Source organism: Desulfospira joergensenii DSM 10085 (assembly GCF_000420085.1).
In the GTDB taxonomy this organism is placed as follows: domain Bacteria; phylum Desulfobacterota; class Desulfobacteria; order Desulfobacterales; family Desulfobacteraceae; genus Desulfospira; species Desulfospira joergensenii.
This window is the reverse complement of record NZ_ATUG01000004.1, coordinates 1-52176: the sequence shown is the minus strand read 5'-3', so window position 1 is coordinate 52176 and position 52176 is coordinate 1. Positions and strand designations below refer to the sequence as shown.

The 52176-nt window shown below is 41.4% G+C and carries 62 protein-coding genes and 1 pseudogene; 25 read left to right on the top strand and 38 right to left on the bottom strand.

From position 1 onward, the window contains the following. Positions 1 to 194: 194 nt before the first annotated feature. Positions 195 to 674, bottom strand: coding sequence for a GNAT family N-acetyltransferase (locus F608_RS0130185; protein ID WP_022663693.1), 480 nt, complete (start codon positions 672 to 674; stop codon positions 195 to 197). A gap of 40 nt (positions 675 to 714) precedes the next feature. Beyond that, positions 715 to 2121: an aminotransferase-like domain-containing protein gene (locus F608_RS0130180; protein ID WP_022663692.1), complete on the bottom strand. Its 1407-nt coding sequence runs from the start codon at positions 2119 to 2121 to the stop codon at positions 715 to 717. 600 nt (positions 2122 to 2721) lie between these two features. Here F608_RS0130180 and F608_RS0130175 point away from each other — a divergent pair. Next, positions 2722 to 3609, top strand: a complete 888-nt coding sequence (locus tag F608_RS0130175) for a DMT family transporter (RefSeq protein WP_022663691.1) — start codon at positions 2722 to 2724, stop codon at positions 3607 to 3609. A gap of 406 nt (positions 3610 to 4015) precedes the next feature. Continuing rightward, positions 4016 to 4394, top strand: a pseudogene (locus F608_RS34255) (ACT domain-containing protein). Positions 4395 to 4810: 416 nt separating this feature from the next. Here F608_RS34255 and F608_RS0130165 read toward each other — a convergent pair. From F608_RS0130165 to F608_RS0130145, 4 genes are all read right to left on the bottom strand, one after another. Next, positions 4811 to 5407: a GTP pyrophosphokinase gene (locus tag F608_RS0130165; RefSeq protein WP_022663690.1), complete on the bottom strand. Its 597-nt coding sequence runs from the start codon at positions 5405 to 5407 to the stop codon at positions 4811 to 4813. Between the two features lie 3 nt (positions 5408 to 5410). After that, positions 5411 to 6424 carry a hypothetical protein gene (locus tag F608_RS0130160; RefSeq protein ID WP_022663689.1) on the bottom strand — a complete coding sequence of 338 codons (1014 nt, stop codon included), beginning with the start codon at positions 6422 to 6424 and terminating at the stop codon, positions 5411 to 5413. Positions 6425 to 7266: 842 nt separating this feature from the next. Next, positions 7267 to 8043, bottom strand: coding sequence for a DNA cytosine methyltransferase (locus F608_RS36020; RefSeq protein ID WP_084681332.1), 777 nt, complete (start codon positions 8041 to 8043; stop codon positions 7267 to 7269). 12 nt (positions 8044 to 8055) lie between these two features. Then, entirely contained in the window at positions 8056 to 8361 is a 306-nt protein-coding gene (locus F608_RS0130145; RefSeq protein ID WP_022669490.1) for a hypothetical protein, read from the bottom strand. Between F608_RS0130145 and F608_RS34045 the strand changes: the two genes are divergently transcribed. Continuing rightward, positions 8362 to 9063: a DNA adenine methylase gene (locus F608_RS34045; RefSeq protein ID WP_022669489.1), complete on the top strand. Its 702-nt coding sequence runs from the start codon at positions 8362 to 8364 to the stop codon at positions 9061 to 9063. It abuts the gene before it with no gap. 175 nt (positions 9064 to 9238) lie between these two features. Here the strand turns inward: F608_RS34045 and F608_RS0130135 are convergent, their stop codons facing one another. The 6 genes from F608_RS0130135 to F608_RS0130095 form a co-directional block, all read right to left on the bottom strand. Next, a complete protein-coding gene (locus F608_RS0130135; protein ID WP_022669488.1) occupies positions 9239 to 9538 on the bottom strand; it encodes a hypothetical protein in 300 nt (99 codons plus the stop codon). A 246-nt stretch (positions 9539 to 9784) separates the two neighbouring features. Continuing rightward, the gene (locus tag F608_RS0130130; RefSeq protein WP_022669487.1) at positions 9785 to 10057 is read right to left on the bottom strand and encodes a hypothetical protein; all 273 of its coding nucleotides are present in this window, start codon (positions 10055 to 10057) and stop codon (positions 9785 to 9787) included. A 12-nt stretch (positions 10058 to 10069) separates the two neighbouring features. Further along, positions 10070 to 10339, bottom strand: a complete 270-nt coding sequence (locus F608_RS0130125; protein ID WP_022669486.1) for a hypothetical protein — start codon at positions 10337 to 10339, stop codon at positions 10070 to 10072. A gap of 54 nt (positions 10340 to 10393) precedes the next feature. Next, entirely contained in the window at positions 10394 to 10921 is a 528-nt protein-coding gene (locus F608_RS34040) for a JAB domain-containing protein (protein WP_022669485.1), read from the bottom strand. Between the two features lie 982 nt (positions 10922 to 11903). Then, positions 11904 to 13553 carry a relaxase/mobilization nuclease domain-containing protein gene (locus F608_RS0130100; protein WP_022669483.1) on the bottom strand — a complete coding sequence of 550 codons (1650 nt, stop codon included), beginning with the start codon at positions 13551 to 13553 and terminating at the stop codon, positions 11904 to 11906. A 3-nt stretch (positions 13554 to 13556) separates the two neighbouring features. Beyond that, the gene (locus F608_RS0130095; protein ID WP_022669482.1) at positions 13557 to 14081 is read right to left on the bottom strand and encodes a MobC domain-containing protein; all 525 of its coding nucleotides are present in this window, start codon (positions 14079 to 14081) and stop codon (positions 13557 to 13559) included. 580 nt (positions 14082 to 14661) lie between these two features. Between F608_RS0130095 and F608_RS0130085 the strand changes: the two genes are divergently transcribed. After that, positions 14662 to 15000, top strand: a complete 339-nt coding sequence (locus tag F608_RS0130085) for a hypothetical protein (RefSeq protein ID WP_022669480.1) — start codon at positions 14662 to 14664, stop codon at positions 14998 to 15000. A 92-nt stretch (positions 15001 to 15092) separates the two neighbouring features. Here the strand turns inward: F608_RS0130085 and F608_RS0130080 are convergent, their stop codons facing one another. The 21 genes from F608_RS0130080 to F608_RS34030 all read right to left on the bottom strand — a co-directional run bounded on the left by F608_RS0130080 (position 15093) and on the right by F608_RS34030 (position 26835). Then, a complete protein-coding gene (locus F608_RS0130080; protein ID WP_022669478.1) occupies positions 15093 to 15572 on the bottom strand; it encodes a hypothetical protein in 480 nt (159 codons plus the stop codon). A 21-nt stretch (positions 15573 to 15593) separates the two neighbouring features. Then, on the bottom strand, positions 15594 to 15821 hold the full coding sequence (locus tag F608_RS0130075) for a hypothetical protein (RefSeq protein ID WP_022669477.1): 228 nt from the start codon (positions 15819 to 15821) through the stop codon (positions 15594 to 15596). Positions 15822 to 15831: 10 nt separating this feature from the next. Then, positions 15832 to 16326: a hypothetical protein gene (locus F608_RS0130070; protein WP_022669476.1), complete on the bottom strand. Its 495-nt coding sequence runs from the start codon at positions 16324 to 16326 to the stop codon at positions 15832 to 15834. A 309-nt stretch (positions 16327 to 16635) separates the two neighbouring features. Continuing rightward, positions 16636 to 17049, bottom strand: a complete 414-nt coding sequence (locus tag F608_RS0130060; protein ID WP_022669474.1) for a hypothetical protein — start codon at positions 17047 to 17049, stop codon at positions 16636 to 16638. A 10-nt stretch (positions 17050 to 17059) separates the two neighbouring features. Beyond that, positions 17060 to 17317: a hypothetical protein gene (locus F608_RS0130055; protein WP_022669473.1), complete on the bottom strand. Its 258-nt coding sequence runs from the start codon at positions 17315 to 17317 to the stop codon at positions 17060 to 17062. Between the two features lie 68 nt (positions 17318 to 17385). After that, the gene (locus tag F608_RS0130050; protein WP_022669472.1) at positions 17386 to 17571 is read right to left on the bottom strand and encodes a hypothetical protein; all 186 of its coding nucleotides are present in this window, start codon (positions 17569 to 17571) and stop codon (positions 17386 to 17388) included. Positions 17572 to 17635: 64 nt separating this feature from the next. Continuing rightward, a complete protein-coding gene (locus F608_RS0130045) occupies positions 17636 to 17794 on the bottom strand; it encodes a hypothetical protein (RefSeq protein WP_153307650.1) in 159 nt (52 codons plus the stop codon). A 142-nt stretch (positions 17795 to 17936) separates the two neighbouring features. Beyond that, positions 17937 to 18341: a type II toxin-antitoxin system tRNA(fMet)-specific endonuclease VapC gene (vapC, locus tag F608_RS0130040; protein ID WP_022669470.1), complete on the bottom strand. Its 405-nt coding sequence runs from the start codon at positions 18339 to 18341 to the stop codon at positions 17937 to 17939. Next, the gene (gene vapB, locus F608_RS0130035; RefSeq protein ID WP_022669469.1) at positions 18334 to 18567 is read right to left on the bottom strand and encodes a type II toxin-antitoxin system antitoxin VapB; all 234 of its coding nucleotides are present in this window, start codon (positions 18565 to 18567) and stop codon (positions 18334 to 18336) included. Before vapB ends, vapC begins: the two co-directional genes overlap by 8 nt. Before the next feature lie 110 nt (positions 18568 to 18677). Then, positions 18678 to 19229 (bottom strand): recombinase family protein, encoded by a 552-nt coding sequence (locus tag F608_RS0130030; RefSeq protein WP_022669468.1) that lies wholly within the window; start codon positions 19227 to 19229, stop codon positions 18678 to 18680. 307 nt (positions 19230 to 19536) lie between these two features. Continuing rightward, positions 19537 to 20046, bottom strand: coding sequence for a hypothetical protein (locus tag F608_RS0130025; protein ID WP_022669467.1), 510 nt, complete (start codon positions 20044 to 20046; stop codon positions 19537 to 19539). Between the two features lie 285 nt (positions 20047 to 20331). After that, complete coding sequence (locus F608_RS0130020; protein ID WP_022669466.1) at positions 20332 to 21294, bottom strand: DUF4435 domain-containing protein; 963 nt, start codon at positions 21292 to 21294, stop codon at positions 20332 to 20334. Positions 21295 to 21306: 12 nt separating this feature from the next. Continuing rightward, the gene (locus tag F608_RS0130015) at positions 21307 to 22668 is read right to left on the bottom strand and encodes an AAA family ATPase (RefSeq protein WP_022669465.1); all 1362 of its coding nucleotides are present in this window, start codon (positions 22666 to 22668) and stop codon (positions 21307 to 21309) included. Between the two features lie 361 nt (positions 22669 to 23029). Further along, complete coding sequence (locus F608_RS0130010) at positions 23030 to 23503, bottom strand: hypothetical protein (protein ID WP_022669464.1); 474 nt, start codon at positions 23501 to 23503, stop codon at positions 23030 to 23032. A gap of 16 nt (positions 23504 to 23519) precedes the next feature. Further along, positions 23520 to 24005, bottom strand: coding sequence for a thermonuclease family protein (locus F608_RS0130005; protein WP_022669463.1), 486 nt, complete (start codon positions 24003 to 24005; stop codon positions 23520 to 23522). 2 nt (positions 24006 to 24007) lie between these two features. Beyond that, positions 24008 to 24643, bottom strand: a complete 636-nt coding sequence (locus F608_RS34035) for a Fic/DOC family protein (RefSeq protein ID WP_022669462.1) — start codon at positions 24641 to 24643, stop codon at positions 24008 to 24010. Beyond that, the gene (locus F608_RS0129995) at positions 24633 to 24851 is read right to left on the bottom strand and encodes a hypothetical protein (protein ID WP_022669461.1); all 219 of its coding nucleotides are present in this window, start codon (positions 24849 to 24851) and stop codon (positions 24633 to 24635) included. Before F608_RS0129995 ends, F608_RS34035 begins: the two co-directional genes overlap by 11 nt. 24 nt (positions 24852 to 24875) lie before the next feature. Next, the gene (locus tag F608_RS0129990; RefSeq protein WP_022669460.1) at positions 24876 to 25088 is read right to left on the bottom strand and encodes a hypothetical protein; all 213 of its coding nucleotides are present in this window, start codon (positions 25086 to 25088) and stop codon (positions 24876 to 24878) included. Positions 25089 to 25162: 74 nt separating this feature from the next. Further along, complete coding sequence (locus F608_RS0129985) at positions 25163 to 25966, bottom strand: DUF932 domain-containing protein (protein ID WP_022669459.1); 804 nt, start codon at positions 25964 to 25966, stop codon at positions 25163 to 25165. Positions 25967 to 26095: 129 nt separating this feature from the next. Beyond that, on the bottom strand, positions 26096 to 26488 hold the full coding sequence (locus F608_RS0129980) for a hypothetical protein (RefSeq protein WP_022669458.1): 393 nt from the start codon (positions 26486 to 26488) through the stop codon (positions 26096 to 26098). Positions 26489 to 26517: 29 nt separating this feature from the next. Further along, positions 26518 to 26835 carry a DUF2958 domain-containing protein gene (locus tag F608_RS34030; protein ID WP_022669457.1) on the bottom strand — a complete coding sequence of 106 codons (318 nt, stop codon included), beginning with the start codon at positions 26833 to 26835 and terminating at the stop codon, positions 26518 to 26520. 566 nt (positions 26836 to 27401) lie between these two features. On the opposite strand from F608_RS34030, the gene F608_RS34025 reads away from it, so the two are divergent. From F608_RS34025 to F608_RS0129865, 21 genes are all read left to right on the top strand, one after another. Then, on the top strand, positions 27402 to 28250 hold the full coding sequence (locus tag F608_RS34025; RefSeq protein WP_022669456.1) for a ParA family protein: 849 nt from the start codon (positions 27402 to 27404) through the stop codon (positions 28248 to 28250). 64 nt (positions 28251 to 28314) lie between these two features. Beyond that, positions 28315 to 29667, top strand: coding sequence for a hypothetical protein (locus F608_RS0129960; RefSeq protein ID WP_022669455.1), 1353 nt, complete (start codon positions 28315 to 28317; stop codon positions 29665 to 29667). Position 29668: 1 nt separating this feature from the next. After that, positions 29669 to 30097: a hypothetical protein gene (locus F608_RS0129955; RefSeq protein WP_022669454.1), complete on the top strand. Its 429-nt coding sequence runs from the start codon at positions 29669 to 29671 to the stop codon at positions 30095 to 30097. Between the two features lie 494 nt (positions 30098 to 30591). Continuing rightward, positions 30592 to 30798, top strand: a complete 207-nt coding sequence (locus tag F608_RS0129950) for a hypothetical protein (protein ID WP_027363249.1) — start codon at positions 30592 to 30594, stop codon at positions 30796 to 30798. Positions 30799 to 30812: 14 nt separating this feature from the next. Next, positions 30813 to 31115, top strand: coding sequence for a TrbC/VirB2 family protein (locus F608_RS0129945; RefSeq protein WP_022669452.1), 303 nt, complete (start codon positions 30813 to 30815; stop codon positions 31113 to 31115). After that, complete coding sequence (locus F608_RS0129940; RefSeq protein ID WP_022669451.1) at positions 31115 to 31390, top strand: VirB3 family type IV secretion system protein; 276 nt, start codon at positions 31115 to 31117, stop codon at positions 31388 to 31390. The genes F608_RS0129945 and F608_RS0129940 overlap by 1 nt, the downstream gene beginning before the upstream one ends. A gap of 19 nt (positions 31391 to 31409) precedes the next feature. Then, positions 31410 to 33704, top strand: a complete 2295-nt coding sequence (locus F608_RS0129935) for a VirB4 family type IV secretion/conjugal transfer ATPase (protein WP_022669450.1) — start codon at positions 31410 to 31412, stop codon at positions 33702 to 33704. Positions 33705 to 33716: 12 nt separating this feature from the next. Beyond that, positions 33717 to 34580: a hypothetical protein gene (locus tag F608_RS0129930; RefSeq protein ID WP_022669449.1), complete on the top strand. Its 864-nt coding sequence runs from the start codon at positions 33717 to 33719 to the stop codon at positions 34578 to 34580. A 9-nt stretch (positions 34581 to 34589) separates the two neighbouring features. After that, entirely contained in the window at positions 34590 to 35657 is a 1068-nt protein-coding gene (locus tag F608_RS0129925) for a type IV secretion system protein (protein ID WP_022669448.1), read from the top strand. Positions 35658 to 35915: 258 nt separating this feature from the next. Next, positions 35916 to 36596, top strand: a complete 681-nt coding sequence (locus F608_RS0129920) for a VirB8/TrbF family protein (protein WP_022669446.1) — start codon at positions 35916 to 35918, stop codon at positions 36594 to 36596. Beyond that, a complete protein-coding gene (locus F608_RS0129915) occupies positions 36593 to 37540 on the top strand; it encodes a TrbG/VirB9 family P-type conjugative transfer protein (RefSeq protein WP_153307649.1) in 948 nt (315 codons plus the stop codon). The genes F608_RS0129920 and F608_RS0129915 overlap by 4 nt, the downstream gene beginning before the upstream one ends. Further along, the gene (locus F608_RS35500; protein ID WP_022669444.1) at positions 37540 to 38637 is read left to right on the top strand and encodes a TraB/TrbI/VirB10 family type IV secretion system protein; all 1098 of its coding nucleotides are present in this window, start codon (positions 37540 to 37542) and stop codon (positions 38635 to 38637) included. Before F608_RS0129915 ends, F608_RS35500 begins: the two co-directional genes overlap by 1 nt. A gap of 2 nt (positions 38638 to 38639) precedes the next feature. Further along, a complete protein-coding gene (locus F608_RS0129905; RefSeq protein WP_022669443.1) occupies positions 38640 to 40823 on the top strand; it encodes a hypothetical protein in 2184 nt (727 codons plus the stop codon). A gap of 2 nt (positions 40824 to 40825) precedes the next feature. Further along, positions 40826 to 41797 (top strand): P-type DNA transfer ATPase VirB11, encoded by a 972-nt coding sequence (gene virB11, locus F608_RS0129900; RefSeq protein ID WP_153307648.1) that lies wholly within the window; start codon positions 40826 to 40828, stop codon positions 41795 to 41797. Continuing rightward, the gene (locus F608_RS0129895; protein ID WP_022669441.1) at positions 41797 to 43704 is read left to right on the top strand and encodes a type IV secretory system conjugative DNA transfer family protein; all 1908 of its coding nucleotides are present in this window, start codon (positions 41797 to 41799) and stop codon (positions 43702 to 43704) included. Before virB11 ends, F608_RS0129895 begins: the two co-directional genes overlap by 1 nt. Next, on the top strand, positions 43701 to 43976 hold the full coding sequence (locus F608_RS0129890; protein ID WP_022669440.1) for a hypothetical protein: 276 nt from the start codon (positions 43701 to 43703) through the stop codon (positions 43974 to 43976). Before F608_RS0129895 ends, F608_RS0129890 begins: the two co-directional genes overlap by 4 nt. 1 nt (position 43977) lies before the next feature. Further along, the gene (locus F608_RS34015) at positions 43978 to 46377 is read left to right on the top strand and encodes a type IA DNA topoisomerase (protein WP_022669439.1); all 2400 of its coding nucleotides are present in this window, start codon (positions 43978 to 43980) and stop codon (positions 46375 to 46377) included. Continuing rightward, entirely contained in the window at positions 46377 to 47510 is a 1134-nt protein-coding gene (locus tag F608_RS0129880; protein ID WP_022669438.1) for a hypothetical protein, read from the top strand. The genes F608_RS34015 and F608_RS0129880 overlap by 1 nt, the downstream gene beginning before the upstream one ends. A 3-nt stretch (positions 47511 to 47513) precedes the next feature. Further along, positions 47514 to 48185, top strand: coding sequence for a hypothetical protein (locus F608_RS0129875; protein WP_022669437.1), 672 nt, complete (start codon positions 47514 to 47516; stop codon positions 48183 to 48185). Between the two features lie 9 nt (positions 48186 to 48194). Beyond that, positions 48195 to 48734 (top strand): helix-turn-helix domain-containing protein, encoded by a 540-nt coding sequence (locus tag F608_RS0129870; protein ID WP_022669436.1) that lies wholly within the window; start codon positions 48195 to 48197, stop codon positions 48732 to 48734. Continuing rightward, the gene (locus F608_RS0129865) at positions 48721 to 49302 is read left to right on the top strand and encodes a lytic transglycosylase domain-containing protein (protein ID WP_022669435.1); all 582 of its coding nucleotides are present in this window, start codon (positions 48721 to 48723) and stop codon (positions 49300 to 49302) included. Before F608_RS0129870 ends, F608_RS0129865 begins: the two co-directional genes overlap by 14 nt. A gap of 275 nt (positions 49303 to 49577) precedes the next feature. On the opposite strand, the gene F608_RS34010 is transcribed toward F608_RS0129865, so the two are convergent. The 5 genes from F608_RS34010 to F608_RS36440 form a co-directional block, all read right to left on the bottom strand. Continuing rightward, positions 49578 to 49826: a hypothetical protein gene (locus tag F608_RS34010; protein ID WP_153307647.1), complete on the bottom strand. Its 249-nt coding sequence runs from the start codon at positions 49824 to 49826 to the stop codon at positions 49578 to 49580. Positions 49827 to 49849: 23 nt separating this feature from the next. Beyond that, on the bottom strand, positions 49850 to 50107 hold the full coding sequence (locus F608_RS0129850) for a hypothetical protein (protein ID WP_022669432.1): 258 nt from the start codon (positions 50105 to 50107) through the stop codon (positions 49850 to 49852). Positions 50108 to 50187: 80 nt separating this feature from the next. Further along, entirely contained in the window at positions 50188 to 50499 is a 312-nt protein-coding gene (locus F608_RS36630) for a hypothetical protein (RefSeq protein ID WP_022669431.1), read from the bottom strand. 61 nt (positions 50500 to 50560) lie between these two features. Continuing rightward, the gene (locus tag F608_RS34000; RefSeq protein ID WP_022669430.1) at positions 50561 to 50863 is read right to left on the bottom strand and encodes a hypothetical protein; all 303 of its coding nucleotides are present in this window, start codon (positions 50861 to 50863) and stop codon (positions 50561 to 50563) included. A gap of 13 nt (positions 50864 to 50876) precedes the next feature. Next, positions 50877 to 51029, bottom strand: a complete 153-nt coding sequence (locus F608_RS36440; RefSeq protein WP_022669429.1) for a hypothetical protein — start codon at positions 51027 to 51029, stop codon at positions 50877 to 50879. Positions 51030 to 52176: the final 1147 nt, after the last annotated feature.

The window sequence follows — 52176 nt, the reverse complement described above, 5'->3', positions numbered from 1 at the left end:
ATACCATCAGTCAACGCCCTGGAATTACTCAATTGATCAATAGAAAAGTTGTCAAAATCTACTGTTTTTTGAGGGGCTACCGAGGCAACAGTTTATTGTATAAAATTTACTTTTTAACGTTTAAACTGACGGGCCGTGCCAAAGAGTTTGAAAAAGCAGTTAGGCTTCCCGCGGTCCCGTCCAGTGATTGGTCTTTATATCTCACGCCTGAATAAAACTTTCGGGTTATTGATTTCCAGGTAATTCGAAGTAACCGGTATCCCGTCTATTTCACCATCCCCAGCTTCAATTATAAATCCCATACGTTGATGAAAGGTAATCGAAAGCTTGTTAACGGGCGACGTGCATGCTCTAATAATTGTTCTGTTTTTCAATTCACACTGCTTAAAAAACTGATTATATAGTTTTCGTCCAATTCCTTCTTTTCTGAATTGTGGATGAACACCTGCAAAATGTATATAACCGACATTTTCATCTGTTTGTGACATAAAGCCCACAAGAAAACCAATTAATTGATCCGATGCTTCAACAACAAATGAATTGGAACAAAAATGAACAAAAAATACTTTAGGAAGCATAGATCGTAGATCACGACCATCCCACCAATCTGGCATAACAGATATGACTCGCTGGTGGTCAGTTGGTAACGTATTTCGAATTAGGTATTTATCCATATTTCAGCCTTACATGTGTGGAAAAAATAAAAACCGCCAATTAACGTTTACAAAGCCTGCCAAGGATTTGGATTGTATCGGCTACTTTTAAGTTCCATGTACTGGCGCTTAGTCTCATGCAGTTTGTAAATTTATTTTGTAGCGAAAATAAATGACCAGGGGAAAAGAGGATATTTTCAGCCAATGCGTCCTGATAAATCTGTTCAGTATCAATAGGTTCAGGTAATTCCACCCATAAAAATGATCCACCGGAAGGATTGGAGACCCGGGTTGAGTCTGGAAAATGAAGTAATATTTCATTCCGCATGGATTGAACGTTTTCTATTAATTTCCCCTTGACCTTACGTAAATGTCTTTCGTACCCACCCTTGGCTAAAAAACAGGCAACCGCAATTTGGTTAACAGATGCGGTCGAGATGTTCAACAGCATCTTCATTTCTATTACTGACTCATAAAATTTGCCTGGTGCGATCCATCCAATACGCAAACCAGGGGCGATGGTTTTGGAAAAGGATGAGCAGTAAAGCACGTTTCCTGTTTCATCATGACTTTTGCAAGCATCCGGCCGCCGGTGAAAATAAAGATCACCATAAATATCATCTTCTATCAGGGGAATTTTGCTCTGCTCCAGGAGCCAGGCCATCTCCTTTTTCTTCCAGGACGGCATGACAAAACCTCTCGGATTATTAAAATTAGGTATGGAAAAAACAACTTTTACCGGGTGATTTTCAATTACAAATTTAAGCGTGTCCAAAGAGATACCTTCTTCTGGAGAGCTGGGAATTTCAATCACTTTCAAATTCAGCGCCTGCAACAGTTGAAGCAGGTTAAAGTACGTGGGGCTCTCCAAAACGATGGTATCCCCTGGTTTGCATAATGCCATCAACGCCAGAAAAATGGCCTCCTGGCAACCATTGGTGACTATAATGTCATCTGGAGAGAGTGTCAGTCCTGCTGACAAACCCAATCTTGCAATTTGTTGTCTGAGTAATGTGTAACCAGGTGGCAGGAGGTATTCTGCGGCCAAGAGATCATTGTCACTTGCAGCGTCCATCAGATAACGGCCAAAACGTTTTTTGGGCCATAAGTCGGGAGCAACGCCGGAAAGGGCAAGGCTGATCCCGTTTTTATCGAACGCATTGTCTCGAAACATACTGTAAACACGGCAGAACGTAACCTTTTTGGGATCCAACTGCTTTAAGTCTTGCTCGGATGGTTCTACTCGTTCGTTAAAACGATTTTTGACGTAATAACCCGATTGGGGTACGACAGTAATGTAATTCCGGTCTTCCAGGCGCCAATAAGCCTCTTTAACGGTGTTCACGCCGACAGACAGTTCATGGCTTAGTTGTCTGATGGAAGGAATTTTATCACCTTCTTTTAAAGCTCCGCTATGAATCAAGGTTACAATTTTTTCTGCTATTTGCTCGTATCGTGGAGTCCGCATGGTTATCATCCTACAAATTACTTTTGGCCAAAATCTGATAACTATTGTTACCTTATTCGATATATTTTAATTCAATTTCCTCAATTTAAAAAGACACAGTTTGGGTTTGATTTTTGGGTACAGATGACAGAAAAGGACTGCTGTGCCTTAAATATTTTTGTCATTTGCTGCTTATTTTATCCTGTTGAATTCCCTAAATTATCGTCAAAAACGTAATCAAAATGGGGGATTCATGAGATCAAAACTGATGAAATTAAGTCCGGAACAATCTTTTCAATTGGCTAAGAATCAGGTCTTCAACATTTGTGCGGGAGAAGTCAATATTTCATGTATTTCCGGCATTGTTTGGACCACTTGGGCTGGGGGCCGTGAAAAATGCTTGACTCAAGGAGAATCTTTGGTCATTCAATCTCACATTAAAATCTGCATTCAAGCATTTACCGTTTCAAGTGTCCGAATATCGAGAACTCAAACAAGGGTATTGAGAGTTCCACATCGCGTTCTAAATTATTTCACCTTCGATCAATTCCGTCAAATGTAAATTAGTTTTGTTCAATAGATTCATATGGTCAAAAAACAATAAATATGGGGATTAAGGCGATGAAGCAGGATAAAGTATATGTCGACATTAAGGGGGTTATTCTACTTGTAATCCTTTGTGTCTCATGGGGATTGAATCAGGTAGCTATAAAGATATGTATCGCCGTGATACCACCGGTGCTCCAAGCAGGTATCCGTTCCACATGTTCTGCTTTTATAGTGCTGCTTTGGATGTTCTTCCGGGGAAAGTCTGTGTTTGAAAAGGATGGTACTATTTGGTGGGGCATATTAGCAGGATTTTTTTTCTCAGTTCAATTTATCTTATTATTTTGGGGCCTTGAATTTACAAACGCCTCCAGGGCTGTAATTTTATTAAATACTGCTCCCTTTGTAGTGGCATTAGGCGCTCAGCTTTTTTTAAAAACAGAAAGTTTGACTCGAATTCAGATTTTGGGGTTGATAATGGCATTTAGCGGCATCATTGTAGCGTTTCATGAATCATTAAACTTGCCGACCCAGGAAATGTTAATTGGGGATATAATGCTTCTGGGTGCAGCAGTAGCATGGGGGGCAGGCACAGTGCTCATCAAGGCCAGTCCCCTAACCAACGTTTCTCCCAGCAAGGTCCTGCTTTACCAATTATTGGTGTCGGCTCCCATCCTGTTGACGACCTCCGTATTCTTGGAAGAAGGAGGGATTTTAGTCTTGAACTATGTTGCTATAGCATGTCTTATTTACCAAATCATATGGATCGCTTTTATTACTTATGTTGTCTGGTTCTGGCTCATCCGAAAATATCCAGTCTCTCGCATTGCGCCGTTCACTTTTCTAACTCCTCTTTTCGGGGTTATGGCAGGAGCATTTCTTCTCGGAGAGCCAATAACTTCTTTTCTCCTTTGTGCTCTTGTGCTTGTGGGTACTGGTATTTATTTTGTCAATCAGAAATAAAAATTGGTAAAATTTTAGGACACAACCTGGTGAGCCCTAAGTCTATTATCCATCGCTTTGCTGTAAAATTTCAAACCACAACATCTTGGGCCAGATTTGATTCAGGAATCAAACGCTGAGATGAATGAGACCATGATTGTGGACCTTGGTATTTCTCACAAGGCCTGATATTTTTCTTGTAAATTATAGGGTTGCAATATATCCATTAAAATAACAATAAATTGTGGCTTGCCCGACAAGTCTGGGATTTACGTGAAAGCAGTCTGGTAAAGCGTTTTACTGACAAATGCGGGTTTTTGACCCAGCGATGCAAAAAAAGCAGATTTTGGGCCAATCCGTCTAAAAACGTGCAGCAACATAATTAATGTTCGGTTTCAGTCACATAATTAAACAGTAAGATAGAGAAATGAAATTAAACTTATGCGTTCTTGAATGCCTTTTCACAATCCATCGGCTTTCGCCAAATATTGAAATTCCAAATCAAGTCTTCGAAGGCAAATTTTACAGTATCAGTAAAACCGATGATGAATTATCAATCGTCTGTTCTTCGTCTGTGCTTTTGAATTCAGATAGTTCAGAAGACGATTGGTCCTGCATCAAAGTTCTTGGGCCTCTGGATTTTTCTTTAACTGGAATCTTGGCAGATATTTCTGCTGTACTGGCCAAAAAAAATCAGTATTTTTGCAATATCAACATTTGATACTGACTATATATTGGTAAAATCAGACAAACTTCAAGCGGCAAAAATGGCATTACAAAAAGCTGAGTATGCTTTTCAAACTTGAAACCGAATAAATCATTGCAGTGGACCACAAGGGGCAGCTTTTTCTATATTCTGTGGCAATTTTCAAAAGTATTGCTCTCAACAAAATTTAGTGGAACCTTGTTCCCTTCCTGCGGTCGGTGGCCCCCTGAACTCCAACGTTGAAATTTTGAGGAATCATAATACCCACAATGTGTCTATTATCGGTCGCCCAAGCCTAATTGAAAGCGGCATTCAATAGCATAAGCATTGAGTGGTGGGGGTAGGGTTTTCTTGCGACAAGGCTGACAGGGATAGTCCACACTATTTTGGGGCTTTGGGAATCCACACTGGTAATTACGAAGTCCTCACCATTTAATAATACTCTAACCCCGCTCTAAGGGTTAAACGTCGATTTCCCTCCCTTTTTTTGATGAATAGGTAAGGTGTCCCACGATTTCATAAATTAGAGTGCAATTCTGAAAATATAAGATCCGCGCCCCAAGCTTGAGCTGCGGTAAAGGCAAGTTTTCTTTTTTGATGTGATGTTAACGGCTGATCTTGTTTGTAGCCTAAATCATGATTTGCTTCGCTCCATGCATGTTGAAAGAGGGTTTTAATTTGAAGTTCGAAAAATTCTGGCAATTGTGTGCGATCCATTTCATCATCTACAACATCTTCAGGAATCATCAATACATAGTGTTTTCCGACATACCCAAATTCATTCTCCGATTCAGGGATCAGTTGTCTTTTCTCAATTGATCGGTAATATGCTTCTATCTCAGAAGCAACCACCTCGACATCTTCTAAATAAAAAACAATTATTCGTGCTCCTATCTGATCTTGAATTTGATTCAAAGGATCTGAATATTTAGGGGACCCATTCTCTTCTTTTTGTGCTTTTATAATAAATCTATCAAGAGATTTAGGTCTTGCAATTATCCTGTCTATTCTTTGGAAGGCTTCTAACTCGTTAGACAATTTCTTTGATATCCTTTTGGAAATAGACTTCAAATATTTCGTATAGCGTAGCAAGTATTTGTCTTTAAGGTCCATTAATTATTTTGTCCTTTTGAATTTCTCATCAACAATAGATCCAACAGTCGTGAATTTTATCTCTGGGCTATTGTTTCGTTTCTCTGACTTAAAACAGTTATCAAATTCAGCGGATTCAGCTGTTAATATTGCTCCGTTACTTAATTCAATCATTTTATAAGGTAAATACTTTTGAAATTCTTCTTTATCAAAAACAAATTTATCTTCAAGTAGTCTGGTCGGATTCACATTCTGAGACACAGCTTTTGTAGCTTCAGGTGATAAATGAAATAACTTACAGAATTCTGAGATGGCCATTGCCTTATTGGTTATATTTGTTGCCAATTTTACCGATGATGTTATTTCATGTTTTATAGATGGGTCATTACTTTTTTTTATTGCGTCTCGTAATGCAAGAGCAAGCCTTTTAGTCCCTTGTCGTGGTGTGGTTTGAAAATCAGACTTTAGGAATGAGCTGATCCAGTAACCGGCAATTTCTTTGCCACCTGGTAACGCTTGTTTGTCTACCGCTAACCCTTTCCACAAGTTAGGAGATTCTATATTGCATTGATATAGTACTGATTTATAAGAATATGCATTCTTTAAAAAAACTTGCTCAACAAATTCGACTTTCAGAGCCTCTGATTTTTTTTCAGCAACGATCCCTTCATCGGCAGGAAATCTTGATATAATCATTTTCGAATTTTTATCGTTGTATCCAATTGTAAAGAAAAGCAGTCCCATTCCAGATGTTTTAGTTGTAACCGATTGCAAACGGTTTGCCAAAATAAGCCCGTCATCAATTGACCCACTTTCCATGAGAGCTAAAATTTCATCTTTCACGTCATTTTTCTGATCATCATTTTCTGATGTGAAAATAATGGGAATCTTGCAGTCAACCTCAGAATTTTTAAAAATGTCATTTAACATTTTAAAAATCTTTCCTTTTTTAGGGATCTCAACACCACCTATTTCCGGTTGTTCTTCAGCGTTTTTTCCAGGGTAGGTTAAAAAACTAAATATCTTGTCGATTTCCATTTTGATTTCCTTTACTAAAAGTTTCAATTATTTGGAACAATACGACAAATTTTCTATATGTATTTTTGTTGAGAATAAATATATGACCTATAAGCACATGTCAAGGAAGTAACTATTTGAAAATATATATAATTATTTATGAGGATATTTTATATAATAATCGTATTAATTGCGACAAAAAAGATGAATGGGTTTCGACGTCAGAGAGTAGAATAAAAGCGAAGCGTTCAATGTGTCTATAATCGAACTCCCATAGTCTTTGTAGAAGTGGCGTTTGATACTTCTGCCAGTTACCTCTGTTGGCAAGGTCGGGAGTTGATTTTGTAATAACGATTAAACCCGGCCCAGTATCAAATAATTCTGGCCAGTACCATTTAACTGTGGCCCAGTAACGAATAAACCGGGCCGGAGTTGAACTGTAGAAACGGTTTATTCCTGGCCGATGTTTCCCATCAAATCAGGCCAGGTCGATTATGAAATCGGGCTGCTACACGTATGGGTTAGCCGAAGGGAAGTCACTGGAGAGAAGTCCCAGGGCTTTGCCTTGGGACCGAATGAATATGGAGCCGGAAAGGGACCGGCAGCGGGATCGCTGCAATCCCCAGGAGTAAAAACATATTATCGCTATTTCTGGCGGTATCAGCTGGGGGATAGGCCCCCATGGGCGAGAAGGCTGCTGCGGGATCTGGCGGTGCAGCCGAAGAAATGAAATGAACAAAAAGGGCTGAAAAGGCCGTTTTTAGGGCAGGGCGTACTATTCGGACAGATCCGAAACGCTTTTAAACGGAAAATATGGAGGCCGATTTCTCCGATTTATTCCAGAGTGACCTATTATCACCAAATTAGGTTTTAGATTTTTCTCTCTGCCTTTGCGCTCGTTTTCTACAACTTGGGCCATGATATTTGGCCCGGCCATAGACGATCCGGCCACAACCGCACAAACAACGGTTAAGACTTTTGGCTTGATGATCAGGGAAACCAACTTTTTCCCTGTAATAATCCCGTAAAATGAGCTTTGCCAGATACCGGCTTAAAGGAAGGGGAACCCCATTTGCGATTGCCTGTTTTTTCCCTGAAAGGGAGAAAAAAGGGATATCAAAATCAGATGGCAAACCTTGAATATCACAACACGCCCGGAATGATCTTGGGTCATTCCCAAGAACTGCGCCCCCAAGAACAGATTTTCTTGTACCTTTTATCGGGTCAAGCAACCGTCCAGATAAAGACCCAAAGATAAAATGTCGGTTTCTTGAGAACTCCGTGAACCACGACAAATCCAGATCAAATCGTTGTTGTGTGTATCCCTCAAGTTTAAAAGTTGGGAAGTTCGCCACGTTTTCAAATAAGAACCATTTAGGCTGTGAAGCTGTCACTATTCGGCAATACTCTTTTAACATTTCATCGCCGTAACCCGTAGGGTTTCGGTTTAAAGCGCAAAAATCTTGACAAGGTGAACCGCCAAACACACCAGCAAATACAGATCCGGGAGGGGTGAAGTTTCGAATATCTCCACCGGTTATCAAGTCGGGGGAGCGAACAACGCAAAAGCCGTTTTCTTCAAAGCCCATCCCCAAGAGATCAATACCGGGGAATAAAGATAAAAGTAATTTGTTCTTCATACCGGAAGAATATCAAACGAACTGTGACTTGTCCAGGACAAAAAACGTGACTGTCCTGGGCAATAAAACGTGACTGAGCTCAGGAGTAAATTGTGACGCATCGATCGCAATTTGTGTGACGCGACCGGCAACATAAATGTGACTATCCGGAACAAGGAAATGTGACCCGCCGGCGGCAAAAAATGTGACGGATTTATAAAAACCTGTTACCACCATTTTTAATGGTGGGGCCCCAGGGTTCCGGCAGTCACCACCATTTTTGGTGGTGCTGGCCAGAAATAGCTTGCCATTACCGCCGAAAATGGCGATAATGGCCACATGAAAAAGCGAAGATACCCAGGGGGCAAAGCAGGCTTTGGAGTCTATCAGACGATTATCAACATCATGCCCCCGCATGAAACATATATTGAAACCCATTTGGGAGAAGGGGCGATCCTAAGGAAAAAACGCCTTGCTGTTCAAAATTATGGCATTGACATTGATCCCCTGCTTGTTCAGAAGTGGATCAACTCAACGCCTGAAAAAACAAAGATCATCCAGGGGGATGCCGTCAAGTTTTTGGACGGGTTTAGCTTTACCGGAAAGGAGCTAGTCTATTGCGATCCTCCTTATCTGAAAGAAACCCGAAAAACAGGCCGGATTTATCGATACGAATATACCCGGGAGCAACATATAGACCTATTGGATTGTATCGTAACCTTGCCCTGTAAAGTCATTATTTCCGGATATTTTTCAAAGCTCTATTCTGAAAAATTATCCTCCTGGAATGTCCAGACATTTCAGGCCCAAACTAGTGGCGGTATTCCTGCAACCGAATATCTTTGGTTCAATTTTGAAAAACCCTTGTTCCTCCATGATCCGCAGTACATAGGCAAGGATTATCGAGAACGGGAACGAATTAAAAAGAAAGCTTCCCGGTGGGTAAACCGATTTGAATCTTTGCCCATGCTTGAAAAGCAAGCGATAATGGCACAATTAGAAAAAAGTGGAGTTTTTGAAAAAAACTCCTTCCTTTTATAAACCGCCGATAGGCGGTCAATCAGCTTGATGATTTTTTGAAAAAAAATCTACCTTATTCGGCGAATAAGGTAGATTGGGAAAACCTTCCCTATTCCCGGGAAGGTGGAAAAGTAAAAGGCCGGTTTCCCGGCCTTTTTTCAGTACGGGCGGAGCCCGTCGAAAATTTTTTCAAAATTTACTCTGGTGGGGTTTTTTCGATTTTGTCACAAAGTTTGTTGAATTCTGCTTCAATCCGTCTTTTTTCTAGCATAATTTTTTTCAATTCGGCTAGTTGCTGTCTCAAGCTTTCGTTTTCTTTAACTAGTTTTTGCCTAGGGCCGCTGATTTTTTCCATGGTTTCCAACTTTTCGATATTGGATAAAAAATTTTTCACAACATAATCAACAACACCGGCACCCGTATTTATTTTTAATCTGTCTTTAAGAGCGACAATTCTTTCTAATGTCTCTCTCTTTAGAACATGGACAACTTTCATTGTTTCCCTTTCCATGGGCAGAAATTAAAATATCAAAACAGGTTCCCGTGAAAGAGAACCTATTTTGATATTTCTTTTAACCTTTTATGTTTGAATTTTCAAACATCCTTGCTTTAAAGGTTATTTTGGCCTTCTACCCAAGGCCGGGAAAATTAAAAAGATCGTTGCCGGTTTAGTATTATTTTATTCGATTTGATCAATAAGTCAAGCTTGGTTGGCAAAATGATACTAAAATTTAATACTTTTTTAGACAATCTCATTTAATGACCAGGAAGGCTTAATCGCATCATGAAAAAGCATTGTGCAATATTTTGAACCGTCCATAGCAATGGGATGACTTTTATCATCCATTTCGCAATGACTACACCATTCCGGATAATTTTCATCTACCCAGGCCGCTTTTAACATTGGTTCAACCCGGGCAGGAACCCGGATACCTGGCAAAAAGCTTTCCTGAAAGCAAGAATAATCATAATCCGGGGCATACGGTTTCTTTTTTAAATAAATCCAGTATTGCATAATGTCTGCTCCTTACCCTTGATAGATCCGGCCAGATCCTACTTGATAACTGTTCTGGTCCTCATCCTCTGAAAGAATATTAAAAATAATGGTGAACTCGTCTTCGTCCTCAATTTCAATGGTGCAATGTTCCTTGAGGTCAAGGATCGCAGCTAATTTTACAGCGTTCAAAATGTCTTTGGTGGCCTTTTTAAAATCCTGGTAATTACAAAACTGCCCACGGAGAAACGTTTCTCCGTTAAAAATTGGGCGGGTGGCGTATGCTTCAAAAGATACTTTCATTTATATCTATCCTTTCGGCCCTGGCCGGTGTGACCAGGGCTTTGATAAAATTTATTAAGAAAGAAGGTCTTTGATTTCGGTCTTTAGTTGGGGAACCATGCCCTTTGCAGCCATTGAACAAAACGCCCCGGCTCCACAAATCACATGCTCATGAAATTGAATTCCCATCACATAACAAGCGGCCATGATTTTTTTAGTGATCTCTTTGTCACATTTAGACGGGTTTATATCTCCAGATGGGTGATTATGTGCCACAATCAAAGCCGCTGCCCCTTTATCAAGACAGGCCTTGATAATTTCTCTTGGATAAACAGAACATCCGCTTATAGTCCCTGAAAACAAAATATCAATTGACAGGATTTCATTTTTTGCATTCAAAAAAAGACAATAGAATTTTTCAGTGGTTGGGTGCTGTGCCATTAAAGGCTTTAAGATATTATAAAGGGTTTCAGGTGAACTGATTTCCTCCCCCCTGACGGATTCATTGACCATACCGGCCAACTCGCCGGACAATAACGCTTCTTTAAAGCTTACTTGTCTTGTGTTCCTGGTGCTTGCGAATAAATTCATAGTTTTTTGCATGATTTGAATCTCCCTTGCTCGATTGCTGCCCTCTACCCAGGGCGGTTAAAAATCTATTTATTCAGGTTTCTAAAACCTGAGAAAAAAGCCCTTTATCAGTTTAAATTTTAATTAACCCCTGAACCCGCCTATCTTTCAAAGCGACGGGAATGCCCGGCAACAGACAAAACCCTGATTTTATGAAGGGCGGGAAATATTTTTTGGAATCCGGCTTTGCAGGATCCCCAAAAATATTTTTTTGCTGTTGCAAGGGCGAATGACCAAAGCGTTAAATTGCGGGTTTTTCAGGGGTGATTTTAGTAGAAACCGGGGCAGTATTCCGGTTTCCTTCCTCAGATCCGGGCCTTAGTCCGGAACAAATACGGCGGGACGGCGTAAGGGTTAGCCGAAGGGAAGTCACTGGAGGGAAGTTCCAGGGCTTTGCCCCTGGGACCGAATGAACATGGAGCCGGAAAGGGACCGGCAGCGGGATCGCTGCAATCTCCAGGAGTAAAAACATATCATCGCCATTTCTGGCGGTATCAGCTGGGGGCCAGGCCCTCATGGGCAAGAAGGCTGCTGCGGGATTTGGCGGTGCAGCCGGGAAAATGAAAGAAACTAAAAGGGCTGAAAAGGCCGTTTTTAGGGCAGGGCGTACTATTCGGACAGATCCGAAACGCTTTTAAACGGAAAATATGGAGGCCGATTTCTCCGATTCCCCATAAAAAAAGGCCCTTACCAACATTTTGAATGGTAAAGGCCCTTTTTTGGGATATAATGATTCTGGTCCATAGGGGACCGAATCAGCTTTTATGCAAGGGTACGAGGTCGGCAGCTTCGTACCCTTCGCATTTTTACCGTCTGCGGCCCTTGGTATTCTCCCGGGGCTGCTGCTTTTTAACGTTTATCTGCTCCGGCTGCGGTCATCTCTTTATGTTGTTCAACAAGTTTTTTTATTGCCATATCATACCCGATTCTCATTTCATCCCTCCGAATCTTTCATTTATCGTGTTTTTGGTTTTTGATTAGCTTTTAGTCTGGCTTCCCAAACGGCTTTTCCCGCCTTACCCCTTGGCCTTACCTGGGGCCTTTTCCTGGTTGGGTATTGAGCAAAAACACGCTTTTCAAGCTGGCGGAGATCCGCCAAGGCCTGGTTTTTCTTCTCCGGGCCAAGATCAATTTTTTTCATATCTGCCCTGGCTGCGGAAACCTGTTGTGCTAGCTGCGTGGAAAGGCTTTCCAAAGCTCTCTTTTTCTTTAGTTTTTCCACGGCTGTTTCCGGGTTCAGCTTTTTAACGGCCAAGGCAGACTTTACGGTATCATTTAATGATGAATAGCGATCTTTCAGGCCGATATTATAGCCGAATTCTCCCAACCTGGAACTCTTAGCGGCTTCTTGTATGAAAGCCTTGTTTTCAGAAGAAACCCGCCCTTTGTCATGAGCCAGTTTCATATCTTTTTCATACTGTGCCAAGATATAAAGAGAATCTTGTTTTGTCTGCTCTGGTGCCGTGGATTCCTTGATAAATTGCCGGGCGATATCAAGTTTAGATTCAAAGGCTTTTCGATTCTTCTTTATAATTGTGTCTATCTGCTGTCTCTTTTTGCTCTCCTGGGGCAATTCTTCGGCCTGGGTAACGGCCTTCCGGAATTGCCCGAATTCCTGACCGTATTTTCTGAATGTGGCTGCAATTTCCTTTTCAGCGCCCGGGCGGTTCTTGGTAATCTGTCTTTCCATAGAACGCAAGGCCGCTAAAAGCTCCCGTCTTTTCTTGGTTTCGGGCTCAGTGTTCTTTTTTACTTGGTCCCGGAGCCTGACAATCAGTTTAGACGCATTTTTACGATATAAAAAAGCGTCCTGAGTCGGTGCCGCCCTTCTCATGGCCCGTTGAAACTGCCTTTCATTTTTCTGGAGTTGATCAACGCCCTGGTTGACCATGGCGATGATATTTGGCCGGTCCTTCCGGAGCGTGGCAACATGATCAAGTCCCAATTCCGTCATTTTTTGAGCAAACCGGGTTCGGATCTGGAAGATTTCAGGCGGATTAAGCCTTAGTTTGGGCTGGCCTTTGAATTTATTATGGCATTTGATGACAAAATGGACATGCGGATTTCCTGAATCCTTATGCAGAGCCGCCACATATTCAAACCCTTTTTCACCTATCTCTTTTTCAATGGCTTCCCGGGCAGCGGCCAAGACTTTAGCCGCATTCTCTTCCGTGTTTTTACAATCACTAGAAAGCATGATATGGGCTGCATCCCGCTTTTTTCGGGATAAGCCGGGTTTGGCCCTGTCAAAGTCTTGTCTCCAGCGGTCATAAACTTTTAAAACCGCTTTTTCTCCTTTGACAGTTTGGGCAAATTCGTCCTCGCATTCAACATCCGGCTTTTTCTCCGTATCAATCCGACTGATATAGTCCAAGGCGATCTTTACCCGGTGGCCCCGGCTGTAGCTGATCACTTTGACCACTGCCTCAGATTTAGCAGAATACAAAGCCGGGATATAATCAGGGTTCGCAAATCGACCCCCAAGGCCCGTTTTTAATCCGGAATTTAATCCGGACCAAAACGGACGGCCAATTGACCTAGCCTTTCCGCCGCCCCTGGATGTCGGGCCGTTAAAATCATCTTCATATATTCGAGATTCGACCATGATTTATATCTCCTGGGCACCCATAACCATGTCTTCAATTTTCCGGTATGCATCTATCATGATGTCAAACTGTTGTTTAAGTTCATGATGGCATTCGGCAAGGTCTTTTTCATGAACAATACCCGTAGTATTAAAATACATAGCAATCTGATTCAGATTGCCCCCCACCCGGGCCAGATCCGCCCGTTGTTTTTTCAATTCGGCTATAACTTCTTTTATAGGGAATTGATTTTTGGGGCGGTTATCCTTCAAATATGCAGCTATAGCCCTTTTGATAAGGTCAGGAAATTTCATTCTGGATTCTTTCATAAAAATTTCCACCGCGTTATCAAGTCGGCCTAACCTAACGGCTCTCGGTTTGGTGTATTTATCCTGCATATTTGATCCTTCCAGCATGGGACCCTTTAGGGAAAATGCTCTTGGGGGTTCCCTTTTAAGGGGGGGCTCTGCCCCGGTCTTTTTATGGTGCGGATTGTACCAGAAAAAGCAGGACTTGGCAAATTGTTTACAATTTGCGTATCCTGCCAATAGACATTAACCCTTCCTTGTTATTCTGATCAGGTGGGTTAGTAGGCTATTTTTGACCTCCTTTTGGAAAGGAGGGCCGGTCATAACCGGCTACCATTCTTTTAAATTGGCTTGAAACCCTTATAAATAAAGGCCTTTCCGCCTTCCGGCGGCTGATTTGGTGCGCTTTGGAACAACCTTTTTATTAGCTTGGAACACTTTAAAAATCAACTGGAACACTCCATTCTAAAGCCGGAACACTCCATTTTCAAACTGGAACAGCCTTAAACCACGGTATTTTCCACGGGTTCCCGGGAAAAGAGAGATTTGGTCGTTTTAATAAATTCTGCCTTCGGCCCATCCATAATAATTGACGTTCCAGGGCCACAACAGAAAAAAATATTTTTTGATCGGAGATAAAAAAATATTCCCGCCCTTTTCAGGGTTTTTCTATTGCTGTCCCTTTCTCTTTCAATTTGTTTTTTAGATGGGTTCAGGCAGGGGGAAATCAAAATTTAAACTAATAAAGGGCTTTTTTTTCAGGTTTTAGAAACCTGAAGAAACAGGTTTTTGATTTAACCCAAGATGAAAGGATAAAATTATGATTGAATTCTCTGCTGACACCCTGGCCGATCTCCCGGATTTGTTTACGAATGAAGAAACACCATTCAAAAATAGACTGATCCAGCTTCATTTATTCTCATTTCAAGCAGATTGGTTTATCTGCGAGTATAATCCGGCCTGGCAAAATTTTTATGGAATGATGGTTTTCCGGAATGACTTTAAAAATGCCCGATGGGGTTATTTTACTCTTCCGGAACTGGAAGAACTTTCAAAAGTAACGGAAATTCACTGGAATAAAAATTTTATTCCCAGGGCTGTAAAGGATTTAAAACCCCTGGTAGTTAAGTTTAAAGGAATACAAAGAATTTACTGTTAGATGGCCGTCATCGTCGGCCCTGGTGGTGTCAGCTCTCCCCCGGGATCTCCCGGGGAGCTGACCGCCATGGGCGGCAAGGCTACGTCAGATCTCTAAAAAATTGAATATTTCCCGGTCCATAGACCGGAACACAGACGGCGGGACGGCGTAAGGGTTAGCCGAAGGGAAGTCACTGGAGGGAAGTTCCAGGGCATCGCCCTGGAACCGAATGAATATGGAGCCGGAAAGGGACCGGCAGCGGGATCGCTGCAATCCCCATAGTCCATTTCTTCAAATTTTGTAACTCTAAAAGCCTCGACCGTAAAAATAATCGTTCCTAAAAAAACAAATCCTATAATCAACCATTGGTTATCTTTGGCCGGACCTGGCAAGAAAAAAGGAGGCAACACATAAAAAAAAGAGGCTATTAGTCCAGTCAAACCCGTTCGATATCCTATTCGGCTTTTCGGTTTTCGAAAATTCAATTTTTGCCGTTCATACTCCATTAATAGCATCAGCGTTTTACACGTCAAATAAGCCCCGTAAATAATACAAACCCAAAGGGTTATCATTAAAACAAACAGAAATTCCATAATAATCTCTCCTACTCTATTTTAATCGGTCGAGTTGCGTGGTTTAATTTTGATCAGATAAAAACTGATTGCAAAAAACAAAAAAATGAATATCAAAATAACAACTCCATGAACAAAAAAATGGAAGTCTACTTGTACTCCAATCTTCTTTATAAGGAAGCCAGAGGTAAAAATTGCCATTTTTACATAAAGAGCAGCCCCACCGAAAGCAACGGTCAGGATACCGATAAGCTTTAGAAAAGCTTTCATGCCCACTCCCCTATTTTGTTTCATCCTGGGCAGATCCCCCAGGGCGGTTATTCTTTCGATTTAATTCGGAATAAATAATAAAGATTGCCGCCCCCCCGGATGCAATCACAGGGGGAATGTCTTTTCCGTCAAATTCATGACCGGGAAAGAAAAAAGCGGCAAAACCTAAGACTACTGAAAAAAGAGCCAAGATAATCCCAATGGTGAACATAAACCATTTATCAAAAACTCTGTCTGAACCTTTTGGTCCATTGGGATTCTGAGATTTTAGCCAGGGCGAACAATCAAGAGTATGATCCACTTCAACCCTATCTAAATCACACTGCCCAAAGCCTTCACAGTCAATATATGGGTAAAATTCCAAATCAGAAGATTCAAGAGTGTAAGCCTGGGTCAGTGTAGTTGTTTTTACAACACCTTCTTTTTCAGATTTTTTTATTAGGATCGGCACACCGGGCCAAAATGTTTTATTCCATTTATCAGCTTTTAATTTGGCTTTTTCCATATCTTCTCCCGGGGCCTATCTCCCCTATTTTGTATCATTCAATGACGGTTGACTTATATTCCTCGACCCTATCAACATACTGCGGCTTGCTACCACGGACTATTCGAAAAGCTTTCTGACAACCTGGGCAGGGATCAATTGAATACATGGACTCATGAGGACCTAAAAGGACTTCCCCACATTGACAGACCCAAGCAGCATTGTTTCCGACGCAACGTGCTTGGGTGGAACTACCATCCTGCCATTGAACCTGGGCCTCGTAATATTTTGCCATCTGTATACTCTCCTATTCCGTTTCAAAATTGATATTTAAGCCTTGAATAAAAGCACTATCCAAAAAACAAAGGTCGAGACTGGCAAAACATAATTCATAATATGTTTCCCTGGTATGCTTTTTCCGGCTTTTACGACTCCAAGAAGAAAGCTACTATTTAAAAGCTCTTCTTTTCCAATGTAATCCAATCTATTGCTCTGTCTGAGTGAGATAAAAAACCACGCCCCTGTATATATTAAGCCTAATATCCCAATAGTGACCCTTAAAAAATCTTCACTTGGATTTAAAGCCATATATGCTGTAATCATCATTGCTTCTGCAACTAAAAAAAAATTTGTGCGGCCTTCACGAATAGAATCAATATGCTTGAATACATCCCATTTAAAGTCTCGATCATTCCGCGCTCGGCATTTAGGACATTCCGTTTCCTCTTTAGCTGGCTCAGACATAAACTTTCCTTTATTTTGGTTCAGTATATTCAAACTTAATGTGAGCAATAAGAGTAACCGGCAGATAAGGTTTTATCCTCCGGGTTCTTAAACTGGTATAAATAAAAGCTGTGTTATTTCCCGTTTTGGTGGCTATAATATCGCCTGTCCTATTTTCAAACATTTGCCCTATTTCTACATCTTCAAAGTTACACGAAATCCCACGACTGCTAACTCTGGCTGTAAACGATACCGAATCTTTTTTAACCTCAACCTTATCGGGCTTCATGCCGTGTATCCTTTATTTTGGTTCGTCCTGGGGAAGTTCCCCAGGACGGCAGTATCAAAGTTTTCACATTACCAATTGCAATTTTCCGCAGCGATAATAGCCCCAACCCTATTCTCTTTAGTAAGGATTACATATCCATTATGTTGGAAGTGGGCACCCCAACCGTGTTCGTTTGCTTCTTCTTTGCTTTCAAACTCAGTATGGGCGGTAAAAGACACTCTTGGGGTTTCAATTCTTTTCTTGATCTTTTTCATTTCTAACTCCTTGACTCTGATTAATGATATCTCTTCATAGCACCGTGACCGGTCACAGGTCAAGTTATTTATTTGCTTTTTCACGCTTTTTTTTAAGTTTTTCCTCAAGTGTTCGGATCTCCGGCCAGTCGCCCGGGTGAGCCCAAACATCACGGCGAACAAGGCCAAGCTCGGCCTTACGCTCTCGCTCTTTCCGTTTTCTCTCTGCTGCCGATTGAGCCATGTTAAAACCTCTATATATTGCGATGCCGGCAGCACGTACCGACACCATAAACCTGACCGCAAGCCACATTTACGATACACATACACCGGGGATCAGCATCATCATACAGTAATTTATTTAATCCTATTTTCATTCCCGCTCCCTATTTAGTCCAGTTTTCAATAAGTAAATTGGAAACTCTCTTAAAATGCTTTTCATTATTTGTGACCAGGATCATGCCCTGGCTTCTGGCATGGGCGGCTATCATCATATCCATGTTACCGATGGTCATTCCCTGCCCTTCCAATTCCGCCCGGATCTGGCTGTAATGCTCGGCAGCAACCCGGTCCCATAAAAGGATATCAACATGCACGATAAATTGATCAACAAGGCCCTGGTGCTTTGATGGATTAGCCGCCCTTTGGATACCATAAAGAAATTCTGCGTAACTGATAATAGACAGACAAAATTGATCCATTTCAAGGGTGTTAAACCGTTCTAATACCTGTAAGGGCTTTTCCCGCATAATGTAGCTGCAAATGTCCGTATCAAGCATATATTTAGTCATCAAAAATATGCCTTTCCTGCGGTGGCGTGTCCTGCCGGTCCGTCATAAAATCAGGGTCCGCCTTTTCACCAGACAGAAAAAAATCATTCCATGAATCCGGTTTAGGTGAAAGGATCACATTGTCACCCTCTTTTTTGATAAAAACCTCCGTGCCTTCAAATCGAAACTCTTTAGGCAATCTGACCGCCTGGCTTCTTCCGTTTAAAAAAATCTTAGCTGTTTCCATAACCCCCCCCCTTTTTTGATATATATCATTTTATATACCATAATATAATTTATTCCTTGGTATATATCAAGATGTTTATCAAATATTTTTCCAGGCATTCATGACCATTTTCACGTATTGTTCAATGCCTTATAAATAGTTTGTCGGCTCACACCAAAATGATCAGCAATTTGTTTGACCGGTATTCTGTCCTTTTTCATTTCTTTAACCTTGTCCTTTTGTCCATCATCAAGAGCAGGAGCACGCCCCAGGTGCTTACCATTTTTTTTGGCGGCGGCAATTCCTTCTTGTTGACGCTCTTTGATCAAAGACCGTTCAAATTCAGCAAAGGCACCCATGACTTGCAAAAGTAATTTGCTCATTGCATTGGCTTTGTTATCGAAAACAAGATTTTCTTTGTAAAATTTAACGGCCACGCCCTGGCCGGTTAGATCATCGACGATGGTTTGAAGGTCTTTAAGATTCCGAGCCAATCGATCCATCGAATGAACATGGAGGGTGTCACCTTCCCGAATATAATCTATACACTGTTCAAGCCCTGGCCGGTTGATCGCCTTTCCGGAGACTTGATCTTTAAAAATTTTATCCAGGGCTTGGCCGCTTAATTGCCGGTCGTCATTTTGCCCCACTGTGGACACTCTTATATATCCAATCTCAGCCATAAAAACCTTTCAATGCTATTAATGTTAAAAAAGGTCTTAGAATGGTATTGACAAAATGTCAATCTATTATAAATCAAAGCTTTTTAGACACTCTTTTTGGATTGTTGATAACTGTCTGAAAACGTATACCTTTATTGACACTGAAACGAATCTTTAAGATTTGGTGCATTTTTCGGCCGAAAAAAAGAGCAGGGAAACGGCAAGAGGCCTGATTTTTGGTTATGCTATTACCCGGAATGAAACAAACCTTGTTTGCAAATGCAACAGACTAGAGACATTTTGTTGCGAACAGCTTATATTCTTTTATTCAGACAGATTTTGCCGGGCCATGATGATATTTACCTTTACCGACCCGGTTTGTCTGTTGGTATTTATTTCCTTCGATATCCATGAAATTAATTTTGATTTCAGCTATAAATTGTGAGTTATGATTTTTATCAAACATCCACAGCATGAGTCCTCTATCTAACCGTTCTTCATGTTTTTTCCAGTGTTTATACTCAACATTGACCGTTTCACCTGAATGGATCAAATCAACAGGTTGAAACTCATAATATAAATCCCCGCATTCAGGATGGTAGAAATTTTCAATTGTAATGTTCATCGCCGATCCTTTCCCAATGTTCTTAAGATATACACCTGTTTCTTCATCAGCTATTGCAGTGAATTGACTTGCTGTGAATAATAACGATGGCATAACTGATAACTTACGCTGTTTAATAAGTTCGTCTGTTTGCTTTTTAGCAATGAAGGTATAAGCGAGAACCGATAGAAACGTAAGGAATAAAATTATTACAGTTAAAATATCTATAAACATAATGGTAATATCCCTTACAATTAGGATTAAAATTTTTGAAACAATAGAAAGAATAGTTTCCATGGCTGTTAGCTAAAACCAACGATTTTAAAGAGACTAAAGCTCCCCGCACTATATTAAAGTGTTTATTCTATTAACCTGAATTTGGTGGGTGCCTGTTAAGATCTATCAAAAGGTGGATAATAATGTATAAAATGTAATTTTAACGGTTAAATCAGCGGCACGGCTTTTTACGCCCGCTGTATTTTATTTGTTGGGGTTATCCAGTTTTGGATAGAACTAATGTTAAGCTGCACTATGATATTGTTTAGTATGGACGCAAAGAGTATTTTTTAAAAATGATCTTAGCGCTTCAGGTATCCTTGCTCTTGGGGCTACTAAGACATTAGCGTTAGCTTGGCTGACAGTAACGTGAATCTTAGGTGGTGCTTTGATTTCGGCCGAAAATTTACCAATACTTGTATGGATTGCTGCAGCAAATTCGACGAGAAACCACAGGAGGTATTTCCCTCTTGTCAGCATCAAAATGTTTCCCTGACCTCGTATTTCTTCTTCAGTTTGCGAGATGTCAATATTGTTATCTAACTTTATGTTACACTGTGAGTGAATGTAGTCCTGTATATTTTCTTTTTCTTTTGGGTGTTGATTTAATGTGATTTGTTCATCATTGAATGAAAAAATATGCTTCATAAATATGTCATTCAAACAAGGTTTTTCTCCAGACCTCTTCCAAACTAATATCCAAGCCATAACAGGAATAAGGTCTGTTACGAATATATTCAACTGTTCGTCAAACAAATCAAGTATGTGGTCTTTTTCTGTTTTTGGAACCACCGAAAGGTTAAATATTTCACACAGCAGCCTATCGCAAGTATTTCGGTTAACAACGTAATTTTCAATTGAATATCCTTCAGTTATAAAAATATTTGATTCTTTTGGGAGTTCCTCTCCCAAAATAGTCGAAAAGTCACGGTCGATAAAGAACACAACTTGATTCTTCGAGAAACGACTCCAGTCAAAAGTTGAATGAAGGTCTAAAACTTTGTCTTTGTTACCAGCATGCCACAATTCAATTTGCCAACCATCGGGAATAACTTGCTCAATGAAGCCATGGTAGAAGGACAAATCTTCTTTCCCCTCGACAATGCCATAAACTTTTTTTGATGTTTGATTAAACCGCCCAAGAAACTCATGATAAATACCTGAGATACTATCAAGTGCTTGGGAATGCACTTCTATCATACTCATGTTCAGAACCTCTCAAACGCAGAATTCGCCAAGGCCATGCGCATAAGACTTTAGCTCATTGTCATAAATAAATGGAGAATGGGTCACAGCCACAATACCTGAACAAAAACCACCATTTCTTATGTCTGTTAAAAATCTACGTTGCCAGGTAACAGATAAAGATAGCTCTGGCTCATCAATGAGGACGAAATATTTTGCCCCACCCGATAAGTAGAGATGACTAAACAAAGAGACAATTTGTTTTTCTCCGGATGATAACTGCTTAAGCTCAACGTCTCTTTGGTTCCCATCAGGACAATCAGCTTTAATGTTGAACGAGAATGACGAACTGTCATATATGAAAGTTTTGTCGACCATATATTCATTGCATACATCGCAAAACTTACTAATAGAATCTTCGTTTTTTTGAAGTTCTTCTTGAAATGCAAGAAGTTTAATAAAATAGTGGCAAATTACCTTTGCATGTTCGTCTAAATTTTCTCCATTTTTAACCTTTTGTATCGTCTGTGACAGATGCTGTTTGCTTGTTGTAGAAAGAATAGATGCATGAATTCTATTCAGAACGTTTTCAATAGTTTCATCTGAGGATTTTTGGATCTGATCTACGCTGACTTCAGCATATTTCTGATCAACCACATCCCCAAGATAGCCCAATGTTAAATTGTTGAGGTTTTCTCTCGCAAACTCCTTGAGTTGCTCAAGAGTGCTTCTGATGGCTCGAACAACGTCTTTCATGCCGAATTCAACTAACTCGACATATGTGTCATGCCTTTTCCTGGGTGCCATATATTTATGCCTGTGAAGCAATTCCTCATCATCAATCCCTTTAAAAATTAAATTTAATTCTTGTTCGATTCGACGGTAAGTTGGGAGATATAACAGTTGAGCATTCAGTGATTTGTTAACATTTTCAAGAACAGCTTTTAGCTTTTCTGCATGTTTACCTTGAGGACGGGTAAATAAATCTAGTTCTTGCATTATGAAATGAACAGGTATATCAAATCGGTCACACAGTAGTTCCAAATCAGGCAATAATATATTTCCTTCACTCTGTTCAAGCAGTTCCAAAAAACGTTGGCGTATATGAATAGGTACTCTTCTCAATACTTTTTTATCGAGACCTCTTATTTTTTGTTCTAAATACGAATAAGACAACACATGTCTTTCATTGTTAATAGTTATGGATAATTGCTCAAATTTAAACTTTGCAAGTGCTCCCCATTGGCCTGAAAGCAAATAATAAAGCAATCTTAATACCGTTGTTTTTCCAGTCCCATTTTCTCCAACGAGGATTAACGTACTATCTTTTAAATGCAGTTTAAAATCTTTATATCCATGTAATTTAGTTATTTCGAACAAGGTTATTCCGCTCATTATTGCCTCCCTAACCAATATGGAATTAAGCCGTACAGCAAATATATTCAAATTTGTTTTGACATGAATTGATCAAATTTATAGCCAAATTTATTCTTACCCCAACAATATATATAATGTGTGGTTCTGTATATCTGTTTATTATCCAATTTTTAGCTAGATAACTTGAAAATTTGAATGTTATCCAACCAATCCAGACAGGCTGATCAAAAAACGATAATCAAGTTTATTGGAGAGTAACCTGATTTTCGATCCCATTGCAAGCCAATCCTAAAAATCAGGTTTATATATTATTATCCTTATTAGCCTGGCCGGGATCTGGCCCGGGCCATCCTCACAATTTAGATTTAATTTCAGTCAGCTAATTTTGTTCCGGTTCATAGAACCGATACATGGAAACCCCACGAAATAAATTTTTTAAACCGGCCCAAAATCTTATTTTTCCAGCTATAAAACCATGAGATTCCCCGGTATATCGCCAATTCATAAACGACTCTATTCTGTCAACTTTTAAGACCGGGTTATCGCCAAAATAAACAGGTTTGTCCACCTGGGCAGCTACTTCTTGGCAAAACTCTTGCCAAAGTTCTATTATCTGGTCTTTCTGCCTAACCTGGACAACCTGGTGTATGGCATAATCATTGATTTCTTCGTATATTTCTTTAAAACCCGGACGGGGCCAATCATCACAAACAATGGCACTCAGCCAGTTTATTGATGAAAAAACACGTTTTCTATATTCTTGGTCGATAGGCATTTCACTTGAAAGCATCCAGATTAATTTTTGTGAAATAGTTCTTATTTTTAAAGTGTCTTTATCAAATCTATTATTCATATCAGATACAATTCCTTTAATTGTGTTTCAATCTGCGATACTCCCAGGGCGGAACCGGATCTGAATCGATCCATAATCCTATTTTCAGGCCCCGGGCTTTATTTTCAAGGTCTTTCCAGATCCGGCAAAAAGCTTTTTTGCAATATCGGATATAAACCCAAGCATAACCATTTTTTACAAGGGTTTGATTGATATTTAAACCCGTGGCCTGGACCTCAACAATCCCGACGGTCCGCCCATAGTGGTCAGTATTTATTGATTCAATTGATACCTTAACCCCAGGCTTGATAATTTTTTGAAGAAAAATCTTTGCGGCCATCCCCTGGGCCTGTGTTTTTTCCGGGGTGTCTATGCCGTATAGTCTTATCTTTACAATCTGGCCGTTTCTTAGCACCTTGATTGTATCTCCATCAGTAATATTATAAACGGCCCCGATCCACGAAAAACACTGAACAGGAAGAAAAAGAATAAAGAAAACGACCGTTAATTTTAATTTAACCATAATTACCTTATCGGCCCCCTTGTATTTTCATTTTGGCCCCGGTTGAGTTGTAAACGCTTAACCGCTGTTGGTGTTACCCTTTTTTGCAAAATAGCCTCTATCCCTTTATTGTCTTGAGAATAAGCCCGGATAAAAGCATTATTCCACTCTTCGCCCTGCAACTTGGTTATATCAAGGTTATACCCGGCTGTTTTGCATATTTTTTCAGCATAGGCCCGGAGAGTTCGCCCGTTCCCCTCAAGGAAAGGATGAACCACGTTAAGCTCCCCAACGATATGCGACAATTCTCCAACAAAGGCTTTATGGTTCAAATTTTTTAATTTGGACATATCAACGGCCTTTGTTAGTTTGTTTGCCTCCTGGTCAACAAACTCCGGACGGCAAAAAACGGTGGTTCCTTTTTCAATAGGAACATCCCTAAACTGTCCGGCCCATTCATAGACATCACTAAAAAGATGTTTATGAATCTTTTTCAGGTGTTCACTGGAAAAATCACCCTCTGGAATCGTTGTCATACGGGAACTTGCTGCCATCCTTTCAAACTGATCAAGCCGGGCCTGGTTGGTAAACCCCGGTTTGTTTTTAAGGATGTCCGTCCCGGGAATCAGGTGCGGGGTGGCCGTTTTTTTAAGACTCAATTTTCAAAACCCTTTTGATTTCTATTATCATTTGATCGTCGGTCAAACCCTTCCTAACCAAACCCTCCAAAAAAATCTTTTCTTTTTCAGTTAAAGGATTGCCCTCTATGGCATTAGAGGCAAAACCATTTCTCAAAGCCTTTAAACGATCCCCAACCACTTTAGGGTCCAGTAATGGGTTTTGTGTTTTTTTTGCGGCTGTATTCATTGGCTTTTCCTTTTTAAAGGCGGTTTAAAGTAAAGATACTGCTTTTCTTTGAATTTCCCGGATAAAGTCTTTCAGCCGAGAAAGCTCTTTTTCCATTTCGGAATATTCTTTTAAAATCTGGCTAACCGTTCCCGCTGCCGTGGCCTTTCCAAATTTATTTTGGTATTCGGCAATAATTTTCAAAGAATCCGCCTTTGTAATTTGAACCATTTTTCTCGGGGCCTGGTTAACTGACATTTGAATTTTCCTTAATTTTCATAATCAAATCCTTTTTAAAAGCCCCCCTGGTTCACCAGGGGGGCCGGTTACATTTATGCGGCGGCTCTAACGCCTTTTAATTCTGCCATTTTTTGGGTGAGTTCCCAAAGAACTTTATTTATTTTTTTATTCCGGTCAATGGATTTAACCGGACGGGTTTTTGCCCTGCGGCCCTTGGGGGATCTACCCCGGAGTCCACCCTTAATTGTGTTCTCCTGAATCGTGTTAAACGTGGTCCACAAGTCGGATTTATTCCTATCTTCCGTCCTGCGGGTATTCAAAAGCTGTGTTGAGCGAATTGGAGATTTTTCCGGCTCATCATAAATTAACTTATGTGCGGCCTGGGCAAAATAATCTTTTTCAATTTCTTCAAGCTGGATCGTTTGCCAATCATCAACAACCCCGGCCACCTTTTCAATATGTTTTCCAACCATGGCGGCAGACTCAATAAATTTTTCCGGTGTAAATCCTACGTGCCGGTGGGAATATTCGGCCATCCTATCGCCGATCACCAAGCCATTTGCACATGCAAATTTAAAAACCCCGCCGATAAGCTGGAAAGCGCATCCCCTATCATGGGAATTATAAAGAAGCATATCCATACGATGACCATTAACAAGCAGATCCGGACGGGTAAAACGGATCATGTGTTTTTGAAAACCCCTCCGATCCTCAAGCCTTACCCCGGCCTGGCCAGCTTGAACCGGAATCCAGTTTGAATCCCTGAGATAATTAATTGCCTGAATTGTAGGCACAAAGCTATATCTTTCAGATACGCCGTTAATTGCTGCGGTGGCTCCAATAGAGGGGGCCAGGCTGACAAGAGTCTCGTTTGATAATTCTTTGATTTCTTCCATTTTAAAAATCTCCCTTACTAAGATTAATTAATTTTAGTTTCTTCTACCCAAGAAACTAATATTAGTTTATAGTGTTTTTGTGGTTTTTGCAAGCTTTTTATTATATTTTACTATATTTTTTTATGATTATTAAAAATCTACCTGACAAGTGTTCTTAATCCAAGGTTTTTTATACGCTCTCTTTTTCCGGGGCCGTCCGGGTTTCCGGATCTCGATTTTAAATAACCCATCCCATTTATAATCAGGGGGGCTTATCATTCGATTATAAAGATCTTTAATTAAAGGCAGGATATACGCTTTATAGTCCTGGTATTTAATAGATGGATGGAATTTATAGCAATCAATTAAATGGCTGTTTAGAATATATGAAAGTTCACCTAAAACCTTTTTTATTTTTCTCCAATCATTTGAAGTTTCAAGAATCCTGATCGAGTATTTAAGCCATTTAAGACTATTCAATGTATATTCATTGTCGCCACAAGGACCGCAAAACCATAATTTTTCTGGTAAAATTCGCTCCATAATATCGCCCCCCCTGCCCTGCTCTTTAGTTAAATTAAATCCTTTATGGTTTCGATTTCCCCGGCTGGCCTGGGCTCAAAATTCGGGTTTACTTCGACTTCAAGATATTTCCGCAGCCGCAATCCCCGCAATTCGTTAAGCGAAAAAAAACCCCATTGAGCGTTTATAAAATCGTCATTAAAAACGGCGAACCCGTAAAATATGCGGGCTTTAGGGTCATATTCGGCAGCGTACCAATGGCAAGCCCCAAGACACATATGAAGATAAATAATTTTATCTTTGGCCTTGACTCCTTCGGCTTGGTAAAGTCCGGGAATCCCTTTTAAGTGTTCGTTGGTAATCATCATTTTAATATCCTTTCCCTTACTAAAGGTGGTTCGTTTATGCCCTCTACCCAGGGCGGTTAAAAATCTATTTATTCAGGTTTCTAAAACCTGAGAAAAAAGCCCTTTATCAGTTTAAATTTTAATTAACCCCTGAACCCGCCTATCTTTCAAAGCGACGGGAATGCCCGGCAACAGACAAAACCCTGATTTTATGAAGGGCGGGAAATATTTTTTGGAATCCGGCTTTGCAGGATCCCCAAAAATATTTTTTTGCTGTTGCAAGGGCGAATGACCAAAGCGTTAAATTGCGGGTTTTTCAGGGGTGATTTTAGTAGAAACCGGGGCAGTATTCCGGTTTCCTTCCTCGTCGCCGGGCCTTAGACCGGAATAAATACGGCGGGACGGCGTAAGGGTTAGCCGAAGGGAAGTCACTGGAGGGAAGTCCCAGGGCTTTGCCCTGGGACCGAATGAATATGAAGCCGGAAAGGGACCGGCAGCGGGCTCGCTGTAACCCCTTTTTTTTATAAATTGGTTTATATAAGTATATATATTTTTGATTTAAGAGTGTTGACAATAAAGGATCTTTAATGTATCGGTATAAAAACCGTTCAATTCAGAAGGAGTTAAAAAAGATGAGACGAGGTTTAATAGGGACCATATCCAATTACAAAGGTGGGACCGGAAAAACAATTACTGCTGTAAATTTATCCGCAGCCCTGGCAATTAAAAAGAAAAAAGTTTTACTAATCGATAACGATCCACAAAGCGATTCCACAAGATCATTAGTTAAAGGCCCGGCTATAATCAGGTCGTGCATGTATGATTTGCTTAATGTAGATGAGGAAGATAAAATCCCGGTAGAAGACTGTATTTATCCCACCATCCAAGACAATCTCGATATAATTCCAAATATTCCAGAAACTAGTGGCCATGAAATTCCATTAGCCCAAGACTTCCCCGGAAGTAACGCAACTTTAAAAAAAGCTGTCTACGAATATGCAGTAAGTAATTACGATTATATTTTTATAGATTGCCCCCCTACTCTTTCGGTTTTTGTTGCAAATGCTTTATTTTGTTCCGATGTTGTTATAATTCCCATGACCGCTGGATCAGGCAATAGTTTAGAAGGTATTAAAGGGGTTATGGATTTAATGCTTTCAATGAAAGAACAAAACAATAATCTCAAAGAATTTAAAATTCTAATTAATAAAATAGATAGAAGAAAATCCGCCCACAAAGCGAATATCAGCAACGCTCAAATGAGATTCGGCGAAGAAAATATTTTTAATTCTACAATTCCAACATCTTCCGATTTTGAAACCGTTGAAGCTATTAAACAAACAACCATTTTTAATTACGCAACCCGGTCAAAAGGAGCTAATGCCTTTAGAAATTTAGCGAAAGAATTTTTAAATCTATTTGAAAATAGAAATTAAAAACCCTTGGGGTAGCAAGGGAAAATTTTAGCAAGGGAAAATTTTAAAGATAGGGTTTATAAAAATGAGCGCTAAAAAGAGACTTAGTTTAGCTGATAGAATTGCCCAACAAAGCATTGATAACACGCCGCCAGAAAACTTCGAAGTCGAAAAAAAATCACTTCAAAAATTAGCTCAAGCCAAAGATGAGCATAACAACTTAGCAAGCAAGCAAGCTAACAAGTTGACAAGTAAGCAAACAACTAAACAGTTGCCTAAACAGTTGCCTAAACAAGTTGACAATACAGCAAGCAAGCAATTGCCTAAACAAATTGACAACTCAACAGGTAAACAAGTTGACAATACAGCAAGTGAGCAAATTAAAAACTCAGCAAGTGAGCAAACAAGTGGACAAGTTGATAGATTAACAAATGAGCAAGTTGACAACTCAGCAAGTGGGCAGGATACTATTTTATTTGATCTTTCAAAAAAACCTAAAGATTTAAATCCAAAACAATATAGAGTCCTTTACGAAATCTATTTTAATAGACCTTTTAAAGTTCATGGACCAGAAAGAATAGGCGGTTCTAAAAACTTTAAAATCCCATATGGAACGGTTCGATACTGTTTAGAAAGTCTCTACAAAAAAGGATATATTTCAAAACCATTCAGTATAAACAATGGTATCCAAAAAGGTACAAGCTGCCAAGTGAATGAAGGTAAATGTATTCAGTTTTTTGGGCCTACCTTAGTCATAAATAGTGAACAAGTTAACAAGTCAACAACTTGGCAAACAAGTGGACAAGTTGATAGATTAACAAATGAGCAGGTTGACAATTCAACAAGTGGGCAAGTAAGCAAAATAGCAAATGAACAAGCACAATCCTCTAATAAGAAAGAAAGAAGTTTATTAAATAATCTTTCTTTCTATTTAGAAAATTCAGCTTATTGGAAAGGGCAGGGACTAACGCTTAAAAAATGTGAGGGCTGGATTGAAAAATTAGATCATTGTGAACCTGATTTTTTATTGACTCAATTGCGGTTTGCTGAAAACTCAAAAAACGTTCGTAATTCCGATAAACCCTTAAATTATTTTTTTACTTGTTTGGCGGATGGTGGTTTGCCTAGGCCGCCTGATTTTTTGTTGCCACAAGAAAAAGCGACCAGAATCAAAAAAGCCGAAATAGAGGCCCAATTGAAAGCCGCCGAAGAAATGGAAGTTTTGAGGGAAAAAGAACGGGCAATAGCCGAAAAACTGGCTTTTTTGAAATTTTTAGAAAACTCGGAAATTGTAGCCGAGCTAATCAAAAAAATTGAATCAAGATATACAACAAACAAATTAAAAATTTCAATTCAGGTATTTAAAGATTCTGGAAACATAGATCCAAGACTTGAAAATGCCTTAAAATTAGAGTTCCAAAATTTAGAGGACGATTGAAATGCAAAGCTTTAGCGTTGTTTACAATTCAATTTTTAAATGGAAAGGTTTTGGTTCTTTTAAAGAACAAGAAAATTATGAAGAATGGGATAGTTTTTGCCATTTAATTATCGCAGAAGGAATAGAACGGGATCGACCTTGGATAATCGCAGTTGATCAAGGGCTGGATTCAGGAACATCAATCACAAATTGTGTGAGTTTTTTAGCCCCTCTGGTGTGTGAAAAACTAAAATTAGATCCCTTGGCAATTAAATGGATAGAAGTTTACAACCATGAAGAAAGAACTATTGACGAAGTGGTTATAAAAAATCTCAAATATGTCTATTACAATCAACCTAAGATTACTTTCAACTGGCAGCCTTGCAATCTTGAGGATCGAAATCAAGTAGAAAAAATAATTTTAACTGCCGGGCAAAAGGTAATAATTTAAAAAAAGTGGCATAGACATTGCTCCGTTGGCACAAATTTATCCCACAAGGCAAACTATATAGTCAAATATAGACAAATTAGGAAAAAAAATTCCCAATATTGGCTAATTTTCACATATTTTGTGAAAAAAAGTATTTAAAAAATGTGTTTTTGCGTTGACAGAAGTGTTTTTTATATGTAGTTTTTGGAAAAAGTCGGCTTGGAAAGGTTGACGTTAAAAGTAAGTTTTAAAGAAAAAAAATCGGCTTAAAGGGGGTTGGGTAGAACCCCCAATAAGCCTGAACCAAGAACGCTATAAAGCAAGGGATAGCGCATTGATCTATATCTATAATAGCAAGCAAAAACCCATCTTTCAATCCGCGATCCCTTTATTTCTTTTAATTTTTCTATATCTACAAAGGGATCATGTCAGAAAAAATAAAAATTCGGACCCGTATACCATCGTCACTTTGTAAGGATTCGCTGTTAAAAGCGGTTGGGTTAGGTTGTTATCTTATGATTGACGGCAGCCGCCCGAAAAATATTCCTGAATGTGAGAAGGTTAATAAGAGAATAGAACTCTCACCGAAAGGTGAGGAATATTTATCAGCCCTTTTGAGTTCTGGTGAATTCAAAAGCAAAGCTGAACTTATAACAACGGCCCTTGCTTACCTGGCGGAGCAACCCGCCTGGGTCTATCAATTAGGGGCAACCACCATTTAAAAAGGAGAATTTTAATGAATCAAATTAAAAACCGATTGATTCAGAATCTTGGAATTACGTTCTATCTGTTTGTTTTTAATGTTGCGAAAGCGATTGGTGCAGACGATCCTTTCGAATCGGCAACAAAAAAAGCCGACGAGCTGACAAAATATCTTTCCGGTGATTTTGCTATTGCCGTCTGTACGGTTATTATTGTTGTTGCGGCAATCGCTTTGATGTTTAATAAATTGCGTATGGAATGGGCTCTTAGGATCATAGGCGGTGCTATTATTATTGCCTCCGGGGCTGCAATCGCAGATTGGGCGTTTGACACTTAATGGATCATCGCAGGATCATATATCCGACTCCTTGGAAACCCACGCTAATAAAAAGCGTTCCAAGGGATTATGCCATTTTTAGCGTGGTGATAATCGCAATTATTACGGGTATAGCGGGGAATATTTTTGTAATGTTCCCCGCCGCCCTGATTGCCTGGATATATGGAGCTTTGAAAGCTAAAGAAGATCCGGAATTTTTCACTGTTTATGCTGTTCGATTCTTCAAGCTGAAAGCAACAAAAGGGAGCTACAAAGGTCGTGAATATACTCCGTAATTTATTTAGAGATAACAATTTGACAAAAGCGGATAATATCTGCCCGATCCTGGCAATCTGGCCCAACGAGCAAACAACCCTTACAAAAGGGGGAAAGTTTGCAAGGGTTGTTGAATTGACAGGCAAAGATTATTCCGGCCTGGCCCCCGAGGTAATAGAATCCCTTTACACTACCCGGAAACAATGGTTTGAAGGATTAGACAGCGAGATAACAGTCTTGCAACCTAGCCACCGAATGATAATCTCAAGACAAATCAAAGATGACCTGACGGAATTAGATATTGCCGGGAGTATCACCCGGATCTGGAATAAGCAGTTTTCCAGAACATACCGAACCCGGCATTTTCTAATTTTTGTAACCGATCCGGATCTAAAAGATAATTTACAACTTTTGGTAAAACAACGGGATTCAGGAGAGTCCCGGCAGGACGAGCTTTTAAGAAAACTTGACGATTGTATAAGAGATATCTCTGTCCGGCTCCAGGAATACGGACCAAGGGAGCTTAAAGGCGATGAATTGGCAAGTTATTGGGGTTGGATGATAAACGGGGAACCTGTTTCCCAAAAACTCCCGGAATCCGGAATTCTGGAGGGGCTATTGTCCGGAACTTCTCTTAAGTGGCCTAGCCGGAAAAGATATCAAGTTTACGAACACGCCAGCCGGAAAAAATATTCTGCCTGGGTTTATATAAAAAGTCCGGCAAACGCATCCGACCAAGGGCTTTTGGATGCAATTTTTAAAGTCCGGCATGAGTTATCTATTTATCAAACTCTTGCAAATATGAATAAAAATGAAGCGATTTCAATGTTTCAAGATAAATTAAAAAATGCCTCCGTTTTTTCAAAGGGATCTGAAATTATCCAAACAGAATTATTAGAGCTTCAACAAAGAGTCCAGGCGGATCACATTTCAATGATCTCTCACCGGTGGGCGATTGAAATATTTGGCAATACACAAGAAGAACTAGAACATGCTGTAACGGTTGTTAAAAACACGATCGAGTCTTTTGGATACCGGACTGTGAGGGAAGGAGTTAATCAAGAGGCTCTTTTCTGGTCCCGGTTTCCGGAATATCAAACATTCAATTGCCGTCAACGGTTTTTAACCAGTGAAAACGCCGCCCATTTTTGTACGTTTGCGACTGTCGGGGAGGGGTATGATTCATGCTCCTGGGGCAAGGAACCCGTGGCCGTATTTAAAACTTTGGCCGAATCTGAACACTCTTTTATTTTTCATATTTCCCCGGAAAAAACAGTCCTGGGTAATACACTGGTAATCGGCGGCACCGGCAGCGGAAAAACGACATTCACAAGCTTTTTACTGTCCCAATGCTTTAAATTCCCAAATTTTCGGGTTTTGGCTTTTGACCGGCTCCGGGGAATGGAGATTTTTACTCGGATGCTGGACGGTGAACATATAGACATGACCAAGGGGTTGTCGATCAATCCTTTACAGCTTGACAATACCCCGGAAAACCGAACCTTTCTATCCCAATGGTTTCAGGTTTTGACAGGGAAAATGGATGAAAAATCCATTGACTTGATTGGTCAAGCCGTGGTCCAGGCGTTTTCCTTAGAGAAAAACAGCCGAACCCTTGCTAACCTGGCCGATGCTTTTTCTTTAAAAGAGGAAGGTTCTGTAAGGAAGGCCCTGGACCGCTGGCTCCCTGGCGGATCGGAAGAAGCATACTTTAATGGTAAAAGGGATGCTCTGGATTTTTCCAATCCGTTGGTAACAATTGAAATGACCGCTTTACTCAATGCTCCGGATATCCTGGGGCCGATGGCATATTATATTTTTCATAAGCTTTTTATTAAAGCCAGGGAAGATGGTGGCTACGCTGTTTTTGTTGATGAGTTGGGCAAATATCTTGTTTCTGAAACCTTTTCCCCGAAAATTGAAATGATGCTGGAGGAAATCAGGAAAACCGATGGGGTTTTTATTGGGGCAATTCAAGAGGCCGGTTCGGTCCTGGATCATAAGATTGCATCTAAAATAAAAAATAACATCGGAACTTATATCCTGTTTCCGGAGCCCCGGGCTGAAAGAAAACATTATGTTGACGAATTGCGGTTGAATGAAACGGAATTTGCATGGATAAAAAGACCGCATCCCCGGCAAGTCATGATTAAAAGAAAAGACGGGGAAAGTGTTATTTTAAACATCGATCTTTCCCCCCTGGAAAGATATTTACAAGTTTTTGATTCCTCCGCCTCGTCAATTCAGAGGTTGGCAAAACTAAAAAATAAAACTACTGAGTGGAAAAGTTTATTTATCAACGGTGAACGCCGTACTAACCGCCTGGCTGTTTAAAAAGGAGTAATGATGAAAAAAACAATCGCTTTATGCTGCATGTTCTTGGTTTTTCCTTTAAATGCTTTTGCTCTTTTTGGGGCGGGAGATATCGTTTCGGATGTAAAGGGTTACACTTATTACGTGGAAATGCTTAAACTTTCCACGAAAGAGCTTGATAAGCTCAAAAAACAATTAGAAACGGCTGAGTCAGCACTAGAAGAAACTAAAGAAATGCGGAATTTAATGGAAGGAACGTATAATCACGCCATTGGTACAATTTCAGATCTTCAATCTTTCGTACAAGACTTGAAAAACAGCCCCACGGAATTACAAAAATATGCTGAAAGCTATTTAGATTCAATTTTGGAAGGGGAAGGGGGAGGGGGGGATTGGATCAGTGCAGAGGATATACTGAAAGAGATATTCGATGATCCCCGCCTGACCAAAGACCAGATAGAACAGCTAGAGGATTTAAATGACAAGTTCCATATGAGACAAAAGAGCCTAGATCAAGCCATTAATCAGGCGGAAAGTGTCCATGCTTCTATGCCGGAGAGGATAGCGAAAATAAAGGAACTTGCTGAAAAAATAGATGTAGAAGAGAAAGGAACTAAATACGCTCTGGATTTGAATAATCTAGTCCTGGTGGAGATCCTTAAAGCCATAAACGACCTTATTTCTCTGACCGCCTATATTGGGGAGGCCCAAAGCATGGTGAATTTTGAGGGCGTTTCAGACGAGGCAATGAAGCAGTTTCAGAAGGATATGGAAACAAACAAAAAAACTATATCCGACTATCAACCAATGAAAGCTTATTTAGATGAGAAAGGTATTAATACCAACGATTCAGCCCGTAAAGCGATGAAGGATATTAGAAATAAATATAGGAAATAAGGGGTTTTTATGAATACTTTCGTTTATAGTCTTTTTCTTTCATTTTATGACAAGCTAAATGAATATATTTATACCTTATTCCCTATGCTATTAAAGTCTTTTGGTACATTTGGCCGGGCTTTTGTCCTGTTTTATGTGACTCTTACGGGAATTATGATCATGAAAGGGAAGGGCGGGGAACGGACAAAAGAATTGCTAATAAGTGTTATTCTTTTACCGTTATTATGGGGCCTTGTAGTGGAAACAGATCTTTATATTAAATGGGTTATTGATCCCATAGATTCCTTAGTTTTTGATCTTTCCTCATTTTTCATTGGGGTTATTCAAGACGGGAACTCTTCCGCAACTGGTTTGGAAGGATTGTTTTCAAACTTAGATTCTCTATCGCACAATATTTTTGATTATTTAGGAGGATTAAAATTACCTGGCGGTATTATGGATGGGTTCTGGCCTTTTCTTAAAAGTGCTTTTTTGGTTATTCTTCTCATCGCTATCTATTCGGCTGCGTATGTTGCTTTTATTGTTCAGATCGTTCTCGGTTTTTTTAGTCTGTATGTAATGTTTGCGTTGGGTGGAATCTGTATTTTCTTTGCGGCCTTTAAAGAAACCCGTTTTATCTTTTATAACTGGATCAAGGCTATTGCCCGGCATTCCATGACTATCATTTTCGCCTCTATTATTATGTCTGTGTGCTATTTTGGCCTTTATGCCTGTTTGAATGATTTAATGAAATTGGAAGGTTCCGCCGGGTTGTTTTCTCCGGAATATTTAGCCGCTGTTTGTTGGTCCATCCTCACTTTTTGCACCCTCCGCCTTTCTTCTGAATATGCAGGGGATATTGTTGGAGTAATGCCCGGATCAACCGCAAGTATCGCCGGGGCAGTGGGTAAAGCAGCCGGAGCCGGGGCCGCTGTGTTTGGTTTGAGTAAGTTTAATGGCGGCAATGCTGCGATTGCGGGTGCTGGAAAGGGAGTTATGTGGGGGGTCAATCAAGCCCAAAAAGCAGGCGGAGCCATGGTGAGTGGAGATATGAATTATAGTAGAATGATGGGAATAAATCCCGAAAACAATAAATAATAAAACAAAAATGCCCTGGCAGGTGCGGCAACACCGGCCAGGGCTGGAACATCAAAACCCCAAACGGAAAGGAATTTTGACATGGATAAAATTATCAAAAATTGCTCAATTGCACAACTTCTGAAAAAAGCGGCCACAATCGCCTTGATTCTAGGGCTTTTGTGTTCTGTCGGCTGTTTTTCCACCTTTAAAAAGAATCAAAACGACCTTAAAAAGTCGCCCTGCGCTTGCCTTCCCACTAGTCGAGGATAGCGGCTCATGGCAAATAAAAAAAATCCCTCAATTCCATGGCTGCAAGCCGTGACCAACAACAGGATTTTGCTTTTTGTCGTGGTTGTCCTCGGCCTGGTCGTAGCAGGGCAGGGTGTAGCACTAACCCTTTTATTCCCGCTAAAAACCATAGAACCTGTTTATGTCGAGTTTCAGCATTCAACCAATAGCTTTGTAGTGGTTGAGAGGGCAGGGCGGAATATAAGGGCAAACCAGGCCCTTATCAGTATGTTTTTAAGGTCTTATGTATCATGCCGGGAAACGGTCGATAAAGTGACCGAGGCCCCCAGGTATGAACACGTCATAGCATACAGCAACCCCCAGGTAACCAAGGTGTTTAAAGAGCTTTACGGGAACAAGGACAAAAGCCTTTATTACCAGGAAGGTAAAAAGCGGTCTGTCCATATTATCAGTGACACCCCCCTGGGAGCGAATATTCACCAAGTCATGATGGAAACAACCGACACAACGGACGGCGTTGATAAAAACCACGACGGCCAGGCAGATCCGTTAAGGCAAGAATGGATCATAACAATGCGTTATGCCTTTTATGATCAGCATGTGGTTTTGGATCCTAGAAAGAACGGGGTTCATTTAATCAATCCGACCGGCATGCAGATCGAAGAATATTCAATTAAAAGACTTGATAAAGGCGGAGTGAAAAATTGAAAATTTCGAAAATAATAATTTTGATTATATTCGCCCTGGGCATACTCCAGGGTAGCGGCTTTTGTGGGATCGTTGACGAAGCAAGCACCGGCAAAGCTGTTGACGCTGGTGATATCCCAAATCGCCCCATGCGGGATGATGCGAATCTAAAAGCGGTTCAGGCTGCTTTTGACAAAAGCGACCCAAGGGCCAATGTTAAACGTTTTCCCTATGACCCGGATGTCACATATAAAATTCGATTAAGGGAATTTATGGGTTCGACCGTGGTTTTACCCAGGGGGGAAAGAATCGCCGGTTACTCTTTATTTGACAAGCATAATTTCACGTTTGCCCCGTTAAGCGATAAAAACCAGGTCTTAACCAATGTTTTTGACGTTTACGCTAAATATCACGGGGCTGATACAAATCTGATTGTTCACGGGGAATCCGGGAACATCTATTCTTTTTACCTTAGAAACGATTCCGTTAAATCGACCTATATGCCGTCCCTGGTTACTTATATTGAAGATCCTGCCACGGAAATGGAAATGAGGGACCGGGAATTAAGATCCCAGGAAGCGGAGAAAAAAGCCCTTGAAGAAAAAGAGATGGCAGAAGAAGAGGCGAAGAAAGGCGGAGATTTTGGGAAGAATGAATATTTAGATTCTTTGCCGACCAAGATATCTCCGGAAAAACTTTCCTTTGCCTATATCTACAAGGGCGGAGAGGAAAAAATAAAACCCCTCCAGGTTTTCGATGACGGATATTTTACCTTTTTTCAATTCGGCCACGGGAACATGAACAGGGTTAAAAATCTTCCAACGGTTTACAGGGTCGTGGACGGATACGACACTCCGGTTAATTCCAGAATACAGGGCGGTTATATCGTGGCCGAGGCCGTAAACGACAAATGGACCCTGAGAAGCGGAGAGGCCCATTACTGTATTTGGAAACAGGTTGAATAATGGCTAAAGACATAGACATTAAAAAACCGGGAATGAACTGGAAAAAAGAGGCGTTCTTTTTTGTTGGTCTTGTTCTTATTGTCGGAGCCGTGGGCGGCTTTTTCGTTTATTCAAAAAAAAACAGCAAGGTCCAGGAAGAACAACGGCAACAAATTTTTGTTGCCCAAGAGATTGACCCGGATTTTTTCAAAACCCAAGATCCTCCGCCTCCACCTCCGCCGCCACCGAAGGAAAAGATAGTGGAAAAGATCGTTTTTAAGGACGTTACACCGAAACCGGTTCCCAAACCTAAACCTAAACCGGCCCCCAAACCCAAGGCAAAAGATTTGTTTCCTGTGCGGCCCATGGTCGTGGTGGATGACAGACGGGAAAAGGCGATTAATAACCGTCGCCGGGCTGCGGTTGCAATTAACGTAAAAAGCACCAAGGCTAAAATTACGTCTGATATTAAAACCGAAGTTACCGGAAAATGGAAAGAGCCTAAAACCGATGCCAGTTTGCCCATTGATATGAGCCGGGTCTTAACAGCGGATCGGTTTATTTCGGCAATCATAGTGCCGGAAATAAATTCCGAGTTAGCCGGTAAAGTCGTTGCCCAAATTGAGCAGCACGTTTATTCCGCCCATGGCCGGAATATTTTGATCCCGGCAGGAACAAAAGCAATCGGGCGGTATAAACCCCTTAAAAAAGTGGGTGACGAACGCCTTTCAATTATCTGGTCCAGGATGATAACCCCGTCCGGAATCAATATTCATGTAGGCGACGCAGAAATGGCCGATTCCATGGGCCGGGCCGGGATTACCGGCGAGGTTGACCGGCGTTATTTGGAACGGTACGGCATGAGCCTTTTAGTTTCACTTTTTACGGCTGCAACGACCTATTCCATGCCGGTTAAAAATGAAAATCAGCAAATTGTTATTGAGTCGTTCGGTAAGGAACAAAGCAGCCTTGCGAAAACGATTCTTGAAGAACATATCGAAATCAAACCAAAGGTCACTATTCCCGTTGGATCTCGGATCTTGATCAGCCCTTCAAAAGACATTTGGTTTAAGCAGTTAAAGCCTAATGAAGTCATTGTATTACCAAAGGAGACATAAATATGAACGCTGAAAAAGGAAAAAAACTTTATACCGCCCTGGCCGTCTTGGTTGTTGGCCTGGTGGTGGCTTGTCTCATTGTTCCCGGAGAAAACCTGGAAGCGAAAGCCATACAACAAACAGAGAACCAGATCCAGACGGAAGGCCAGAACCAGAACGGGGAAACAGTGGTAAAGCTTAATTTGCTGAATCAAATTAAGAAAAAGATAACCGCTGATACCGGTTCAATGCTTACCGAACTTTCACCGGAAGCGGTTAAAATAGGGTTGGCCGAAGTGCAGCTATACGGACGGGTAAAGCATGAACCTTTAGCGGATCAATCTACACGAATGTTTATAGAATGGCATTCTATTGGTATCCCGGCTGGCAATAACGAAACCCTGACGGACAATCTTGACAATCCTTTAAGCTCTCAGTTTCGGACAACAGATTTACAAGTGGAGCCCGGCACCGTTGTCACGGCTACAGGTGATTTGCAAGGGCTAATTGACAAGTTTCTTGAACTCAAAGAAAAGACAAAAAAAGAAAGCCCGAAACATATCCTTGAAGAAAAGGAAGAGGAAGAGGAAGAAAACGGCCTTTCTTCAACAGGTGATAGCGGGGGATATAGTTCCGGATCTGGTGGGGATTATGGTTCGTCCTTATCTTCTCCCGATGATTTTTCTACCAACCTTATAACCACCACTTGGGAGGATTGTTCCCCCCGTGTGTCCCAAGAGGATGGACGGGTTTACCGTCAAGCTAGACCGGTCGGTACAGACGAAACAGGAAAGGCCGTTGAAACCGGGGCCTGTGAGGATCAAGGGGGTTATGTTGAAATTCAAAAAGAATATGGTGAGCCATGTACGATAATTTACGATTACGAAAATAAAAAGGCGTATGAACAATATAGAGAATTTGCCGAAGTAGACGGTGAGTTTATTTCGGTGACGAATTGTTCAAACGACTTTCAAAAATCCTATGATATTTACGGCATAACGGATGGGTGCGGGATTCGGCATGATTTTGTAGCCGGAAAATCCATTATCCAGGAAAAGCTTTTCTATATGGATAACGCCGGTGAAGAAACTCAAATTACCGCCTGTATCGACAGTGACAAGGCATATGCTCATTTTTTGACGGATGCCACTTGTAGCCCATACATCGACAAGGTTAATAATACCGCCACGCTTTATAATCGAACAGCCTATAAACTTGATGACGGTACAATAGAATACGCTAGCGAATGTCGGGCTGTAGACGGCGGAGTAAAAGATTTATACGAGGCGTATTGCGACCAAAAATATGAGCATGATTTTGTCTCAGGGCAAAGCTATTACAGAACAAAAGATTATTATCTCGATGATAACAATCAACCCGTTTATTTGACGGAGTGTACCCGTAGTACAGTTACGTCATTTCCTCACATTTATAATACAGAAAGTTGTGGGGTTGAAAATGACGATTCAACTTTAAGCACCACCACTATGTCCAGAACCATCATTGAAACGCCTGATGATGGGACGATGGAACTTGCTCCATGCCAAGCCCGGGGGGCGGCGGTCCCCTATCTTTATATGAGCACTGAAACCCGTACAAAAGTAATAAAATCAACACAAAACTGGACGGTTCCAGTGGGAGTTAAGTCAGTTACCGTTTTCCTTATTGCTGGCGGTGGCCGTGGCGGTAATAGTCACAAAAAAGGATATGGAAATGGAGGTCTTGATGGTGGTACGGCTGATGGAGAACCAGGTTGGTGCTGTGGCGGCGGCGGCGGAGGAGGAGCCGGTCAGCAAGTTACTAAGACGGTAACTGTAACCCCTGGCGAAAAGATTGCTGTTACTATCGGTAATAGTAATCAAAATTCCTATTTTGGAAGCTATGTTACTGCTGATTATACCAAAGGAGCAAAAGGGGGGAATGGGTATGGATTTAAATATAGTGTTTCCAATGGAGGAAAGGGTGCAAATGGGTATGGTTCCGCTGCTTTGGCAAAGGCCGGGGCGAATTATACAGATAACTACCAGCCGATTGCTGTCCCCATGGGGGGGGCTGGTGGACTTGGTTATGGTGCTGGTGGCGGCGGTGCTTGTGGCGGTGCTGTGAACAAGTCTGGTGGGGCCGGGGCTCCGGGCTATTGCAAGATTACGTACAACGTCAATCAATATCGTCGTGGTGACGGAACTATTTATTGGGGCCAGCCGTAGACATGAGCGCACTATTAAAGCAGCATATCAAGATTTTGGAGAAGTATTTTAAGCAAAAGGACGTTGTTGAGCTTTGTATCAACAAACCCGGTGAAATCTGGCTTGAAACCCTGGACGGTTGGCAGGTAAAAAATGACTCAAAGCTGACGTTTTCGGCTTTAAATAATATGGCAAAAGTCCTGGCCACTGTCCGGGGCCAGAAATTCGATGAAATCACGCCTTTTTTAGCAACAAGTTTACCTGAATATGGGTATCGTATTCAGGTAGTCGGTGCCGGTTTAGCAGAATCCGGAATTAACATCGCCATAAGAATCGCTCAAGCCCAACGGTTTGAGCTAGAGTCTTATATGTCATCATCAGATGATGAATTTAAAGCATATACACCAAAGACAGAAAAAGAAGCGGCAAAAACCGCAAAAGAAACAATGTCAAAGGTGGATCTTGCAGAATTAAAAACGGCCATTAGGATGGGTAAAACCATTCTTGTGGTCGGTGGTACTTCCTCCGGTAAAACTACGCTATTAAATTCAATCATCCGGTATATTCCGGAGGATAACCGGGTGATCGTGATTGAGGACACAAAGGAATTGGTTGTTGATCAACCGAATCAATGTCGTTGGCTAAAAAGTAAAACTGGTTCTGATATCGCACAAATTAGCTATGAGGATATTATTAATGCCGCCACTCGTATGCGGCCTGATCGTATCCTTATGGGTGAGCTAGACACAAAAAACACCTTTCCTTTCCTGCGGATTTTGAACACTGGTCACGGTGGATCTTTGGCAACCGTTCATGCAAACGGCATTTCTCAAAGTATAGACGCTCTTGTGACAAACATTCAAATGTCTGGCAACCAAGCCAGGCCGGAAGTCATAGCGGATTATGCGAAAAAAGCAATCGATATTGTGGTGTATATCGAAAGAAAAAACAGACGGTCTTTTCAAGCCAATGCAGAATACATAAAGGTGGCATAATGAAAAAAGCATTTTGTAATTTGACGGATCTTTCAACGATTCTTGTTTTTTATCTGATTTTTTGGGCCGGGGTGGTCTGGTTCGGTGAAATTCCAATTTCCTTGGAAAATATTTATTGGAACGCCCCGTTTCTCGCATTAAAAAAACTCAGTTTTCCCTTTCCGGATTGGTACAATTATACTTTTTTAGCGGCCCTAGGCCTTGCGGCCTTTGTGCCGATTTTCAATCCTTTCCGGAGCAAAAGTGGGATATACGGGAAAGCGCATTTTGCCACGGATAAAGAAATCAAAAAAATGGAACTGTTAGATGATACGGGCCTGATTTTGGCCGTGAAGGGCGGAAAATATATCAGAACAAACGCCCCTTTGTCCGTGAACGTATACGCCCCTCCAGGAACAGGTAAAACGGCGGCAATTGTTATTCCCTGTCTAATCTCTTGTTCAAATTCCATGATAGTTCACGATCCAAAAGGGGAGTTATACGCCAAGACCCGCAAACGCAGGGAGGAATTTTCAAAGGTGATCAAATTCTCCCCAGGGGAAAAGGGTTCGGACCAATGGAATCCGCTTTCTAAAAAAGAACTCCCGGACGTTTGGGCAGATATCGAGGTCATTGTTGATCGGGTAGCAAATACCGTTATTCCGGACAATCCAAAAAATCCGGGGGAACACTGGCCCAAAGCAGGGCGGAGTTTTTTCATGTTTTGGGCGTTGTATCTGATTTACCGGGACGGAGAAACGACTTTACCCAAAGTGCTGCGGGAACCTTTTCAGACCGAAGATATTAAAGCGGCAATCGCAGAGATTCAGGATGAATATAAAAACAGTCAAAACTTTCCGGAAAGGGTGCGGTTTGAAGGGAACGGCCTTATGAACACGCCTGAGGGGGAGTTTGGTTCCATCGTTTCAACGTTCAAAACAAACCTTTCTGTTTTCTTTGATACCCGGGTAGCAGAAAATTTTTCAGGGAGTGATTTCGCATTGAAAGATTTAAGGACGGAGCGAACCACTATTTATTTGACCGTTAAAAATAACGATCAAACCCGCCTAAAAAGCTTGTTGGCTCTATTTTTTGAAACCTGCAATAACACGATGTTGGACCATGAGCCGGTTAAAGGAGAGTTGCCGGTGACTGCCATAATTGATGAAGCGGCCAGAATCGCAAGGATGCAAGAAATCATTAATATGCCAGCAATTGGCCGGTCATACAAATTCAATGCGGTTTTCATTTGGCAATCCCCCGGCCAGGTGGAAAAAATCTATGGAAAAGAAGACGCGAAAGAACTTTTGAACACCTGTGCTTATCATGTCTATTTCACGCAAAATGATCACGGGTTTGCCGAAGAAATATCAAAAGAGATAGGTGACTTGACCCGGGATAAAATAAGTGAAAGCCATTCCGGGAGGGGATTTTTTCGTCCTAAGAATATTTCCAAAGAGGGTTATAAATTAATGACAGCTCAAGACATCATGAGTATGTCCTTTGGTACTATTCTGATTTTAACCCAAGGCCATTTTAAAACCCCAATAAAAACCAAGGCGGCTTTTTGGTTTAAGGATTCTGTCTTAAAAAAATATGTTGAAGATGTGAATTATCAAGACCTTTCAATCGAACATAGCCAGGCCCCCGCCCTGGAGGAAGAAAAGCCGGAACCCGTCACCATTAAAAATGATGGTGAGGGCCAGGGGTCGCTTGAAATTCCGGAAAGCGATCCGGATACCGAAGCAGGGCAGGGCGGTGACGATCCTCCGGGAGATCCGGCAGACGAAATTGATATTGAAGAGATCGAAATTGAAGGTTTGCCGGAAGGTATACCGCTTGACGAAATCCTAGACGGAATTCATCCGGAAGATGATTCCGCAGACTCCACGGACGAAGATGAACAGGAAGCGGGTGCCTGGCTATGAAAAACGGACGGGTCAGTAAAATTTATTGTCGGGGTGAAAAACGGATGGAACTCCATTTGAAAAATCATCTGCTCCATAGAGAAGATGGACCGGCTCAAATAAAATTTTCCGGGAGACATCCCGTTTATGAAGCATGGTTCAAAGATGGGCTACGCCATAATGACATCGGCCCGGCGATTAAACAATATGATGAACAAGGCAATGTGATTTGCGCCGAAAATTGGCTGAACGGCAATTTTTACGGTCGAAGCTACTTTAAAAGGAGAGCGTAATATGAAAGTTGTAATTGCAGAGAAACCGAGTCAAGGCAGGGACTATGCCAAAGTATTGGGCTGCACGGAAAAGCATAATGGATACATGAACGGTAACGGCTACGCCGTGACCTGGGCAATCGGTCATCTTGTCCAGATGGACAGGCCCGAGGATATGGGCCGTAGGGATTTAATGCTTTCTGATCTCCCCATTGTTCCGGAAAACTGGTCCTTTTCAGTGGACCCGGACAAAGAAAAGCAATTCGCCGTCATTGAAAGCCTGATCAATGATCCGGACACGAATGAAATCATATGTGCCACGGATGCCGGAAGGGAAGGGGAGCATATTTTCAGGCTGATCTATGATCAAGCCGGATGCACTAAGCCAATAAAGCGGCTTTGGATCTCCAGCCTGACCGAAAAGGCCATTAAAGAAGGGTTTAACGCTTTGAAACCCGGGGAAGATTATGACAGCCTGGCGGCTGCGGCCATGTGCCGGGCAAAGGCGGACCTTCTTGTGGGCCTAAATTTTTCTATTGCGTATTCTATCCATAACTCAATGAAAACCACAACCGGCAGGGTACAGACTCCCACGCTTGCAATGGTGGTTCAAAGGGAATTGGATATTAAGAATTTCAAGACAAATTTTTATTATGAAATTCTGGCCGAAGCCAAAGACGGCTTTAAGGCAAAATATGTCAATGCCGAGGGAAAACACGGCATTGAGGACCAAAAGGCGGCGGAGAAAATCTTTGAATCCATCAAAGATGTCAAGTCCTCCCAGGTCATCGGCAAGGACGTTAAAGAGAACAAGCAAAAAGCCCCTAGCCTTTACAGCCTTTTAACGCTCCAGGTGGATGCCAACAAAACCTTTGGTCTGACGGCAGCGCAAACTTTGAAAATTGCCCAAGGGCTGTATGAAACAAAGAAATTGATTTCCTACCCCCGAACAGAGAGCAATCATTTAAGCTCCGATATGGTGGACGGCCTTCCGGATATTGTCAAAAGCCTTCCCGGGCTTTATGAGTCCGTCAAGGATTCGGCTATGGAAAGGATCGAGGACGGCCTTACCCTGGGAAAAGGTTATGTGGATGATAAAAAGCTGACGGACCACCACGCCATTATCCCCACGGGAGAAGCGGCAGACATTGACAGTCTGACCCGGGACGAAAGAAACATTTTTCTTTTGATCTGTGAAAGGTTTGTTTCTATTTTCCTGCCGGATTGTATCACGGAAAATACGAAAGTTGACCTTGATATTGAAGGGCATACCTTTAGGGCCACCGGAGCCGTGACAAAAGATCTCGGATGGAAAGCAGCCCTCCAGGTGAACAAAGCCAAAGAGAAAGTAGAAACTCTCCCCGCCCTGGATGACGGCCAGGCCGTAGAATTGAAAAAAATGGCCCTGGAGAAAAAACAAACTAAGCCCCCGGCTAGGTTTAATGATGCGTCATTGCTGAAACAGATGAAAGCAGCCGGAAAATTGGTGGATGATAAAGAACTATCGCAGCACATGAAAGAAAACGGGATAGGAACATCAGCAACCAGGGGCCACATAATAGAAAAGCTGTTGACCATCGGCTACATGGTCCGGGAAAAAAAGAATTTTGTTCCTACACAAAAAGGCATTGATCGGATTTTGTCGGAAATCGACAAGCTGAAAAGCCCGGAATTGACTGGCGAATGGGAACAAAAATTAAAGCTCATTGAGCAAGGCGAATACAGCCCGGACGATTTTAACCGGGAAATTTCAGACTTTATCAAAGAGCTAATGCCCCAGGTTGCCAAGAGCAAAAAAATTGAACGGGTATCCTTTGGTGTTTGTCCTGTCTGCGGCCAGGGAGAAATTGTAGAAGGCTCAAAAGGTTTCGGCTGCACGGCCTATAAAGACGGCTGTAAATTTGTTGTTTGGAAAAACAGATCTGGAAAAACCATCACGTCGGAAATGGTCAAACAACTTCTTGCCAACGGCAGGACCGGTCTTATCACGGGCTTTAAAAGCCAAGAGGGAAAAAACTTCTCCGCCTATCTAGTCCTCAAAGAGGGAAAAGCGGTTTTTGAGTCTGAGAAAATCCTTTGCCCGGAGTGCAAGAAAGGCCACATCTTTGAAAACAAAAAGGCTTTCGGCTGCTCCGAATATAAAGAGGGCTGCAAGTTTGTCATTTGGAAGGAAATCGCCGGGAAAACCTTGACCATGGCCCAGGTCAAACAACTGATAGAAACCGGTAAAACCGGTTATATCAGCGGTTTTACAAGTTCAAAAGGAAAAAGCTTTTCTGCATATCTGGTTTTGAGGGGTGGCAAGATAGAGTTTGAATTCAAAGAAAACAAACGAAAAGGCGGCGGCAAAGCTGCCAAGGCCCAGGATAAAGGCGATAAGACCAAAAAACAGAGAAACAAACAGAGGGGGGCTAAAAGATAATGGAAAATAAAGTGAACATCCACGGGGATGAAGCTTTTGGCTTTACCGTAACTAGGCGTTATGGAGATCTAAAGTCACCTTCTGAAACTCATTTGGTAACGAACGGTAAGAGGGACTTTGAATTAGACTCGTTTTCTTTGAAAGAAAGTCAGCGGGATTATGATACCGGTCTTAGCTCAGATCCGATTGAAATAAAAACATTTAAGTCTGAGGCTTTGGCTTATGATTCTGCAAGGCAGCTTTGGGGCAAGGAGCCACAAATTTACAATAGCAAGGGGGGTCTTGTTCAAACAAATAGCAATTCATTGAATAAGTATGAAATTTTTGGCGATAAAGACCAGGGATATATGCCGATTCGAAAGGACGAAAACGGGGTTGAAACCGCTTTGCGACCTGATCCTTTCGGCAAACCGCTTGAATTTCCCCCTAGTCAATGGACCCCGGATATATACGATACGCAACAGCAAGCGATTCAAGCGGGGCGTGATACGTGGGGCAAGGATATAAAATTTGAAAATCTCAAAGAGAATTCAAATTTAAAAGAGTCCCATTTGATCGCAGAAAAGGAAGGAAAATTCCTGCCCATGAAGAAAGAAGATATAGACGGCAGGAGCTATTATACTGTGATCCAGAAAACCGAAACCGGGCCGCAGGCTTTTACCTTGAATCGAGGTCAAAGCCCGGATATTTCCAAGGGCTTTGACAGCCCTATAGAAGCGGAAAGCGTTGCACGGGAAAGGTGGGGGCAGAATATCACTATTGATCCTTTAAAAATGAATAATCAAAAAACGAGTGCGGTTGTTTATGAAAAGGATGGCAAATTTATTCCTAGGGTAGAGGTTACAAAGGACGGGAACACGATCAAGGGAACAATACATAATAGAAATGGGGAGTCGGTTGTGTCCCTGGATCGTGAAGGGGTTAAACCCAAGATCAACTTTGCCGCTGCCTGGTCTTCAAAAGACTTGGCAGTTAAAGCGGTAAATGAAGCTTACGGGAAACCAACCACTTTACAGGTTGCAAAAGTGAAGGCTAAAAATTTGACTCAACAGAACAACCGGCCCGGAAACGCTGCACAAAGATTAAATCAGATGAGGAAAACCCAAGGCCAGGGCCTTGCCCGGGGGATATAAGAAATGGATGATCTTAATTACAAAGTTGAAGTCAATATCTATGAAAATTCAGAGCAAAGGCGGTTTGTTCCTCAATTTAAAATTACAGCGAACGGGGCCACAAAAAGCGTTGTAAAAAGAGGGCACCTTTACGACAAAGGCGGTAAGCCTGTAGCTCAAGCGTATAAAGCCCCTGGAGGCCAGGATAAAATAGATTTTTCCAAAGGATGGAAAAATTTTGAGAGTGCTAAAGAGGCAACATATAAAGCATTCGGTCAAGATGTTGAATTAAAGAAAAAACCTATTGTTTTTTCAAAAAACAAAAAGGATCGAACGATTGTTTTTGAAAAAGATGGAAAATTTATTCCGGTAACAATTGCCCCCGATCCTTTAAAAAACATCCAAATAAACAACGTTTTAAAAATCATTGAAGGCCGTTTGGTGGAGAGGGGGCATTCCGGGCCAATTGGAAAGGTTCAAATAGATTCAAAAAGCGACGGTTTCAGAGACATGAAAACGGCTCTATCTGCGGTAAAGGAAAGGTGGGGGAATGACCTCAAGCCGGAACACATCAAAATTAATTCTCAAAAGAAAGTTTTAGAGAAAAAACAAAACAACACTCGGCCAGGCTCCGCCGTTCAGAGATTACAACAGTTAAGACAGTCCCAGGGCCAGGGCTTGAAAATGGCAAGATAAGGATAAATTATGGTTCAACAAATCGGTTTTATAAAAAACGGGGATAAGAATCAGCTAAAAGGAGTTCCCCTTGATAGGGTATTCCGGGAACGGTCTTTAGACATCCGGCCCCTGGACAGCGAATCCCTGAAAAAATGTCTTGATTTCGTGCGGCCAGGAGACACCCTTCATATTGAATCAATGGATAAGCTCGGCAGCGATTTGACAGAATTAAAAAGGATGATCGATCTTTTCATGGAAAAGGATGTGATTATCCATTTTCATAAAGAAAATATCATTTTCAGCAATGATAAAGAACCGGCAAACCAGGCGGCTTTGAATCTGTTTAACCAGACTGTTAATTTCCACAAAGAAACGGGCGATAAGCTATTAAAAAAAGTGAACGGTAGGAGGGTGAGAAAATTTATTTCAGGAAAAGACCTGAATAAAGCAATGAAAATGATTGAATCCGGAATACCTAGAACAAAGGTCGCTGAAAAAATGGGGATATCTAGATCCACGCTCTATAAAAGACTGAAAGAGAGAGAACAGGGATATGAAACTTTATAAAAGCCCGGCCTGGTCGGTCTTATGTTTGTTTTTTGTTCTGGCCGCTCTCCTTCCGGGAGTGGCCAGGGCAAATTTTCTTGTTTATATTGATCAAAATGGAATCAATTTTGCCTTACTGGAAACTGATTCCCCTATAAAGATCAAAGCAGTACCCATACAAAAACAAGAAAAAAAAGAGCCGGTGGAGGCTATTATTAAAAGATGTGAGAACCGCCACGGCATCGAGGCTGCATTAATCAAGGCCGTGATCCGTGTAGAATCCGGATTCAATGCCCAGGCCGTTTCTAAAAAAGGGGCCAAGGGGCTAATGCAGATCATGCCGGGAAATTTTCGGGCCTTGGGGATCTCCGATCCCTTTAATCCGGAAGAGAACATCATGGGCGGAGCCCGGCTGCTCAAAGAGCTATCCGTCAAATATGATTATGAATTGCCCTTGGTCCTGGCGGCGTACAACGCCGGGACCAAGGCCGTTAAAAAATACGGTCGTCAAATCCCACCTTTCCCGGAAACCCGGGAATATATCCGCAAAGTTTTAACTCTTTATAAGCAGTACAAAGAAAAAGTTTGATATTCTTTTTTCCTGCCCTTCTCTCGGATCTGGATCAGCGCCGGGAGAAGGGATCTATTCCAAAGAGCCTGGCCAGGGCAAAAAAAATAATATCAAAACAAAACTCCAAAAACTCGAAAAGCCCGGTTTCCGGGCTTTTTTCATGTAGGGGATTATATTCAAAAATTCAGAAAAGTCGTTAAACGGCAAATATAGAGGTCAATTTTTGACAAATTAAAAAAAATGGCCGTCACCGCCAAAAATGGCGGTGCGGCCTGGCGGGAATCAGATCCCGGCTATAGCCATGTGAATGGCTTGCCGTCTTCTGATATTTTTACATGAACACAACCATATGCAGCGGCGAATTCATCCAGGGGATGAAAATCAGCCTCTTTCATTACCCCTTCAAAATAAAGATTCATGTCGTCATCGTAAATTTTAAACCGGACCGGCATTTTTATTCCGGATTTGAAACCGGTGCTTTTTCTTCCGTTGGCCTGGCCGTTTTCAATATAGTCTACTGTTATCATCCATTGATTTATCATGATTCTATATCCTCCTGCTGTCATTAAACTGTTTCCGGTTTCGGTTTAACACCAGTAAAAATCCATTCATCATTAATTTTTTCCAAAGTCATAAAAACAAACTTGCCGGATCTGTTGATTGAAAAGCCTTCCCCCATCTGGACAAGATCGTTTGTCCAGGTAGCCGGGGGAAAAACATTAATGAAAAAATCTACCATTTCATGGTCCACGGTATCGCCTGGCATAAGGTATTCAAGCAAGTTTTGTCTCGATTCTTTCCAATTTTTAAAAGTTCTTTCCATGGTTCAATTCCTTTCCCTTACTAAAGGTGGTTCGTTTATGCCCTCTACCCAGGGCAGCACTTATGGATCCTATAAAAAGATTAATAGGTGGGGTCAGTGGCCCGAAGAATCGCAGCCATTGAATATTTACCATGGGGAAAAATGTTTTCAGCCCCATCCCAAATATCAATTTTACGGCGTTCAATTTTTGTCTCTCCTGGCCTTTGAATCCATACACTCTTGTCTGTTCTCCGGATAATCGTAAATTTAAAAATACAATTATGATCACAGATAGAGCGTGTCCCATATGTTTTAGACACTTCAAATTTTTTAATTTCCGGTTTTTTCTTTTCTTTCGCCCTGGCATAATCGTCGGCAGCGGAGCAAGTCAGTATTTCGGTTAATTCGTTCATTTTTAAAATCTCCTATCTGTTCAAGGCCCTGGCCGGTTTGACCAGGGCTATGCAATTTTATTTATAAAGATGTTCTCAGTCCGGTGAAGCTCTCAAAAGTGGATTTCAACTGGTCCCAATACAGATTTTTAAAAAAATCAATTTTGGGGCAATCCCAGGTTCTTCGGTTCAGCTTAAAAAACTCAATCTCGTAAAGGTCCAAAGCGGTTAAGGTTATTTTGCAGATATTGGCCTTCCGGCACATCTTGAAATTGAATCTTAAGCTATTCTTATCCCCGGCCAGGTTGGAAACCCCAACCATGGCTTTAAATTTTCCTCCGCCCATCTGCTTGTAAATTGTATTTGCAACGGTTAAATCAGACATAATTTTTTTCTCCTTATAAGCTTAAATTCTCATCCTCAAAGACTGCTAAAGCCTGGTCCTTTGTTTTATAGGGGCCGTCAAATTCTGTATCATCCACCAGATACCAACCGGCTTTTGATACTCCATTGTCTTCCTTCAAAAACAAAACGTCTGCGTTTGAATCCATTTTTTAAATCTCCCTTGCTCGATTGCTGCCCTCTACCCAGGGCGGTTAAAAATCTATTTATTCAGGTTTCTAAAACCTGAGAAAAAAGCCCTTTATCAGTTTAAATTTTAATTAACCCCTGAACCCGCCTATCTTTCAAAGCGACGGGAATGCCCGGCAACAGACAAAACCCTGATTTTATGAAGGGCGGGAAATATTTTTTGGAATCCGGCTTTGCAGGATCCCCAAAAATATTTTTTTGCTGTTGCAAGGGCGAATGACCCAAGCGTTAAATTACGGGTTTTTCAGGGGTGATTTTAGTAGAAACCGGGGCAGTATTCCGGTTTCCTTCCTCATCACCGGGCCTTAGACCGGAACAAATACGGCGGGACGGCGTAAGGGTTAGGTCACTGGAGGGAAGTTCCAGGGCATCGCCCTGGGACCGAATGAATATGGAGCCGGAAAGGGACCGGCAGCGGGATCGCTGCAACCCCCAGGAGTAAAAACATATCATCGCCATTTCTGGCGGTATCAGCTGGGGGTCAGGCCCCCATGGGCAAGAAGGCTGCTGCGGGATCTGGCGGTGCAGCCGGGAAAATGAAATGAACTAAAAGGGCTGAAAAGGCCGTTTTTAGGGCAGGGCGTACTATTTGGGCAGATCCGAAACGCTTTCAAACGGAAAATATGGAGGCCGATTTCTCCGATTTCCCATAAAAAAAGGCCCTTACCATCATTTTGAATGGTAAAGGCCCTTTTTTTGGATATAATGATTCTGGTCCATAGGGTGTAGCGGCCTGATTTTATAATCGGCCTGGCTTGATTTGATGGGAAACATCGGCCAGGAATAAACCGTTTCTACAGTTCAACTCCGGCCCGGTTTATTCGTTACTGAGCCAAAATTAAATGTTTCTGGCCAGATTTATCTGACAATAGGCTGGATTTAAGCGTTTTTATAAACCGTCTCAAAGACCCTATCACTTCATGGGGTTATGGAACTTTGTTTTTTAGGACGGGTTTTGAGATCCGGAAAGCACTGAAATTCCGCTTCCTCAAATCATGCAGAAATCAGTATCATCATACGATCGTTTTTTGAGACAATAAAAAAATGACTACAGAACAATAGCTCCGCCAGTCATTACACTTCTCAAATCCAGGGTTGTTAGCTTTT

Excerpts from the sequence above, each read along its gene's own strand:
- F608_RS0130185 (WP_022663693.1), bottom strand. The coding sequence starts at position 674 with ATGGATAAATACCTAATTCGAAATACGTTACCAACTGACCACCAGCGA.
- F608_RS0130180 (WP_022663692.1), bottom strand. The coding sequence starts at position 2,121 with ATGCGGACTCCACGATACGAGCAAATAGCAGAAAAAATTGTAACCTTG.
- F608_RS0130175 (WP_022663691.1), top strand. The coding sequence starts at position 2,722 with ATGAAGCAGGATAAAGTATATGTCGACATTAAGGGGGTTATTCTACTT.
- F608_RS0130165 (WP_022663690.1), bottom strand. The coding sequence starts at position 5,407 with ATGGACCTTAAAGACAAATACTTGCTACGCTATACGAAATATTTGAAG.
- F608_RS0130160 (WP_022663689.1), bottom strand. The coding sequence starts at position 6,424 with ATGGAAATCGACAAGATATTTAGTTTTTTAACCTACCCTGGAAAAAAC.
- F608_RS36020 (WP_084681332.1), bottom strand. The coding sequence starts at position 8,043 with ATGAAGAACAAATTACTTTTATCTTTATTCCCCGGTATTGATCTCTTG.
- F608_RS34045 (WP_022669489.1), top strand. The coding sequence starts at position 8,362 with ATGAAAAAGCGAAGATACCCAGGGGGCAAAGCAGGCTTTGGAGTCTAT.
- F608_RS0130135 (WP_022669488.1), bottom strand. The coding sequence starts at position 9,538 with ATGAAAGTTGTCCATGTTCTAAAGAGAGAGACATTAGAAAGAATTGTC.
- F608_RS0130130 (WP_022669487.1), bottom strand. The coding sequence starts at position 10,057 with ATGCAATACTGGATTTATTTAAAAAAGAAACCGTATGCCCCGGATTAT.
- F608_RS0130125 (WP_022669486.1), bottom strand. The coding sequence starts at position 10,339 with ATGAAAGTATCTTTTGAAGCATACGCCACCCGCCCAATTTTTAACGGA.
- F608_RS34040 (WP_022669485.1), bottom strand. The coding sequence starts at position 10,921 with ATGCAAAAAACTATGAATTTATTCGCAAGCACCAGGAACACAAGACAA.
- F608_RS0130100 (WP_022669483.1), bottom strand. The coding sequence starts at position 13,553 with ATGGTCGAATCTCGAATATATGAAGATGATTTTAACGGCCCGACATCC.
- F608_RS0130085 (WP_022669480.1), top strand. The coding sequence starts at position 14,662 with ATGATTGAATTCTCTGCTGACACCCTGGCCGATCTCCCGGATTTGTTT.
- F608_RS0130080 (WP_022669478.1), bottom strand. The coding sequence starts at position 15,572 with ATGGAATTTCTGTTTGTTTTAATGATAACCCTTTGGGTTTGTATTATT.
- F608_RS0130075 (WP_022669477.1), bottom strand. The coding sequence starts at position 15,821 with ATGAAAGCTTTTCTAAAGCTTATCGGTATCCTGACCGTTGCTTTCGGT.
- F608_RS0130070 (WP_022669476.1), bottom strand. The coding sequence starts at position 16,326 with ATGGAAAAAGCCAAATTAAAAGCTGATAAATGGAATAAAACATTTTGG.
- F608_RS0130060 (WP_022669474.1), bottom strand. The coding sequence starts at position 17,049 with ATGTCTGAGCCAGCTAAAGAGGAAACGGAATGTCCTAAATGCCGAGCG.
- F608_RS0130055 (WP_022669473.1), bottom strand. The coding sequence starts at position 17,317 with ATGAAGCCCGATAAGGTTGAGGTTAAAAAAGATTCGGTATCGTTTACA.
- F608_RS0130050 (WP_022669472.1), bottom strand. The coding sequence starts at position 17,571 with ATGAAAAAGATCAAGAAAAGAATTGAAACCCCAAGAGTGTCTTTTACC.
- F608_RS0130045 (WP_153307650.1), bottom strand. The coding sequence starts at position 17,794 with ATGGCTCAATCGGCAGCAGAGAGAAAACGGAAAGAGCGAGAGCGTAAG.
- vapC (WP_022669470.1), bottom strand. The coding sequence starts at position 18,341 with ATGACTAAATATATGCTTGATACGGACATTTGCAGCTACATTATGCGG.
- vapB (WP_022669469.1), bottom strand. The coding sequence starts at position 18,567 with ATGGAAACAGCTAAGATTTTTTTAAACGGAAGAAGCCAGGCGGTCAGA.
- F608_RS0130030 (WP_022669468.1), bottom strand. The coding sequence starts at position 19,229 with ATGGCTGAGATTGGATATATAAGAGTGTCCACAGTGGGGCAAAATGAC.
- F608_RS0130025 (WP_022669467.1), bottom strand. The coding sequence starts at position 20,046 with ATGTTTATAGATATTTTAACTGTAATAATTTTATTCCTTACGTTTCTA.
- F608_RS0130020 (WP_022669466.1), bottom strand. The coding sequence starts at position 21,294 with ATGAGTATGATAGAAGTGCATTCCCAAGCACTTGATAGTATCTCAGGT.
- F608_RS0130015 (WP_022669465.1), bottom strand. The coding sequence starts at position 22,668 with ATGAGCGGAATAACCTTGTTCGAAATAACTAAATTACATGGATATAAA.
- F608_RS0130010 (WP_022669464.1), bottom strand. The coding sequence starts at position 23,503 with ATGAATAATAGATTTGATAAAGACACTTTAAAAATAAGAACTATTTCA.
- F608_RS0130005 (WP_022669463.1), bottom strand. The coding sequence starts at position 24,005 with ATGGTTAAATTAAAATTAACGGTCGTTTTCTTTATTCTTTTTCTTCCT.
- F608_RS0129995 (WP_022669461.1), bottom strand. The coding sequence starts at position 24,851 with ATGAATACAGCCGCAAAAAAAACACAAAACCCATTACTGGACCCTAAA.
- F608_RS0129990 (WP_022669460.1), bottom strand. The coding sequence starts at position 25,088 with ATGTCAGTTAACCAGGCCCCGAGAAAAATGGTTCAAATTACAAAGGCG.
- F608_RS0129985 (WP_022669459.1), bottom strand. The coding sequence starts at position 25,966 with ATGGAAGAAATCAAAGAATTATCAAACGAGACTCTTGTCAGCCTGGCC.
- F608_RS0129980 (WP_022669458.1), bottom strand. The coding sequence starts at position 26,488 with ATGGAGCGAATTTTACCAGAAAAATTATGGTTTTGCGGTCCTTGTGGC.
- F608_RS34030 (WP_022669457.1), bottom strand. The coding sequence starts at position 26,835 with ATGATGATTACCAACGAACACTTAAAAGGGATTCCCGGACTTTACCAA.
- F608_RS34025 (WP_022669456.1), top strand. The coding sequence starts at position 27,402 with ATGTATCGGTATAAAAACCGTTCAATTCAGAAGGAGTTAAAAAAGATG.
- F608_RS0129960 (WP_022669455.1), top strand. The coding sequence starts at position 28,315 with ATGAGCGCTAAAAAGAGACTTAGTTTAGCTGATAGAATTGCCCAACAA.
- F608_RS0129955 (WP_022669454.1), top strand. The coding sequence starts at position 29,669 with ATGCAAAGCTTTAGCGTTGTTTACAATTCAATTTTTAAATGGAAAGGT.
- F608_RS0129950 (WP_027363249.1), top strand. The coding sequence starts at position 30,592 with ATGATTGACGGCAGCCGCCCGAAAAATATTCCTGAATGTGAGAAGGTT.
- F608_RS0129945 (WP_022669452.1), top strand. The coding sequence starts at position 30,813 with ATGAATCAAATTAAAAACCGATTGATTCAGAATCTTGGAATTACGTTC.
- F608_RS0129940 (WP_022669451.1), top strand. The coding sequence starts at position 31,115 with ATGGATCATCGCAGGATCATATATCCGACTCCTTGGAAACCCACGCTA.
- F608_RS0129930 (WP_022669449.1), top strand. The coding sequence starts at position 33,717 with ATGAAAAAAACAATCGCTTTATGCTGCATGTTCTTGGTTTTTCCTTTA.
- F608_RS0129925 (WP_022669448.1), top strand. The coding sequence starts at position 34,590 with ATGAATACTTTCGTTTATAGTCTTTTTCTTTCATTTTATGACAAGCTA.
- F608_RS0129920 (WP_022669446.1), top strand. The coding sequence starts at position 35,916 with ATGGCAAATAAAAAAAATCCCTCAATTCCATGGCTGCAAGCCGTGACC.
- F608_RS35500 (WP_022669444.1), top strand. The coding sequence starts at position 37,540 with ATGGCTAAAGACATAGACATTAAAAAACCGGGAATGAACTGGAAAAAA.
- F608_RS0129905 (WP_022669443.1), top strand. The coding sequence starts at position 38,640 with ATGAACGCTGAAAAAGGAAAAAAACTTTATACCGCCCTGGCCGTCTTG.
- virB11 (WP_153307648.1), top strand. The coding sequence starts at position 40,826 with ATGAGCGCACTATTAAAGCAGCATATCAAGATTTTGGAGAAGTATTTT.
- F608_RS0129895 (WP_022669441.1), top strand. The coding sequence starts at position 41,797 with ATGAAAAAAGCATTTTGTAATTTGACGGATCTTTCAACGATTCTTGTT.
- F608_RS0129890 (WP_022669440.1), top strand. The coding sequence starts at position 43,701 with ATGAAAAACGGACGGGTCAGTAAAATTTATTGTCGGGGTGAAAAACGG.
- F608_RS34015 (WP_022669439.1), top strand. The coding sequence starts at position 43,978 with ATGAAAGTTGTAATTGCAGAGAAACCGAGTCAAGGCAGGGACTATGCC.
- F608_RS0129880 (WP_022669438.1), top strand. The coding sequence starts at position 46,377 with ATGGAAAATAAAGTGAACATCCACGGGGATGAAGCTTTTGGCTTTACC.
- F608_RS0129875 (WP_022669437.1), top strand. The coding sequence starts at position 47,514 with ATGGATGATCTTAATTACAAAGTTGAAGTCAATATCTATGAAAATTCA.
- F608_RS0129870 (WP_022669436.1), top strand. The coding sequence starts at position 48,195 with ATGGTTCAACAAATCGGTTTTATAAAAAACGGGGATAAGAATCAGCTA.
- F608_RS0129865 (WP_022669435.1), top strand. The coding sequence starts at position 48,721 with ATGAAACTTTATAAAAGCCCGGCCTGGTCGGTCTTATGTTTGTTTTTT.
- F608_RS34010 (WP_153307647.1), bottom strand. The coding sequence starts at position 49,826 with ATGATAAATCAATGGATGATAACAGTAGACTATATTGAAAACGGCCAG.
- F608_RS0129850 (WP_022669432.1), bottom strand. The coding sequence starts at position 50,107 with ATGGAAAGAACTTTTAAAAATTGGAAAGAATCGAGACAAAACTTGCTT.
- F608_RS36630 (WP_022669431.1), bottom strand. The coding sequence starts at position 50,499 with ATGAACGAATTAACCGAAATACTGACTTGCTCCGCTGCCGACGATTAT.
- F608_RS34000 (WP_022669430.1), bottom strand. The coding sequence starts at position 50,863 with ATGTCTGATTTAACCGTTGCAAATACAATTTACAAGCAGATGGGCGGA.
- F608_RS36440 (WP_022669429.1), bottom strand. The coding sequence starts at position 51,029 with ATGGATTCAAACGCAGACGTTTTGTTTTTGAAGGAAGACAATGGAGTA.